At 60.6% G+C, this 55,879-nt stretch carries 56 protein-coding genes and 1 pseudogene (1 of these 57 cut by a window edge); 42 read left to right on the forward strand and 15 right to left on the reverse strand.

Annotation, left to right across the window (positions count from 1 at the left end):
• Positions 1 to 99: pseudogene (locus ACI2KA_RS14060) on the forward strand (electron transfer flavoprotein subunit alpha/FixB family protein); the annotation flags it as partial.
• 168 nt (positions 100 to 267) lie between these two features.
• Here ACI2KA_RS14060 and ACI2KA_RS14065 read toward each other — a convergent pair.
• Positions 268 to 708 (reverse strand): pseudoazurin, encoded by a 441-nt coding sequence (locus tag ACI2KA_RS14065; RefSeq protein WP_404503005.1) that lies wholly within the window; start codon positions 706 to 708, stop codon positions 268 to 270.
• 183 nt (positions 709 to 891) lie between these two features.
• On the opposite strand from ACI2KA_RS14065, the gene ACI2KA_RS14070 reads away from it, so the two are divergent.
• The 13 genes from ACI2KA_RS14070 (at position 892) to ACI2KA_RS14130 (ending at position 13,124) form a co-directional block, all read left to right on the forward strand.
• Complete coding sequence (locus ACI2KA_RS14070; RefSeq protein ID WP_404503007.1) at positions 892 to 2,622, forward strand: FAD-dependent oxidoreductase; 1,731 nt, start codon at positions 892 to 894, stop codon at positions 2,620 to 2,622.
• A 50-nt stretch (positions 2,623 to 2,672) separates the two neighbouring features.
• A complete protein-coding gene (locus ACI2KA_RS14075) occupies positions 2,673 to 3,227 on the forward strand; it encodes a hypothetical protein (protein WP_404503009.1) in 555 nt (184 codons plus the stop codon).
• Positions 3,228 to 3,289: 62 nt separating this feature from the next.
• Entirely contained in the window at positions 3,290 to 3,796 is a 507-nt protein-coding gene (locus ACI2KA_RS14080) for a MarR family winged helix-turn-helix transcriptional regulator (protein WP_404503011.1), read from the forward strand.
• A 155-nt stretch (positions 3,797 to 3,951) separates the two neighbouring features.
• Positions 3,952 to 4,698, forward strand: coding sequence for a cytochrome c oxidase subunit 3 (locus ACI2KA_RS14085; protein WP_404503013.1), 747 nt, complete (start codon positions 3,952 to 3,954; stop codon positions 4,696 to 4,698).
• 4 nt (positions 4,699 to 4,702) lie between these two features.
• Entirely contained in the window at positions 4,703 to 4,972 is a 270-nt protein-coding gene (locus tag ACI2KA_RS14090) for a cytochrome C oxidase subunit IV family protein (RefSeq protein WP_404503015.1), read from the forward strand.
• Positions 4,973 to 5,116: 144 nt separating this feature from the next.
• Positions 5,117 to 5,938, forward strand: a complete 822-nt coding sequence (locus tag ACI2KA_RS14095) for a 2-keto-4-pentenoate hydratase (RefSeq protein ID WP_404503017.1) — start codon at positions 5,117 to 5,119, stop codon at positions 5,936 to 5,938.
• Positions 5,935 to 6,873 (forward strand): acetaldehyde dehydrogenase (acetylating), encoded by a 939-nt coding sequence (locus ACI2KA_RS14100; protein ID WP_404503019.1) that lies wholly within the window; start codon positions 5,935 to 5,937, stop codon positions 6,871 to 6,873. The genes ACI2KA_RS14095 and ACI2KA_RS14100 overlap by 4 nt, the downstream gene beginning before the upstream one ends.
• Entirely contained in the window at positions 6,873 to 7,898 is a 1,026-nt protein-coding gene (gene dmpG, locus ACI2KA_RS14105; RefSeq protein ID WP_404503021.1) for a 4-hydroxy-2-oxovalerate aldolase, read from the forward strand. The genes ACI2KA_RS14100 and dmpG overlap by 1 nt, the downstream gene beginning before the upstream one ends.
• Before the next feature lie 27 nt (positions 7,899 to 7,925).
• A complete protein-coding gene (locus ACI2KA_RS14110; protein ID WP_404503023.1) occupies positions 7,926 to 8,945 on the forward strand; it encodes a VOC family protein in 1,020 nt (339 codons plus the stop codon).
• 74 nt (positions 8,946 to 9,019) lie between these two features.
• The gene (locus ACI2KA_RS14115; RefSeq protein WP_404503025.1) at positions 9,020 to 9,874 is read left to right on the forward strand and encodes an alpha/beta fold hydrolase; all 855 of its coding nucleotides are present in this window, start codon (positions 9,020 to 9,022) and stop codon (positions 9,872 to 9,874) included.
• 113 nt (positions 9,875 to 9,987) lie between these two features.
• Positions 9,988 to 10,974, forward strand: a complete 987-nt coding sequence (locus ACI2KA_RS14120) for a transporter (protein WP_404503027.1) — start codon at positions 9,988 to 9,990, stop codon at positions 10,972 to 10,974.
• A gap of 134 nt (positions 10,975 to 11,108) precedes the next feature.
• Positions 11,109 to 11,858 carry a hypothetical protein gene (locus tag ACI2KA_RS14125; protein ID WP_404503029.1) on the forward strand — a complete coding sequence of 250 codons (750 nt, stop codon included), beginning with the start codon at positions 11,109 to 11,111 and terminating at the stop codon, positions 11,856 to 11,858.
• 69 nt (positions 11,859 to 11,927) lie between these two features.
• Positions 11,928 to 13,124, forward strand: a complete 1,197-nt coding sequence (locus ACI2KA_RS14130) for a helix-turn-helix transcriptional regulator (protein WP_404503031.1) — start codon at positions 11,928 to 11,930, stop codon at positions 13,122 to 13,124.
• A gap of 46 nt (positions 13,125 to 13,170) precedes the next feature.
• On the opposite strand, the gene ACI2KA_RS14135 is transcribed toward ACI2KA_RS14130, so the two are convergent.
• Complete coding sequence (locus tag ACI2KA_RS14135) at positions 13,171 to 13,722, reverse strand: flavin reductase family protein (protein WP_404503033.1); 552 nt, start codon at positions 13,720 to 13,722, stop codon at positions 13,171 to 13,173.
• A gap of 3 nt (positions 13,723 to 13,725) precedes the next feature.
• The gene (locus ACI2KA_RS14140; protein WP_404503035.1) at positions 13,726 to 14,907 is read right to left on the reverse strand and encodes a hydroxylase; all 1,182 of its coding nucleotides are present in this window, start codon (positions 14,905 to 14,907) and stop codon (positions 13,726 to 13,728) included.
• A 362-nt stretch (positions 14,908 to 15,269) separates the two neighbouring features.
• Between ACI2KA_RS14140 and ACI2KA_RS14145 the strand changes: the two genes are divergently transcribed.
• Complete coding sequence (locus tag ACI2KA_RS14145) at positions 15,270 to 15,731, forward strand: VOC family protein (protein WP_404503037.1); 462 nt, start codon at positions 15,270 to 15,272, stop codon at positions 15,729 to 15,731.
• A 100-nt stretch (positions 15,732 to 15,831) separates the two neighbouring features.
• Here the strand turns inward: ACI2KA_RS14145 and ACI2KA_RS14150 are convergent, their stop codons facing one another.
• The 7 genes from ACI2KA_RS14150 to ACI2KA_RS14180 form a co-directional block, all read right to left on the reverse strand.
• Positions 15,832 to 16,761: a sugar phosphate isomerase/epimerase family protein gene (locus ACI2KA_RS14150; RefSeq protein WP_404503039.1), complete on the reverse strand. Its 930-nt coding sequence runs from the start codon at positions 16,759 to 16,761 to the stop codon at positions 15,832 to 15,834.
• A gap of 59 nt (positions 16,762 to 16,820) precedes the next feature.
• On the reverse strand, positions 16,821 to 17,762 hold the full coding sequence (locus ACI2KA_RS14155; RefSeq protein WP_404503041.1) for a sugar phosphate isomerase/epimerase family protein: 942 nt from the start codon (positions 17,760 to 17,762) through the stop codon (positions 16,821 to 16,823).
• Between the two features lie 84 nt (positions 17,763 to 17,846).
• Positions 17,847 to 19,019: a Gfo/Idh/MocA family protein gene (locus ACI2KA_RS14160; RefSeq protein ID WP_404503043.1), complete on the reverse strand. Its 1,173-nt coding sequence runs from the start codon at positions 19,017 to 19,019 to the stop codon at positions 17,847 to 17,849.
• An 82-nt stretch (positions 19,020 to 19,101) separates the two neighbouring features.
• Entirely contained in the window at positions 19,102 to 20,004 is a 903-nt protein-coding gene (locus ACI2KA_RS14165; RefSeq protein WP_404503045.1) for a sugar phosphate isomerase/epimerase family protein, read from the reverse strand.
• Between the two features lie 23 nt (positions 20,005 to 20,027).
• Positions 20,028 to 20,849 carry an ATP-binding cassette domain-containing protein gene (locus ACI2KA_RS14170; RefSeq protein WP_404503047.1) on the reverse strand — a complete coding sequence of 274 codons (822 nt, stop codon included), beginning with the start codon at positions 20,847 to 20,849 and terminating at the stop codon, positions 20,028 to 20,030.
• Between the two features lie 9 nt (positions 20,850 to 20,858).
• Positions 20,859 to 21,863, reverse strand: a complete 1,005-nt coding sequence (locus tag ACI2KA_RS14175; RefSeq protein WP_404503049.1) for an ABC transporter permease — start codon at positions 21,861 to 21,863, stop codon at positions 20,859 to 20,861.
• 97 nt (positions 21,864 to 21,960) lie between these two features.
• Entirely contained in the window at positions 21,961 to 22,926 is a 966-nt protein-coding gene (locus tag ACI2KA_RS14180; protein ID WP_404503051.1) for a sugar ABC transporter substrate-binding protein, read from the reverse strand.
• A gap of 148 nt (positions 22,927 to 23,074) precedes the next feature.
• Between ACI2KA_RS14180 and ACI2KA_RS14185 the strand changes: the two genes are divergently transcribed.
• On the forward strand, positions 23,075 to 24,115 hold the full coding sequence (locus ACI2KA_RS14185; protein ID WP_404503053.1) for a LacI family DNA-binding transcriptional regulator: 1,041 nt from the start codon (positions 23,075 to 23,077) through the stop codon (positions 24,113 to 24,115).
• Between the two features lie 30 nt (positions 24,116 to 24,145).
• Here the strand turns inward: ACI2KA_RS14185 and soxG are convergent, their stop codons facing one another.
• The 4 genes from soxG to ACI2KA_RS14205 all read right to left on the reverse strand — a co-directional run bounded on the left by soxG (position 24,146) and on the right by ACI2KA_RS14205 (position 29,251).
• Complete coding sequence (gene soxG, locus ACI2KA_RS14190; protein WP_404503055.1) at positions 24,146 to 24,694, reverse strand: sarcosine oxidase subunit gamma family protein; 549 nt, start codon at positions 24,692 to 24,694, stop codon at positions 24,146 to 24,148.
• Entirely contained in the window at positions 24,687 to 27,650 is a 2,964-nt protein-coding gene (locus tag ACI2KA_RS14195) for a sarcosine oxidase subunit alpha (RefSeq protein ID WP_404503057.1), read from the reverse strand. Before ACI2KA_RS14195 ends, soxG begins: the two co-directional genes overlap by 8 nt.
• A complete protein-coding gene (locus tag ACI2KA_RS14200) occupies positions 27,647 to 27,922 on the reverse strand; it encodes a sarcosine oxidase subunit delta (RefSeq protein WP_404503058.1) in 276 nt (91 codons plus the stop codon). The genes ACI2KA_RS14195 and ACI2KA_RS14200 overlap by 4 nt, the downstream gene beginning before the upstream one ends.
• Before the next feature lie 78 nt (positions 27,923 to 28,000).
• The gene (locus ACI2KA_RS14205) at positions 28,001 to 29,251 is read right to left on the reverse strand and encodes a sarcosine oxidase subunit beta family protein (RefSeq protein WP_404503060.1); all 1,251 of its coding nucleotides are present in this window, start codon (positions 29,249 to 29,251) and stop codon (positions 28,001 to 28,003) included.
• A 90-nt stretch (positions 29,252 to 29,341) separates the two neighbouring features.
• Here ACI2KA_RS14205 and ACI2KA_RS14210 point away from each other — a divergent pair, with 90 nt between their 5' ends.
• From ACI2KA_RS14210 to ACI2KA_RS14320, 23 genes are all read left to right on the forward strand, one after another.
• Complete coding sequence (locus tag ACI2KA_RS14210; protein WP_404503062.1) at positions 29,342 to 30,316, forward strand: GlxA family transcriptional regulator; 975 nt, start codon at positions 29,342 to 29,344, stop codon at positions 30,314 to 30,316.
• A gap of 34 nt (positions 30,317 to 30,350) precedes the next feature.
• A complete protein-coding gene (locus ACI2KA_RS14215) occupies positions 30,351 to 31,028 on the forward strand; it encodes a helix-turn-helix domain-containing protein (RefSeq protein WP_404503064.1) in 678 nt (225 codons plus the stop codon).
• Positions 31,029 to 31,124: 96 nt separating this feature from the next.
• Positions 31,125 to 32,030, forward strand: a complete 906-nt coding sequence (locus ACI2KA_RS14220) for a glutamine amidotransferase family protein (protein WP_404503066.1) — start codon at positions 31,125 to 31,127, stop codon at positions 32,028 to 32,030.
• Between the two features lie 37 nt (positions 32,031 to 32,067).
• Positions 32,068 to 32,754, forward strand: a complete 687-nt coding sequence (locus tag ACI2KA_RS14225) for a protein GlxC (protein WP_404503068.1) — start codon at positions 32,068 to 32,070, stop codon at positions 32,752 to 32,754.
• A gap of 16 nt (positions 32,755 to 32,770) precedes the next feature.
• On the forward strand, positions 32,771 to 34,099 hold the full coding sequence (locus ACI2KA_RS14230) for an FMN-binding glutamate synthase family protein (RefSeq protein WP_010973662.1): 1,329 nt from the start codon (positions 32,771 to 32,773) through the stop codon (positions 34,097 to 34,099).
• A gap of 84 nt (positions 34,100 to 34,183) precedes the next feature.
• The gene (glnT, locus tag ACI2KA_RS14235) at positions 34,184 to 35,491 is read left to right on the forward strand and encodes a type III glutamate--ammonia ligase (RefSeq protein WP_404503070.1); all 1,308 of its coding nucleotides are present in this window, start codon (positions 34,184 to 34,186) and stop codon (positions 35,489 to 35,491) included.
• Positions 35,492 to 35,580: 89 nt separating this feature from the next.
• Positions 35,581 to 36,465: a formyltetrahydrofolate deformylase gene (purU, locus tag ACI2KA_RS14240; protein ID WP_404503072.1), complete on the forward strand. Its 885-nt coding sequence runs from the start codon at positions 35,581 to 35,583 to the stop codon at positions 36,463 to 36,465.
• Between the two features lie 156 nt (positions 36,466 to 36,621).
• Complete coding sequence (locus ACI2KA_RS14245; protein ID WP_404503074.1) at positions 36,622 to 37,317, forward strand: GntR family transcriptional regulator; 696 nt, start codon at positions 36,622 to 36,624, stop codon at positions 37,315 to 37,317.
• A 185-nt stretch (positions 37,318 to 37,502) separates the two neighbouring features.
• On the forward strand, positions 37,503 to 38,363 hold the full coding sequence (locus ACI2KA_RS14250; RefSeq protein ID WP_404503076.1) for a transporter substrate-binding domain-containing protein: 861 nt from the start codon (positions 37,503 to 37,505) through the stop codon (positions 38,361 to 38,363).
• Between the two features lie 75 nt (positions 38,364 to 38,438).
• Positions 38,439 to 39,128: an amino acid ABC transporter permease gene (locus ACI2KA_RS14255; RefSeq protein WP_404503078.1), complete on the forward strand. Its 690-nt coding sequence runs from the start codon at positions 38,439 to 38,441 to the stop codon at positions 39,126 to 39,128.
• A gap of 29 nt (positions 39,129 to 39,157) precedes the next feature.
• The gene (locus ACI2KA_RS14260) at positions 39,158 to 39,889 is read left to right on the forward strand and encodes an amino acid ABC transporter ATP-binding protein (protein ID WP_400815684.1); all 732 of its coding nucleotides are present in this window, start codon (positions 39,158 to 39,160) and stop codon (positions 39,887 to 39,889) included.
• An 80-nt stretch (positions 39,890 to 39,969) separates the two neighbouring features.
• A complete protein-coding gene (locus ACI2KA_RS14265) occupies positions 39,970 to 41,148 on the forward strand; it encodes an iron-containing alcohol dehydrogenase (RefSeq protein WP_404503080.1) in 1,179 nt (392 codons plus the stop codon).
• A 117-nt stretch (positions 41,149 to 41,265) separates the two neighbouring features.
• Entirely contained in the window at positions 41,266 to 41,868 is a 603-nt protein-coding gene (locus tag ACI2KA_RS14270) for an amino acid synthesis family protein (protein WP_404503082.1), read from the forward strand.
• Between the two features lie 11 nt (positions 41,869 to 41,879).
• Entirely contained in the window at positions 41,880 to 42,725 is an 846-nt protein-coding gene (locus ACI2KA_RS14275; RefSeq protein WP_404503084.1) for an alpha/beta fold hydrolase, read from the forward strand.
• Complete coding sequence (locus ACI2KA_RS14280) at positions 42,722 to 43,660, forward strand: flavin reductase (RefSeq protein ID WP_404503086.1); 939 nt, start codon at positions 42,722 to 42,724, stop codon at positions 43,658 to 43,660. The genes ACI2KA_RS14275 and ACI2KA_RS14280 overlap by 4 nt, the downstream gene beginning before the upstream one ends.
• Positions 43,657 to 44,697 (forward strand): LLM class flavin-dependent oxidoreductase, encoded by a 1,041-nt coding sequence (locus ACI2KA_RS14285; protein WP_404503088.1) that lies wholly within the window; start codon positions 43,657 to 43,659, stop codon positions 44,695 to 44,697. The genes ACI2KA_RS14280 and ACI2KA_RS14285 overlap by 4 nt, the downstream gene beginning before the upstream one ends.
• Positions 44,698 to 44,701: 4 nt before the next feature.
• On the forward strand, positions 44,702 to 46,168 hold the full coding sequence (locus ACI2KA_RS14290) for an aldehyde dehydrogenase (RefSeq protein ID WP_404503090.1): 1,467 nt from the start codon (positions 44,702 to 44,704) through the stop codon (positions 46,166 to 46,168).
• Positions 46,169 to 46,172: 4 nt separating this feature from the next.
• On the forward strand, positions 46,173 to 46,487 hold the full coding sequence (locus tag ACI2KA_RS14295) for an NIPSNAP family protein (RefSeq protein ID WP_404503092.1): 315 nt from the start codon (positions 46,173 to 46,175) through the stop codon (positions 46,485 to 46,487).
• A gap of 57 nt (positions 46,488 to 46,544) precedes the next feature.
• A complete protein-coding gene (locus tag ACI2KA_RS14300; RefSeq protein WP_404503094.1) occupies positions 46,545 to 47,555 on the forward strand; it encodes an ABC transporter substrate-binding protein in 1,011 nt (336 codons plus the stop codon).
• Positions 47,556 to 47,616: 61 nt separating this feature from the next.
• A complete protein-coding gene (locus tag ACI2KA_RS14305; protein WP_404503096.1) occupies positions 47,617 to 48,492 on the forward strand; it encodes an ABC transporter permease in 876 nt (291 codons plus the stop codon).
• 1 nt (position 48,493) lies between these two features.
• A complete protein-coding gene (locus ACI2KA_RS14310) occupies positions 48,494 to 49,294 on the forward strand; it encodes an ABC transporter permease (protein ID WP_404503098.1) in 801 nt (266 codons plus the stop codon).
• Complete coding sequence (locus tag ACI2KA_RS14315) at positions 49,291 to 50,373, forward strand: ABC transporter ATP-binding protein (RefSeq protein ID WP_404503100.1); 1,083 nt, start codon at positions 49,291 to 49,293, stop codon at positions 50,371 to 50,373. Before ACI2KA_RS14310 ends, ACI2KA_RS14315 begins: the two co-directional genes overlap by 4 nt.
• 11 nt (positions 50,374 to 50,384) lie before the next feature.
• The gene (locus ACI2KA_RS14320; protein ID WP_404503102.1) at positions 50,385 to 51,839 is read left to right on the forward strand and encodes an NAD-dependent succinate-semialdehyde dehydrogenase; all 1,455 of its coding nucleotides are present in this window, start codon (positions 50,385 to 50,387) and stop codon (positions 51,837 to 51,839) included.
• A 23-nt stretch (positions 51,840 to 51,862) separates the two neighbouring features.
• On the opposite strand, the gene ACI2KA_RS14325 is transcribed toward ACI2KA_RS14320, so the two are convergent.
• On the reverse strand, positions 51,863 to 52,477 hold the full coding sequence (locus ACI2KA_RS14325) for a TetR/AcrR family transcriptional regulator (protein WP_404503104.1): 615 nt from the start codon (positions 52,475 to 52,477) through the stop codon (positions 51,863 to 51,865).
• Positions 52,478 to 52,778: 301 nt separating this feature from the next.
• Here ACI2KA_RS14325 and ACI2KA_RS14330 point away from each other — a divergent pair, with 301 nt between their 5' ends.
• The 3 genes in view from ACI2KA_RS14330 to ACI2KA_RS14340 are tightly spaced (each overlapping or abutting the next) and all read left to right on the forward strand, a layout consistent with a single transcriptional unit that may run on beyond the window.
• A complete protein-coding gene (locus ACI2KA_RS14330) occupies positions 52,779 to 53,855 on the forward strand; it encodes an efflux RND transporter periplasmic adaptor subunit (RefSeq protein ID WP_404503106.1) in 1,077 nt (358 codons plus the stop codon).
• Complete coding sequence (locus tag ACI2KA_RS14335; protein WP_404503108.1) at positions 53,855 to 54,940, forward strand: efflux RND transporter periplasmic adaptor subunit; 1,086 nt, start codon at positions 53,855 to 53,857, stop codon at positions 54,938 to 54,940. The genes ACI2KA_RS14330 and ACI2KA_RS14335 overlap by 1 nt, the downstream gene beginning before the upstream one ends.
• Positions 54,937 to 55,879, forward strand: partial view of an efflux RND transporter permease subunit gene (locus ACI2KA_RS14340; RefSeq protein WP_404503110.1) — the 5' end (the start) only. It continues 2,129 nt past the right edge of the window; only the first 943 of its 3,072 coding nucleotides appear in the window; it begins with the start codon at positions 54,937 to 54,939; its stop codon lies beyond the right edge, outside the window. The genes ACI2KA_RS14335 and ACI2KA_RS14340 overlap by 4 nt, the downstream gene beginning before the upstream one ends.

Raw genomic sequence — 55,879 nt, forward strand, 5'->3', positions numbered from 1 at the left:
ATCAACAAGGATGAAGAAGCGCCGATCTTCCAGGTCGCCGATTACGGTCTCGTCGCAGACCTGTTCGAGGCTTTGCCGGGCATCGAAAAAGCGCTTTGACACATGTTCGAACGAATGGCGGGCCGGAGAGGCGCAGCCGGCGACGTCTATTTCGCATTGCCGGAATAGCCTTTGTCCGGCAGCACATCAATCGGCTTGACCTTACTGCCGCACCCGCTGGCATGAAGAGGCTGCGGCAATGTTTCGTGATTACGAGTATGACCGGGCTCACTGGCTCAGCTGTTTGATCCATGTGCCAAAATGCTCTTTGGCCTTGGCGGGAATTCGCGCCGCGGTGATCGTTTCAAGGTTCTTCGGGTGATCGCCGACCACGATCAGCCCGACCATGCCCATTGCGTAATGCGGTGCGCATTTATAGGCATAGGCGCCCTCGACCTGGAAGGTGATTTCCATCTGTTCATTGATGCGCCCCTTGAAGGGTACGGCGCCTTCTGGGATCAGGTCCTTGATCGTTTCGGCATTATGGCCCGGGTCAACCGCAAGAAATCTAACGGTGTCGCCGGGTGCGATTTTGAGAAAGGCGGGCTCGAACACCATGGCGCCGGTCTCGCCGCGGTTAAGCATCCGGACTTCATGGGTCTCCGCATGCGCCGTCCCCAGTCCGGCCAACATCAGGGCCGCAAACGCGACCGTCGCTACTTTTTTCATGTGTCTCCTCCCTTGAACTGCAAACCCGTGCAGCTGGACAACGAGGTAACAGAATGTATCGCATGAAACAAGTATGTATCGTAGGATACATTATTGACAAATGCTGATCTTGTGCCTTACCGTCACGCCGCCAGCTGCGGATTGGCGAAAGGTCGCTCCGCAGCTGCGTTTGGGAGGATCACCATGAAATCAATGACTTCTGAGAAACAGGATGGCGTGAGCCGCGTTTCGCGGCGCGACTTTCTGAAAGCGGCGACAATGGGAACCGCCGGTGCTGCAATCGGCGTGACCGTGGTTACCGATGCCGCCGCGCAGAGCTGGAGCGAGGAATATGACGTCGTTGTTGTCGGTTCGGGCGGGGCCGGGCTGGCGGCGGCGGCAGGCGCCGTCCATCAGGGCGCCAGCGTCAGAGTGCTGGAGAAAGCCGAGCTGGCCGGCGGCACGACGCTGAAATCCGGCGGCGTGTACTGGATTCCGAACAATCCCTTCATGGTCGAGGATGGGATCGAGGATAAAAAGGAAGATGCGTTGCGTTATATGGCGCGCTGCGCATGGCCCCATCTTTACCGTGCCGCCAGCCCGACATTCGGCCTGACGGATCACAATTTCCGCCTTCTTGAGACCTTTTACGATCAGGCTGCCCGCGTGAACAAGCAGCTTTCGGACATAGGCGCCCTGAAGTCCGTGCGTTATCCGACCTATGGCTGGAAACCCATTCCGGATTATTATGCGGGACTGCCGGAAAACAAGGCGCCCCGGGGACGTTCGATCCATCCGGCCGACCCGGCCGGCCAGCCAGGTGCGGGCAATGATCTGATCGAGCAGCTTCAGGCCTTCCTGGAAAAACACGGCGGCGAAGTTGCCCTTGAAACGGGGGTCATCCGTGCGCTTGTCGATGCCGATCGGCGCGTTCTCGGTGTCGTTGCAAAGACAGGAGAAGGAAAGGAGGTCGCCATCCGTGCAAAAAAAGGGGTGATTTTTGCCTCCGGAGGCTTCACGCAGAACCCTGAAATGCGTGAAGCCTATCTGCGTGTGCCCGTATTGGGCGGTTGCGCGGTGCCGACCAACCAGGGCGATTTCGTCAAGATCGCCATCGAGCTTGGCGCGCAACTTGGAAACATGAATGAAGCCTGGTTGCAGCAGGAGGTACTGGACGAGGTTCTCGACTATAATAGCGTACCGTTCGGCGTGTTCTTTCTCGGCGGCGACAGCATGGTTCAGGTGAACCGGCTGGGCAGGCGCACATGCAACGAGAAGACGACTTATAATGAGCGCACGCGCTCGCATCTCGTCTGGGATCCGGCGCGCGGGGAATATTCCAATCGCTTCCAGTTTATGATCTTCGATGAGCATGCCCGCAGCTTTGGCGGCGTGATGGTGCCGCCGCCAGGCGAATTCGTGCCGCCCTATATCATCAAGGCCGACACGTTGGAGGAACTCGCGACAAAGATCGATGAAAAGCTCGCTTCCTTCGAGGATCGCATCGGTCACTTCCGGCTGGATGCGGATTTCCTGCCGAATTTGCACGAGACGATCGATCGTTTCAACGGTTTTGCCAAAACCGGAAAGGACCGGGATTTCCTGCGGGGCGAGGCGCCGATCGATCAATATTTCGCGCCGCCGCAGGGATTTGAAGTCACGACGCCCAATCCCTGGCTCCATCCGATTTCCGACAAGGGTCCCTATTACGCCATCGTCCTTGCGGCCGGAACGCTGGATACGAAAGGCGGCGCGGTTTTCGATGAACATGGGCGGGTGCTCGATACCGACGACAGGCCGATAGAGGGGCTTTATGTCGCGGGCAATGCCAGCGCGTCGCCTTCCGGCCAGTCCTACTGGGGCGCCGGCGGCACGCTCGGTCTCGGCATCACCTTCGGCTTCATCGCCGGGGAACATGCCGCGCGCCGCAGCTGAACCAGAGGCGGGGAGGGCGGAAATTCCGCGCCCCGCCAAGAGGCCGGACGATGACGACAAGACGCCGAAGCCTGCTGCACATTGCTTTCGACGGCCCCGAAACAGGTATTCCCTGGCTTGTGCTGCACGGACGTTATGGCAATCTCGATACCGCCCGTCGATTGGGTGCGGAGCAACTGCCTGCCGATACATTGCGTATCGCCGTACGCAGCGCGCGAACGCAGACCATGGGCAGTCTGCTGCCGCCCAAGGGAAATTTCTGGTTTATCGGGAAGCCGGACTGGCCGGAATTATCGACGTTCGGGGATGCGCTCCACCAACTCAGCCTGCTGCTGGACGATCTCCGCGATGTGGACGGAGTGTCGTCGTTGAACCTGCTCGGGGAGGGCGAAGGCGGAACCATGGCGCTGGTTCTGGCTCTCTCGCATCCGGACCGGATAAACCATGTCACCGCGATCGGCTCGGCCTTTCCGGGGAATTTCGATCGTATGCCGCTGCATATCGGTGATATCGGCCGGCTCAGCGTCTCGTTGCCGGACGGGGATGTCGCGGTTCAAGCGGCATTGCGGCGTGCCGTGCCGAACCTGTCGCTGCGCGGCGCGTGACGGGTGGTCAAGGTCGGGCATATATGCGATTCTTGACCGGAAAAGCCAACATGTGAGACGACATGCCCGCACCTATCACCAATCTTCTGAGCCGCGCCAATCCGGACGCCGACCAGCTTCGGCGTGGCGATCTTCTTTATACCATCCATGAGCTTTCGCGGTTGATCAGCACCTATTTCGACAAGGTCATGGAGCCCCATAACCTCACGCGTGCGCAATGGTGGGCAATCATGCATATCATGCTGAACGAGGGGCAGAGCCAGTCGGATCTTGCGCGTGTAATGCAGATGGGACGGTCCGCGGCAGGTAAGCTGTTTGATCGCCTGGAGTCAAAAGGCTGGATCGAGCGCAGGCCGGACGCGGACGACCAGCGCCTTTTGCGCATTTTCCTGGCAGAAGGGGTGGGGCCGGCCTTCGATGCGATCGTCTCCGGCGGACCGGCGTTGTTCGAGACCTTGCTCGATGGTTTCTCCGAGGATGAGGAGCGTGCTCTCCTGGGGGGATTGCGCCGGATCAAGGAAAATGCCGAGCGTGCCGTGGGCGAAAGCAGGCGTGCGAACCTGCTCTGACATCTGCTCCCGACCGGACAACGATTACGTCCTGACCGCCGTCACCGGGCTGGTTGGCGGGAAGGCCGTTTCTCGTTGTCGCCACGGGCGCTTCGCGTCGCTGTCTTCCGCTTGCCGAAAACGCGGCGCCTCGAGAATCTTAGAGGATTGACCAGGTGGGCAATGCGCTCTTTGGCGTGATGCTCCAGTTTTGCAAAACACCGGCTGATGATGCGGCGGACAGGGGGAAGGGAGTCCCTCAACGCCTCAAGCATTGGCCGCAAGCAAAGCTGGGAGGTCTTATGCTTGATACTGCGCCACCCCGCGCCATGTCGCGCACGCCGTTCGCACGGATGGAAGAACAGCACGGGCGGATTCCCGGTGAAGCCGGACTCTGGGTGTTTCTTTTCGGCGACATGGCGATATTCCTCGTTTTTTTCGTCTCCTATCTGTCCGAACGCGCGGCGGCTCCGGCATTGTTCGCGAGTTCGAGTGCCGAAATCGGTGTGACGACGGGCCTCGTGAACACGATCATTCTGCTGAGCAGCTCGCTGCTGGTTGTTGTCGGGGTGAACGCCATGCGCGGCAACGCAAACCGGCTGGCGGCGCTCGTTTTCAGCGCGGCGCTGGTCTGCGGCTTTGTCTTCATCACCCTCAAGACCGCGGAATATGTGCATCTGGTTCAGGCGGGCAACGGCCCGGGCTCGAACCTTTATTACACCTATTTCTTCATCCTCACCGGGACGCATCTGATGCATGTCCTGATCGGTCTCGTCACGCTGGGAATGATGATCGCGACAGTGCGCCGAAATACGGCGCCGTCAGGCAAGGACGTAAGACTGGTCGAATCCTGCGCCTGTTACTGGCATCTCGTTGACCTGCTGTGGATGGTCATCTTTCCGCTTCTTTATCTTCTGGGATGAGCCGATGACAGCCCAAAAACTTGTGCCCGCCCGTCTTCTGGCAATCTGGTTCGTCCTCGTGTCGCTATCGATCCTCGGACCTACCCTTGGAAGCGAAGGTGAGAACCGTACTTTTGTCGCAGCCGCCATACTGGCTTTCGCCGTCGTGAAAGTGCGCTTTGTCGGGCTGGATTTCATGGAGCTTCGCCATGCACCTGTCGCGATGCGCGTTGTCTTCGAAGTCTATTGCCTGATTTTGTGGGTCACGCTTGTCAGCCTCTATCTGCTGCTGTGACGCCCGTGTCGTTTCGCCGTCAATCTTGTCCATCTGGGTAATGCGGCAAACGTCCCGATCCACCAACATCGCCGTGAGGTGACGGACGAGCGACATCGCCGCCCATTCCGTCGCCTCGCGCAAAGAATATGAAGAGGAGGAAGCATGTCTCAACCGCAACCGGTGGCGGTTACCGTCAATCTGGCGGCTGCTGTCGAGCAACTGGAACAGGCCAGTGCCAACCGCGAACCCTGTCCACCTGTCGCCGATCTCGTCGGTGTCGGTGATATCGATGCCGCCTATGAGGTTCAGAAACGCATTACGGAACGCCGTGTCGCTGCGGGCGCGCGCATCGTCGGGCGCAAGATCGGGCTGACTTCAAAAGCCGTTCAGGCACAGATCGGAGTGGATCGACCGGATTTCGGCGTGCTTTTCGACGATATGCGTTTTGAGGGTGGGGATGAAATTCCCTTTACCCGGCTGCTGCAGCCCAAGGCCGAGGCCGAGGTTGCCTTCCTGCTCGGTCGCGACATCCTCGACGCGGATGATCCGGCGGCGATACGCGCGGCTGTATTGCTGGCATTTCCGGCTCTTGAAATCGTCGATAGCCGCATCGCCAACTGGCGCATCGGCATCACCGACACGGTTGCCGACAATGCTTCATCCGGGGTCTTCGTGATCGGCGGTGAAGGCGTGCCGCTCGACAGGGCCGAGCCGGCCGAGGTGCGGATGACGATGCGCCGCAATGGCGAAATCGTCTCGCAGGGCACGGGGCGCGATTGCCTGGATGACCCGCTGAACGCGCTGGCGTGGTTGGCGCACACCGCCATTGGCGTCGGCGCACCGCTGCGCGCCGGCGACATCGTCCTGTCCGGCGCCCTCGGGCCGATGGTGACGGTGATGCCAGGCGACATTTTTGAGGCGGAGATTGTTCCCCTTGGGACGATTTCCGCACGATTTTCAAAAAAGGATGGAGGAAATGCATGACTGATCGCATTGGTGTGGCGATCGTGGGTTCGGGAAATATAGGCACGGATCTGATGATCAAGATCCTTCGCCATTCCGAACATTTGCGGGTCGCGGCGATGGTGGGCATAGACCCGGCCTCTGACGGGTTGGCGCGTGCGTCGCGCCTTGGAGTGGCCACGACCGCGGGTGGGGTCGAGGGATTGATCGCCATGCCGCAATTCAAGGATGTGCGTATCGTGATGGATGCGACCAGCGCCTCGGCTCATATTGCCAACGCGAAACGGCTTGCGCCCTATGGCGTTCGGCTGATCGATCTGACGCCTGCGGCCATCGGCCCGTTCGTCATTCCGCCGGTGAATTTCGGCACCCATCTCGATGCACAGAACATCAACATGGTGACGTGCGGGGGACAGGCGACCATACCCATGGTCGCCGCCGTTTCGCGCGTGACCGAAGTGCCCTATGCGGAAATCGTTGCCTCGGTGTCGTCGAAATCCGCCGGCCCGGGTACCCGCGCGAATATCGACGAGTTCACCGAAACCACCGCCCATGCGATCGAGCAGGTCGGCGGGGCAAGGCGGGGCAAGGCGATCATCATTTTGAACCCGGCGGAACCGCCGCTGATCATGCGCGATACGGTCTATTGCCTCGTCGGCAACGCCGACCGGGAAGCGATCCGAGACTCCGTCGCCCGCATGGTCGCGGAGGTCGCCAAATATGTTCCCGGCTATCGTCTGGTGCAGGAGGTGCAGTTCACGCCGGTGGATGCCGCGGATGTGGCGACGCTGTTGCCGGAGGGGTCCGGTCCAGTCGATACGAAGGTGACGGTGTTCCTGGAGGTTGAGGGTGCCGCCCACTATCTTCCCGCCTATGCCGGTAATCTCGACATCATGACCTCGGCTGCCATGAGCGTGGCCGAACAGATCGCCGTGCGCGAAAAGGAGGCGGCGTGATGTCAAACAAGCTTTACGTCCAGGATGTGACCCTGCGGGACGGCATGCACGCCCTGCGCCACAGGCTCAGCCCCAAGAAGCTTGGTGAAATCGTCCGCGCGCTTGACAAGGCCGGCGTTTCGGCAATCGAGGTCAGCCATGGCGATGGTCTGGCGGGCAACAGCCTCAACTATGGCGCGGCGTCGAACACGGACTGGGAGTGGATCGAAGCGGCAGTGGAAGCGGCGGAGAATGCCGTCATCACGACCCTGCTGCTGCCAGGGGTCGGAACGATTGCCGAGTTGCGTCGCGCCTTCGATCTTGGCGTCCGGTCCGTCCGTGTTGCGACCCACTGCACGGAAGCCGATGTATCGGCACAGCATATAGCGGAAGCGCGCAGGCTGGGCATGGATGTCTCCGGCTTTTTGATGATGGCCCATATGAGTGAGCCGACGGAACTGGCGAGACAGGCGAAACTGATGGAATCCTATGGCGCCCATTGCGTCTATATCACGGATTCCGCCGGGCGACTGACCACCCAGGCGGTGCGCGATCGGGTCCGGGCCTACCGGGACGTATTGAAGCCCGAAACCCAGATCGGCATCCATTGCCACGAAAATCTCTCGCTCGCCGTCGCCAATTCCGTGGCGGCGATCCAGGAAGGCGCCTGGCGGATCGACGCTTCGCTGGCCGGGCATGGAGCGGCGGCCGGCAATACGCCGATAGAGCCCTTCGTCGCGGTTGCAAATCTCATCGGATGGGAAACCGGCTGTGATCTCTTCGCGCTCGAAGATGCGGCGGACGATCTGGTGCGGCCGCTGCAGGACCGCCCCGTGCGCGTCGACCGGCAGACGCTGACGATCGGTTATGCCGGCGTCTACGGCAGTTTCCTGCGTCACGCCGAAAACGCCGCAAATGCCTATGGAGTCGATGCGCGCGACATCCTGATCGAAGCCGGACAACGCAAACTGGTCGGCGGGCAGGAAGACATGCTGACCGATATCGCTCTCAATCTTCGTGCGCGTTCGGCCCAGCCGGCGCATTGAAACAACTGAAATATGGAGGAAGCATACATGACCAAAACCTACGATCCCGGTCCACGCATTGCCCATGCCGGCGGCATCAACATCGGTACGCCCAATCTTGAACGCTCGCTCTGGTTCTTCCGCGATCTGTTCGGCATGGAAGTGACGGCCGAAGACGATGGCGTCGCTTATTTGCGCGGTTATCAGGAGTTCGATCATCATTCGCTGGTTCTCACGCAGCAGGATGAAGCCCTCATCAACACCTACAGCTTCCGTGTCGCACGGCCGCAGGATGTGGAGCTTTTTCACGATCAGCTCAAGGCCGATGGCCTGGACGTGCGGGTTATTCCGGCTGGAACGGAAATTGGCCGCGGTGAAGCGATCCGTTTCCTGCTGCCCGGCGGCGGGCACCCGATCGAGCTTTATTACGATATCGACAAACCCCTGGCGGCGGAGGATCTGCGCTCTCACCTGCTCGGCAACAGTTCGCGTCGGCGCGGGCTCGGCGTTCGCCGTCTCGATCACCTCAACATCATGACGGGTCCGGCCAATATCGTTCGGGCCGAAGGCTGGCTGCGCGAGAAACTCGGTCTCAAGCGCCGCGAATTCCTGACCTTGCCGCAGAACCCCGATTTCATCGTGGCGTCGTGGTTGTCCGTGAATTCCAAGCTGCATGACATCGCCATCGGCGCGTCGCCCAACGGGCAGGACGCACAGTTCCACCATGTCGCCTTCTCGATCGAGAATTTCCACGACATTTTGACCGCAGTGGACCAGTTGCGCGACGTCGGCATCCAGATCGATGCCGGGCCGGGCAAGCACGGGATCGGTCAGGCGATGTATCTGTACATCCGTGATCCGGGTTCCAACCACCGTATCGAACTTTATTCCGGAGGACGCGAATTCCACGAGCCCGACTGGCAGGCGCTGGAATGGAAGATCGATAATCCACACGGCATGACCTGGTACGGCGATCTGCCGAACGTCGATCCCCAGACCAGCCAATATGTCACGACGACCCCGTCGGCCGGGCTCGATCTGCCGCAGCGCCGGGCAGCGGCCGCCTGATATCAGGCGGCGAGACAGCAGCATGCAGCCGGGCCGCGTCATGACGGCCCGGTCATTCGGGAGGTGGAGCAAGCATGACAACGGAATATACCTATGAGGGAACGCGCAAAACGGCCGAAATCGGCGGTGTTGTCGTTTCCTGGCACGAGGCGGGTGAAGGTGATCCGCTGGTTCTTCTACACGGTTCGGGGCCAGGGGTCAGCGCCTGGTCCAATTTCCGGCACAACCTGCCGGTCTTCGCCAAACGTTTCCGCACCATCATGCCGGATATGCCGGGGTTCGGGGCATCTGGCCTGCCGGAACTCGATGAGTTTTATGCGACGCTCGCGGCGAGACGCATCGCGTTGCTCCTCGATCATCTGCAGATAGAATCCGCGGCCTTCACCGGAAATTCCATGGGCGGCGCCGTCGTCGCGGAGCTGGCCGCCCTGCATCCCGAGAGGGTCAAGCAAATGGCGCTGATCGGCTCGGGCGGATTGTCTGTCGGGGTTTTCGGCACTGATCCGAGCGAAGGTTTCCTGCGGCTCTTCGAATTTCTCGACGATCCGACACGTGAACGCATGATCGGATGGATCAAGACGATGGTTTATGACCATCGCCTGATCACGGATGAACTCGTCGATGAGCGGATGCGCAACGCCTTGGCAGACGGGGTGATCGCCAGGATGAAAGCCATATTCGGAGCGATGTTCAATCCCACATTGCGCAAGGGCGTTCCACCTTTGTGGACCCGCGCCGGCACCATCAAGACACCGACGCTGCTTCTCTGGGGACGGGACGACCGGATGTTGCCCTATGACCACGCCCATCTGGCCAACCGGCTACTGCCGGAGGTGGAACTGCACAGTTTCTCGCGTTGCGGCCACTGGGTGCAGGTCGAACGCAAATCGGATTTCGAGCGCGTATCGACGGAGTTCCATACGCGTTGATGCCGTTTCTGCTCAGACAAGCGCGAGGAGACGCTTGGCCGAGCCGGTCGGAAAAACTGTTGAGGAGGGGGCTTCCAGAGGGAGGAAGCCCATCAAAAAGGGAGGGACAATGAATGTTCAACACGAAATTCTCGGTAGTCGCGCTTTGCGCGGTGACCATCATTCTGGCTGCATTGCAAGCCGGTGCGGTTCAGGCGGCGGAATCCATCGCTGCCACAGGCCCTATCGGCGGTTCTGACATCAATGCGGCGCTGCTGCCGCCGGAAGGGCTGTGGATATCCGGCATCGGGGCGGCGGTCGGTTTTTCCGACTATTATGACAATGATCGCAATGAGCTGAAGGCTAGAGGCAGCGATACGCTGGGCGGCGTCGGGATTCTCTATTCCTATCCCGGCCAATTCATGGGGGGCCAGCTCGCCTCGACCCTTTTTGCAGGGTATGAGCGTCTTTGTTTCGGTGTCGATCCCTATGAAAAAAGCTGTTCGAGCGGCATCAAGGACGTCTATTCCGATGTGCTGATGTGGAGCCGGTTTTTTCCGAGCGATGCGGCGCTTACCCAGTCCAAGGGCGATGTTCAGCGGCCATTCGGCACGGCGGTTCTTTTCGGTCTCGGCTTGACCATACCCACGGGGAACTACAGCAAGGAAAGCCCCATCAACAACAGCGCCAACTTCTGGGGTTTTTCACCCAATATTGCCGTCACCTATACGGCCCCGAGCCCGCTGCCGGATCTGTTCGGCGATGCAATACAGCTGAACGGCCGCATGTTCTATCACATGTATACCGAAAACAAGGACACCCAGTTCCAGACCGGTTCGGTGCTGAGCCTCGACTGGGCCGTGGTGATGATGAAAGGCCAATGGCAATACGGTCTTGCGGGCCTCGCCTATGCCCAGCTCGAGGATGACAAGATCGGCGGCATCGTTCATCCCAACGGCGGCAACCGTTCGGAGGTCATTGGTCTCGGACCGATCGTTTCACGGGATTTCATGCTCGGCGACCGTCCGGCCAACGTCACGGTCAAGGGTATTCACAGCGTTTATGGCCGCAATGTCGCGAAGTCCACAGGGGTGTTCGTTCGACTGAGTACAAAGTTCTGATTTGTACCGAGCGCCGTCACCAACCCGATTTTCATACAGGACAGAATTAGCAAAAGCCGCTGCCAGCCGCGTGCCGGATATTGGCTGATTTCCGGTACGGCACCGGTGGAGCGGTCATCGAGGAGGAGAAGAAAGTGGTAAAGGACAATAATGTCGGGCTGGATCCGGCGCTGAAATACAGATTGTATCGGTTCTCCGTCTGGTGCGGAGCAATCGTTCTGCTTGCGAATACGGTTGCCTTCTTTTTCCTGGGAAAGCTGTTTCCGCCGCCGGACCCTGCATGGGGAACAACGGAAACCGTCGCTTTCTTCACGGAGAACCGTGAGCGCATTCTCTGGAGCGTCATCACGATGGCGTTCTTCGCTCCCTTCTTTTATTTCTTCGCCGTGATTACCAGCCTTCAGATCAAGCGGGTCGAGGGCGAATTCGGACTTTTGTCCTTTATCCAGCTTACGACCGGCATTGTTGCGCCAACCGGCTGGGTCTATCCGATGTCGGTTCTGGCAACGGCGGCCTATAGGCCCGAACGCAGCCCCGAACTCGTCCTTGCGATGAGCGATCAGTTCTTTCTGACCTTCGTGGGCGTGGCCTTCATCTTTTCGATCAATATCTGGTCGATCGGCATGGCGGCGCTGGTCGACCGACGGGAAAAGCCGGTTTTCCCGCGCTGGTTCGGTTATGCGAATTTCTTTCTGGCGCTGGTCTTCGCACCGGGCATCTTTGTATACGCCTTTACCGACGGGCCGCTGGCCTGGAACGGCCTTTTCACCCTTTGGATTCCGTCTTCGGCCTTCCCCATCTGGAAGATAATGATGATTGTTTGCCTGCTGAAAGCGGTGCGCTCCGAGGAGGAGGAAGAACGCGCGGGTCTGCAGGCGGCCTGATGTTTCCAATACGTCTCCCAGGACGAGAGGCCGCTCCGGTACGGGGTGGCCTCGCTCGCATGTACCCCAATGAAAATTGATGACCGCTTGACGTACCCACACCTTCGGTCTTACCGTTCCGGCGTGGAGTTCATGTTCAGGAGGGAGGAACTGATGGGGCATCCAGAAGCCGCGCGGCGCTTGCATGATGTTGCACGCGAGCTCTATCGTGCCGCACTTCAACCCAATCCGCTTGATCTTTGGTCCCGCTCAATTGCGAAACTGCTCGGCACCCGCATTGCGGGTTTTACGGTATTTTCGCCGTCGGGCGTTGCGGTCATCAATGGCAGCGTCGGTTCGGATGGCAAGGCTGGCCAAGAATATATGGAACATTACCAATATATCAATCCGCTGCGGAAGTTCTGGCAAACGGCGGCCCCGGGACGCGTGGTGCGCATAGATAGCAGCCTCATCGATGAATCGTTCAGGCGCACGGAATTTTATTCACGCTATCACACGCATCTGGATGAAGGCGCCGGCATCGGCATGATGCTGCCCATCCGGACGGCGAAAGTCCTGCTTCACGCCAGCCAGCCGGAAGGTTCAGGTTACGAGCCGATCGCCCAGGACCTGCTGGCCAGCCTGTATGAAGATCTGCTCCTGTCCTTTGAAATTGCCGGCAGCTTGACGCTGGCGAGCAACATAACCGGAAATGTCATCCGCAGTCTCGATCATAAGGGGATCGGCGTCGCGCTGCTGTCCGAGGACGGACATATTGAACATGCGAACAACAGCATGAGCGAGATATTGCATGCGGGGAATGTCCTGAAGGTCGAGCAGGGCCGGCTTTCTCCCGGTTCTTCGGTTCGCTTGCCGGATTTGCCGGGCATTGTTCATCGCACCCGGCGAAGCGGTATTGGCGGGCGATTGCTTTATGGCGATGAAACGGACAGCTGCCGCGGCAGTATCCTGACCTATCCGGCGCCGGCCGCGTTCGACTGGGAGGGGCAGCATGAGAGCAAGGTCGTGCTGATCGTAACCGATAGTTCGCGACCGAAGGGTTTGCTGATTGAGGCGTTGCGCAAGACATATGGGCTGACCCAGGCCGAAGCGCGCGTCGCGGGGATGTTGCTTGACGGCAAGACCTCACGTCACATGGCGACCGAGCTTGGGGTACAGATCAATTCCGTGCGTGCGCATCTCAAGGCCATCTATGCCAAGACCGATACCCATTCGCAGGTGGAGCTGCTGAAGCGCCTTCAGACCGAAAAGGAAGAAATCCATTGATGCTCATCCCGCCGGCCGGTGGCCGGCGAGACTGTTGCCTGATGCTTCAGGGCCATTCCCGCAGCCGCTCCAGCAGCAGGGCCGAGTTCGAGAAATAGTCTCCGTAGCCCCCGCGCAGGAAAAGGAGCGGGGTTTTATCCGAAACGCTCGTCAATTCGCGGACCCGACCGACAATCAGATAGTGGTCGCCGATTTCAATCGTGTCTTCGATCGTGCAATCGATCCATGAAACGATACCCTCCAGAACCGGGTTTCCCAGCGGCGAGGCCTGCCATGCAACGCCGTCGAATTTTTGCGTGCCCCTGCCGGCAAGTTTCCGGCACAGGCGCTCCTGATCGGCGGCGAGTACATTGGCGCAAAACCGTCCCGTGGCTCTGATCCGCGCCTGGCTGGTCGAGGTGTGATCGGCCAGAAAAGACACCAGCGGCGGCTTCAATGAAACCGATGTGAAGGATCCAACGATCATTCCCACGGGCTGCTCGTCCGCCTCGGTCGAGGTAATGGCGACAACGCCGGTGGGAAAGCTGCCCAGCACCGTGCGAAAATGCCGGGGGTCGATGGTGTCGCCGGGAGCGACGCTCTTCTCTGCGGCTGCCATGGCTCAGATCCCCATACGCAGGCTTTCCGGAGGCTCCAGACCATATTGCGTCATCGCATTGGCATGGTAGGTCGGCCCCGGCACGTGGATGAAATGGTTGAGGCCCACATGCGCGTCGCGCCAGAAGCGCTGGATCGGGTTGGTGCGGCGGCTGGCATTGCCCCCCGAACGCGCATAGATGGCGTCGATTGCGGCCGTGGCTCGCCATGCGCATCGAATCTGGTTTCTCCGGATCTTCGAGCGATCCTCGAAAGAGATTTCGTTGCCCGCCAGCACCTGCTCGTAAGCCCAGTTGATCCCGGCCAGCAGCTGCACGCGGGAAGCGTGAATTTCCGCCGCCGCCTCACCGGTGAAATAGGCGGAGTAGGGGTCGTCACGCAATTTCGATCCCGCTGCTGAAACCCTGTCACGCTGGTAGGCGCCGTGGGCTTCCAGCGCCCCTTCGGCCATTCCGATGATGGCGCTGGTGATACCCACCGGGAAGATCGCAGAAAATGGCAGCTTGTAGATCGGGTTGTCGAGACCCTGTCTGACAGCGGCTGCGCCGGATGCCACATCCTCATGAAAAACCGAGCGATATTCGGGAATAAAAACATCCTTCACCACGACGTCCTTGCTGCCCGTGCCCAGAAGGCCGATGACATCCCAGCTGTCGTCGATGATCTCGTATTCGGCGCGCGGCAGGATAAGGTGCATCGCCCGGGGAGGCATTTCGGGCCTGCCGTTGCCGTCGCCCAGCAGGGCGCCGAGGAACACCCAGTCGGAATGGTCCGTTCCTGACGAGAATTGCCAGCGCCCGGTCAGCCTGTAGCCGCCTTCGACCGGTTCCGCGATGCCGGTGGGCGTATATGGTGAGGCAATCCAGGTATCCCGATTTTGTCCCCAGATGTCATCGCCGAGCTTGGGAGAGAACAGGGCCACTTCCCACGGATGCACGCCGACCACGCCACAGACCCAACCGGCCGAGCCATCGAAACGCGCCGTGGTCATGACCGCTTCGGCAAATTGGGCCGGGGTGCCGCCCAGGCCGCCATGGTCGATCGGCTGCAGGATTCGCATAACCCCGGCCGCGCGGATGATCTCCACGGTTCTGGCGCTCAGCTTGCCGAGACGTTCATTTTCCCAGGCCAATTCCGCAAGTTCGGGGCCAGCCTGTTCTATGCGGCTGGCAACATCCTGCGCCATTGGTTTTCCTCCCTCGTAATTCATCATGCTTCCTCCTTGAGCATTGTCGCTTATCCGCTTCGCGCTGGGGCTCCTGTGGTGGAAAGGACGGACCAGCGGCAGCGAACGCTTTGCTGACATTGGAGAAAAGAAAACCGGCGCACATTACCCACCTGGTTAAGATGGTCGCCGCCGTCTCGTGCTAGAGGAAAGCTGGATGATGCGGATATTGCAAAGCGGACGGCGCGACAGGGCATGAGGGGCGCTCCTGCCGCCAAGCGGGCCGCAATATTGTCGGAGATGGCGCCGCATCCGCCGGCAGACGCGAAGACTGTGCGGCGGTTCATTCGAATTTCGCATCGCTATATCGCAAAGGATCAAAAATGCTGGAAGGCCTGCATTTTCAGAATGCTTATGTCACACACAATGTCGAGCAAACGCTAGATACCTTCAGACAGCGCGCCGCGGTCCGAAAAATCATCCAGTTCGAAACCGAAACGGCAGTTTCAACCCCGCAGGGTGCGGGTTTCCAGCATACGAAACTGGCCTTCGTCTGGGTGGGCAATCTGCAATATGAACTGATCCAGCCGATCGGCGGCGCGGTCGATATCTACAGGCAGGGCTTGTCGCAGAACGACCGCCCCGCTTTTCATCACATCTGCATGCGGATCGGCGAGTGGAACGATTTCCGGCGGCGCGTGGACCGGCAGAGCTTGCCTGTCGTGCTGGAGGGAGGCGGAGATGCGTTGAAGTTTCTCTACCTCGATGCACGGGAACTGGTTGGTCACTATCTCGAATATGTCTGGATGAGCGAAGAGCGCTGGCGACAATTGGGCGGTGAATAGGCAAGAGGCGCGCCTGGAATATGCGATCACCCTGATGAGACCGGAGAAGTATCGGCCGCTGGCGTCTCGATAGGGCACGGTCGGTCACAAAGCCGTCGGCTCAGAAACCGCTTTGAGCGAGAAACGCCCTGCTGGCCGCGAGGTCGTCCAGAATGCTGCCGGTATTGCGTGGGTCGCGCTCCTGTTCGATGGTGATGTAACCGCCGTAGCCGCGTTCCGTCAGCAGGCTGCGGATGGCGGGATAATCGATCGAGCCTCGGCCGATCGGGCACATCACGCCCTTGGCGCAGGCATCGAAGAAGCGGATATGTTCTGTCATCACCTCTTCAAAGACCGCAGCGTCGATATCCTTGAAGTGAATATAGTCGACGCGGTCCCAATAGCGGCGAAGCGTGGCGACGGGATCCATGCCGGAATAGGCCATATGGCCGGTATCGAGGCAGAGGCCCGCAAGATCGGCAGGAATATCCTCGACGATTTGCTGCAGCTCGTCGGCAAATTCGATGTAGCCGCCGGCATGGGGATGGATGGCGGCGCGCACGCCATATGTGTCGCGGGCAAGCGTTGCGATGGCGCGGATGTTGTCGATCATCTCCCGCCATGCGTTTTTATCGAGGCGCGGAGCGCGGTCGGAATGTCCGGCGGCATAATCGCGCTCGTCATGGCCCCAGTCCATGACCGTCAGATACGGGGCGGGAAATCGCTGGCCGGCATGGGTTTCCGGTTTTGGCAGGCGGGTGATCAGCGCGCAGATCTCGCCGGTCTGGCGCAAAAGGTTGCCGCGGTTTTCCGGTGAGGCCAGGTCGTCGAAGATCGTGCCGGCGACGATCTTCAAGCCGCGCTCGTCCAGCGCCTGCGAAACGCGGCTGAGATCGAGCGGCAGATAGCCGTAGGGACCGAGTTCCAGACCACCGAAGCCGGCGGCGCTGGCCTCGTCCAGCACCTTTTCCCAATGGGGCAGATGCGGATTTTTGACGTCATCGACGCCCCAGCAGCAGGGAGCGGTGGTAATGGTGATCGGGTTGGTCATCATGGCATCCTCGTGGCGCAATCGATACCGGGCCGCGGCCTGCGGCCCGGCTCCGGGTCTCAGCGGCTGATGGTGGCTTGCAGGGCGTCGATGGAGGACTGGATGCCCGCCTCGGTGGACATGGTGAAATCCTCCATTTCCAGGCTGACCCAGCCATTGTAGCCGGCCATGCGCACCACGGAGAAGAATTCCTTCCACCATTGCAGGTCGCGGCCGGCGCCCACCGCCACGTAGTTCCAGCTGCGGTTGGCGACGTCAGTCACCTCTTTCAGCTCCAAGAGGCCGTTCACCTCCGCCAGCCCGCGTTCGATGCGGGTGTCCTTGCCATGGCAATGGTGGATAGCGCTGCCGAGTGCCCGGGCAGAGGCGATGGGATCTGCCCCCATCCACATCAGGTGCGAGGGATCGAGATTCATGCCCACCGTCGGGCCGACCTCGTTGCGCAGGCGAAACAGGGTTTCCGGGTTCCAGACGAGCATGGCCGAGAAATTCTCGAGCGCATATTTCTCGACGCCCGCTTCCTTTGCGAGCTTGACGAGCCTGTGCCAGAGCGGGAAGGCGCGGTCTTCCCACTGGTAACGGTCGCGTTCCGGCATCTCGTTTGGCCAGCTCTTGGTATAGACGAGCCAGTTCGGCACGGTATCGCCGGGTGCCGCCTCCGGCAGGCCGGACATGGTGACGATCTTCGTTACGCCGATTTCGCCCGCCAGCCGGACGGTATCCTCCATCTCCCTCAGGTGGCGTTTGCCCATGTCGCCCGGATCGAGCGGGTTGGCGGAGCAATTCAGCGCGGCGATTTCGAGGCCGCGGGTCTCGATTTCCTTGAGCCTGGATTTGAGCAGCCCCTTGTCCGCCAGAAGTTCGTCCGCCCGGAAATGCGGGCCGCTGGACCAGCCGCCGCCGGTCATCTCTATGCCCTCGACGCCGAGCGCGACACATTTGTCGAGCATATCGGTGAACGGCAGGTTTGCCATGACGTCAGTACAAATTGCGAGTTTCATCGTGTCATCTTTCTGAGGAGGCATGGGGACGCGCTTGAGGATGAGGAGGACGGGAGAGTGGTCCGGCGCGCGCCCCCAATCCGGTTATGCGAAGTCGACCCAAGCGGCGCCTGCATCGGCCGAGCGCACGCAGTTCTCCAGCCAGCGAACACCTTCGGTACCGGCCGTGATGCCGGGATAGTGGTGGGTCTTCAGAAAGACCCTGTCGCCACGATTTGCCGCGTCGATTGCCTGGGCGATCCACAGATAGATGTTCGACCAGCTGTCGCCGAGACCTTCGGTATGCAGTGCGCCCATGCGGTCGATGGCGAGGCTTTCCTGTTCCAGATAGGGCATGCCGTGGTGAAGGATGCGACCGGGTTCGCCCTGAACCTCGTATATCAGCTGATCGGGATGGGAATCGGACCATTCGAGCGAAGCCTTGGAGCCGACGAAGCGGTAACGCTGCGAGCCCATATTGCCGGCATTGACGGAGGAGACCCAGAGGCGGCCGCGCGCGCCGTTGTCGTAATGCATCAGAACCGTGGCGTGGTCTTCCAGCGGCGCGCGGGTGGGGATGAAGGCCTTGCGGTCGCAGAGCAGGCGTTCCACCTTCATATGCGGCAGCACGACTTCCGAAAGATAATAAAGATGCGTGCCGATATCGCCCAAAACGAAGGTAGGGCCGGCGGTGCGGGGATTGGTGCGCCATTTGACGGCCTCGCCCGCGCCCACATCGTCACCGGCGTTGAAGCCGTGGGTATATTGCAGGTCGACGATGCGGATGTCGCCCAGCATTCCCTTTTTCACCATGGCCGCCATCTGGTGGACGAGCGGGTGCCCGGTAAAGCCATAGGTGACGCCGACGATCAGCCCCTTCTGTTCGGCCAGCCGCGCCACCTCGTCGCATTCGGCCACGGTGAAGAACAGCGGCTTTTCGCAGATGACATGCAGCCCGGCCTCAAGGCAGGCCTTGGTGATCTCGTAATGGGTGAAATTGGGGGTGGCGATGGAGACGACGTCCACACCGTCTTCGCGCGCCGTTTCGCCGGCAATCAGCGCCTTGTAATCCTGATAGCAGCGTTCCGCCGCCACGCCGAGATTGACGCCGAAATCGCGGCCTCTTTCGGCGTCGAGGTCGAAGGCGCCGGCGACGAGTTGGTAATTGCCGTCGCGCAGGGCGCCGGTACGGTGTTTGTAGCCCACCTGTCCCGTGCGTCCGCCGCCCACCATGGCCCAGCGCAGCGGGCGTGAAATCAGTCTCTCTCCATTGATCATGTCGGTCGTCTTTCCATTTGATGTTGCCAATGGCCGTGGCCGGAGGCAGGGTCCGCCTCGGCCTCAGCGCCGGTTTGCCGCGTTATTTCTTGAAATAGAGGTCGATATAGTCCTGCATCTTGGCGCGCATGAACCGGCTCGATTCATCGGCCCTGTCCTCCCAGGCAAAAACGCAGGAGGTCATGATGCCGTCGAAACCGATTTCGGAAAGCGTGCCGAAGAAGTCGTCCCATGGAACTTCGCCCTGGCCGATATTCAGATGCTGGTGCACCCGCGCCTGCGTGCCCGGCGGGTTGAGGATATAACGAAGCCCTGAGCTGGCCTTGTGGTTGAAGGTGTCGCCGACATGCACATGGGCGAGCACATCCTTGGCTTCACGCAGCATCGCCTTGGTGTCGTCACCGAAATAGAAGGTGTGCGGCGCGCAATAGAGGAATTTGACGTTCTTGGAATTGACGGTGCGGATGATGTCGAGCGCCGGCTGCAGCGTCTCGCACCAGTCTTCCGGATGCGGCTCGACATGCAGGTTGATGTTTTCACGCTCGAAGATTGGCACCAGTTCTTCCATGGAGCGCCACCAGGCATCCTCGCAGGCCTCGATCATCGAGCCGGTATGGCAGCAATAACATGATCCCTTGTCGGGATGCGGGCCGCGGCCGAATTCGGAGTTCATCGTGTCGACCTCCAATTCGATGGCGATCTCGATGGCGCGCTTCCAGTGTTTTACCGCCGCCTGCCGCTCGGTCTCGTCATTGGAGGCCCAGCGATACATCGGCAGCAGCGCGGCGATGCCGACGTCCGCGTCTTTCAGCGCCTTCTTGAAGGACCGGATGCGCTCGGGAAAGACGCGCGGCGCCTTGAACCATTCGAGGAAATCGGCGCGCGGGCTGAGTTCGATCCAGTCGTAGCCGAGTTCCTTCACCTTGGCGGGCAGTTCATCGAGGCTGGTGAAACGATGCATGTGGGGGTCGATGGCGATTTTCATCGGTCTTGATCCTTGTCTCTGTCTTAATTCGATGGCGGCGGCGGCGGATGGCCGTCATGGCTGGCCATGTAATTTTCCACCTCGGCACCGAGATCGGCGAGCGCTTCGCCGCCGGCCATCAGGTCGGTAATCTCCTCGCGGGATTTTTCGCCCTTGCGGAAATTGGCGGCGACCGCGCCGCGGATGAGCACGGCAAAATGGTCGCCGACGGCGATGGCGTGTGTGACCTGATGGGTGATGAAGATCACCGCGATGCCCCGCTTGCGCGCCTCCAGCACGATGCGCAGGACGTGCGACGCCTGTTTCACGCCCAATGCGGCCGTCGGCTCGTCTAGGATGAGCACGCGTGCGCCGAAATGCACTGCGCGGGCGATGGCGAGCGATTGCCGCTCGCCGCCGGAGAGCCCGCCGATCAGCCGGTCGCCGTCATCGATACGGGTGATGCCGAATTCCTGCACCGCCTTGACGGCGATTTCATTGGCCGTCTTGCGGTCGTAGACCCGGAAGGGCCAGAAGCCTTTGGTGGGTTCAGCGCCGACGAAGAAGGAGCGGCCGATGCTCATCAACGGAAAGGTGCCGCCAAACTGGTGCACGGTGGAAATGCCCATGCGCTGCGCATCGCGCGGCCCGTCGAAATCGACCGGCTCGCCATCCATCAGCACTTGGCCAGAACTGGGCTGGTAGACGCCGGCCAGCGTCTTGATCAGCGTGGATTTTCCAGCGCCGTTGTCGCCCAGCAGGCAGAGCACTTCGCCGGCGCGTATCTTCAGCGAGATATCGTGCAGAACATCGATGGGGCCGAAGGATTTGTTGACGTTTCTAAGTTCGAGAATGGGTGTCGACATCGTCTTGCCTCACTTCTTCTTCGGCGAATAGGTGAGCGCCATGACGCGGAAGGTGTTGTTCATCAGCACCGCGAGCAGCAACATGACGCCGATGATGAGGCTCGACCAGTTGCGGTCAAACGCGGTGAAATAGATGCCCTGGTTGACGATGGCGAAGGTGATGGTGCCGAGAAAAATGCCGATCACCGAACCGAAACCGCCGGTCAGCAGCACCCCGCCGACGACGACGGCGATGATGGAGTTGAAGATGAAGGTCATGCCGGCCGAAACCTGGGCGACATTAAAGAGGATCGCCTGACAGGTGCCAACGAAGGAGGCGCTGACGGAGGACAGGACAAAAAGCGTGACCGTCAGCTTGTCGGTGGGAATGCCGGCATTGCGGGCGCTCACCCGGTCGCCGCCCATGGCGAAGATCCAGTTTCCGAAGGGCGAATAATGGACGTAGAAAATATAGATCGCCGTCAGCAGCAGCCACCAGACGATGCTGACCTGAAAACTGCCGCCGATGAACTGGCCGAACAGGAATTTGGCGATGGGGCCGGATTGCGCCGGGCTCAGCGCCACGCTGGTCGTGCCGGTCAGCAGCACGGAAAAGCCGAGGATCAGACCCTGCACCGCAAAGAGCGTGCCGAGCGTGACGATGAGGGATGGCACCACGGTTCTGATGACCAGAAAGCCGTTGATCAGCCCGACAAGCACGCCGAGGCCAAGCGCGCCGATGATGCCGAGCCAGATCGGCATGCCGTAATAACCGGAGATGATGGCGACCGTCAGCGCGCCGGCCGGGATCATCGCGCCGATGGAGATGTCCAGTTCCCCGGCAATCATCAACAGTCCGACAGGAATGGCGACGATGCCGAGATTGGCGGCGACATTCAGCCAGCTTGCGGCCCCCGCCGGTTTCAGGAACTCAATGCTGCCGAAGACGACAAAGAAGACAAGAACGAAAACAAGGCCAAGGAAGGCGCCTGATTCCGGGCGGCGCAAAAGGTCGCCCAAAGAGAGATTTTTCACGTCGTTTACTCCACTGCTGACCCTGGGTTTCGAGGCGATGTCTGCCCGATCCTGAACCACGGTCCTGCCGGGTGTCGGGATCGGGCGGGACAATTGCTCAGCGTGCACCCTTGGCGACGCCGGAAAGCGTGGCTTCAATGTTGGATTTGTCGACGATGTTGGGTCCGGTCAGGATGGGCGCGGTCGGCAGATCCGTTCCGAAATCGATGGCCGAGGCAAGCAATGTCACCGCCAGCAGCGATTGCAGATAGGGTTGCTGGTCGATTGCAAAACCCTGTGTCCCGTCCTTGATACGGTCGAGGCCGGATTGGTTGAGGTCGAACGTGCCGAGCAGAGCCGTTTCGGTTTTGCCGGCCTGCATGACGCCGATCGCGGCTGAATCCGCGTCGCCTGCAGAGATGGTGAGGACGCCGTCAATCTTGCTGTCCTGAAGCAGCGTGGCCTTGATCGCTTCGGCGACCGCGGTAGCGTCGCCGAAACTGGTGGCGGGAAGCGGCAATTGCTTGCCGACGCCACCGGCCTTGGTGATGCCGTCGATGACGCCCTTGCACCGCGCTTCGAGATTGGCGGCGCCCGGAACGGTGTTGACGCAGATGACGTTCTTCCTGCCCTGTTTGGCGAAATATTCGCCGCCGCCGACGCCGGCCAGATATTCGTCGGAGCCGACATAATTGATCGCACCGAGTTCCTTGGCCTTGTCATGGCCTCCGGCATTCATGAGAATGACCTTGATGCCAGCCTTGACGGCCTCCCGGATCGCCGGATCCTCACCTTCCGGCACCCAGTTCGGGATGACAAGACCGTCGACCTTCTGGCTAATGGCGGTCTGGATCAGCTGCACCACATCGGGCGCAAAATTGTCATAGGTTTGCAGGCGCAGATAATTGACCTTGCCGCCATTCGCCTCGACCACGAGGCGTGCGTCATCCAGACCCTTTTTGATGAGGTTCCAGAACGCATCGTCGTTCTTGCCGCCGACGACGGCAATATTGGCCGCAGATGCGCCGGACGCCATCACCAGCGATGCAACACCCGCGATGAGAAATTTCTTGAAATATGCCATCGTTTCCTCCCTGCCCATTCTCCCGATGGGCCAAAATGACAGGATGATTTATATCTTTCATTTTCGTGAGAATGGAATTTATATTTCATTTAATGTTGTATTTCGTATCATTCCATGTCATTCATGAATGATACGATTGTGAGGTGTCATGAACCGACCGACCATTACCGATCTCGCCAAGGCAGCCGGTGTCAGCATCTCCACGGTCAACCGGTTGCTGCACGGTTCGACCGCCGTGCGTCAGGATACGATCGACCAGATTCTCAAGGCTGCGGAAGAGATCGGTTTTTATGGTCTCGGCACCATCAAGGACCGCCGTCGTGAGGCCATGCCCCACTACAGGCTCGGTTTCCTGCTGCAGCAATCCCACCGGCCGCTTTACCGGTTATGGGCGGAGGGGATCGTTGCTGCCGCACGCCAGCGGCCGGACAGTGTCATCGATCCGGAGGTGGTGTTCGAGGACGATCTTTCACCGGAGGCCGTTTCCGCCAATCTCCTGAAGATGGGGCAATTCTGCAGCGCAATCGCGGTGGTGACGGCCGATCATCCGCTGGTCAGCCAGGCGATCGACGAATTGCGGGGGCAAGGGGTTCCCGTGGTCACTTACGTGTCCGATCTGTCGGCGGCAAGCCGCGCTGGCTTTGTCGGGACCGACAGCTGGAAACGTGGTCGGACAGCCGCTTGGTTCCTCAGCCAGACGGTGAAGGGCGAGGGGATGGTCGTGCCGCTGATCGGCAGCAACCGTTATCAGACACAGGACGTTTCCGAGGCGAGTTTCCGCTCGTATATCCGCGAAAACACCCCGGAACTTCAGGTTGGAGAAACGCTTCTGACGCTTGAAGAGCCGGAAAACGCCTATGTCATCGTTCGGGACATGGTTGCCGCCGAACCGTCGCTCAAGGGTTTCTACGTGAATGGCGGCGGTATTTCCGGGGTTTTGCGTGCCCTGCGCGAATTGCCTGCCGAACAGCAGCGCGGCATCAAGATCGTCTGTAACGATATCGGCCCGGAAACGCGCAAGGGCCTGAACGAGGGTCTGATCACCGCTGCGCTTCCGCTCCCGCTCGACAGGATGCCGCAGCAACTGATCGACGTGATGGTGCGGCGTATCGAAAACGGCGATTCCTCGTCTGTTGAGCAGCGGATCGTTCCGTTCGAGATATTGACGCCGGAAAGCATCTGGACCTAGGGCACATCCGCATTTGCAGAATTGACCGCGTCACTGGAATTCCAGGCCCATCCGGGCAAGATCGTCCCAAAGGCTCTCGGCGAAGCCGCGCAGCACGATGATCTCGAAGGCCTGCCCGTCGAGCCGGGTGATGTGGGCGGCGATGTGGCCGATAAGCGTGGTGGCCGAGTGTCCGACCGGAAAGGCTCTAGGCGAAAGATCGACCGCCGTTCCTTTTGCCAGCACCCGTTCGGCCATTCTGCCTTCGATGCGGATGCGCACACGCCCCTGACTCTGGTCCACACCCGTCGCCTGCGGCTCGAGTGCTGCAAGAAGCGCCTTCATATCCGGGGGAGACAGCGGTTGTTCGCCGACGATGAACCATTGGCCGGGAGAAACCACACGCACGTCGCCTTTTGCGAGGCTGCCGAGACGGGTCTCCATGTCCGATGTGTCGGGGGCGGCGAGCACATGAATGATCGTACCCTCCGGCAGGGGGGAGAGCTTGATGGCGGTGGAAGCAATCGCTCCCTTTTTGCCCAGAACCGGGCGGAGGGCCGGCCGGAAACCAGATTTGAAATCAGGCTTGAAATCAGACATGGAGCTTCTCGTTTTCAGGGTCGAAGAAAACCGGGTGGCACAGGCGGGCGGCGGTGAACTCATTGCGCAGACCGTTCCAGACCACGACTTCCTCGCCATGCCGTTCACGGCCGTTCTTGACGAGGGCGAGACCGATGGTGGAGCCGACATGCGGTGAAAACGCGCTTGAGGTCACATAACCCTGATCGTTCTCCAGCGTTGCCGCCGCATGCCTTTCGAGAATATGCGAACCGGTGCGGAAAGACTGGTTTGTATCAAGCGGTACGACGCCGACAAGGCTTGGACGATCGGCTGCGGAAAGTCCCTCTCGCTCCAGCATCCGCCGGCCGATGAAATCGGCCTTGGCGGTGGAGACCATTTTGCCGAAGCCAAGATCGGCTGGCACCACTGTGCCGTTGATTTCGTTGTGGGTGACATGGCCCTTTTCGATGCGCAGCACGCCCAGCGCCTCGACGCCATAGGGCATGATCCCGTCGGGCTTGCCGGCTTCCATCAGTGCATCGGCGACGCTTTCGCCGTAACCGGCCGGGACGGCGAGTTCGTAGGCCAGTTCGCCGGAGAAGGAAATCCGGAACAATCGTCCGTGCAATTGCCCGCCAAATAGCGAGACTTCCCTGGCGGCAAGGAAGGGGAAGGCTTCATTGGACATATCTTCATCGACGATCCTCTGGAGGATGGTGCGCGCCTTCGGTCCGGCAATCGCCATCTGCGCCCACTGGTCGGTGACGGAGGCGAGCCTTACGTCGAGGTCCGGCCAGAGCGCCTGGGCGCAGAATTCCAGATGGTTCATGACGCCCGCGGCATAGGCCGTGGTGGTGGTCATGAAAAAGCGGTCCTCCTCCAGCCGGCTGGTGGTGCCGTCATCATAGATCATGCCGTCTTCGCGCAGCATCAGGCCATAACGCGCCTTGCCGACCGGCAGTTTCAGGAAGGCGTTGCAATAGACCCGGTTGAGGAACTCGGCGGCGTCTTTGCCGCAAATTTCGATCTTGCCGAGCATCGAGACATCGCAGAGCCCGGCATTCTTGCGGACGTTCAGAACCTCGCGGTCGACACTTTCCCGCCAGCCGCTTTCACCTTTGCGGGGAAACCAGGAGGAACGGTACCAGAGACCGGTTTCAACGAAGACTGCGCCATTCTTCTCTGCCCAACCATGCAGCGGCGATTTGCGCACCGGCTGGAAATGATGGCCGTGATAGGCTCCCGTCAACGCGCCGAAGGAGACGGGCGTATAAAACGGGCGGAAGGTGGTGGTGCCGACCTGCGCCGGGGAAACGCCGCGCGCTTCCGCCAACAGGCCGATGGCATTGATATTGGAAAGTTTGCCCTGGTCGGTCGCCATACCGTTCGTCGTATAACGCTTGGCCAGTTCGACATGGCCGTAACCTTCGCTGACGGCGAGGCCGAGATCCTTGCGATGAACGTCGTTCTGGTAATCGACAAAGGCTTTTGCCTTGATGCCGGGGATGGACCAGAGCGCCTTTGCGGGCCGAGCCACGATATCGTTTTCCACGACGCCGAATGTCGGTGTGGTCGCTGCAAAACCGAGATCCTGCGCCAGCGCTGCACCCTTTCGTGCACCCTCTTCAAGGCAGGCGGCGATACCGTTTATCGCGGCGACCGCGCCGGCGAGCTCGAGCCCCTTGAGATTGGCAGGCGCTAGGAAGGCAGCATCGTCTTCCGACCAGGCCGGTTTGCCGCCGCGATGGCAGGCAAGATGGATGACGGGGCTGAAGCCGCCCGAGATGGCCAATGCATCGACATTGAGGTTCTGCGTGCGGCCATTGGCATAAATCTCGATGGCGGACAGCGCCTTGCCGCCCTTTGCATTCGAGACGACGCCCCCTTTGATAACGCGCGCCTTGCCTTCGTAGTCCGGGTTACCCTGCTCGCGGCTGTCGATGATGGCGGCAAGAGTGACACCCTGGGCCTCCAGATCGCGGGCCAGCGCATAACCACTGTCATTGGTGGTGAAGACCGCCGTCGCAGTGCCGGGGCTTACGGCATGACGGTTGAGATAGCTGCGCATGGCGCCCGCCATCATCACGCCGGGAATATCATTGCCGCCGAAGACCCGCGGCCGTTCTTCCGCGCCGCTGGCAAGCAGCGCCCGCTTGGCCACGATGCGCCAAAGGCGCTCCACGGGCACGTGGGCTTTGGGGTTAGCCAGGTGTTTCTGCACAAGCTCCAGCGCGCCGAAGACATTGCCGTCGTACCAGCCGAAGGCCGTGGTCCGCGTCAGCACCGTCACATTCGGCAGGGTTTCGAGTTCGGCGACGCATTGCGCCGCGAAATCCGGAGCGCTTTTGCCGCCGATGGCTGCGGTCTCGGAAAGAAGTCCGCCGCCTGCCAGGGAATGCTCATCGACAATGATGACGCGCGCGCCGGCACGGCCGGCGGCAAGGGCCGCGGAAAGGCCCGCCGCGCCGGCGCCGATCACCAGCAGGTCGCAATGCGCCCAGCATTTGTCATAGGCATCCGGGTCCGCCTCGTAGCTCGCCTTGCCGAGACCGGCGGCTTTGCGGATGAAGGGCTCGTAGATTTTTTCCCAGAAGGCGGCGGGCCACATGAAGGTCTTGTAGTAGAAACCTGCGCCGAGGAACGGCGAAAGAAGGCCGGTCAAGGCGCCGATATCGAAATCGAGCGAAGGCCAGCGGTTCTGGCTTCTCGCTTCCAGCCCGGCATAAAGCTCTTGCATTGTGGCGCGTGTATTCGGCTCCGTGCGGCCGCCACGGCCTATGGTCATCAGGGCATTCGGCTCGGCGGCGCCCGCCGTCAATATGCCGCGCGGGCGGTGATATTTGAAACTGCGGCCGACGAGTTGCTGGCCATTGGCGAGCAGTGCGGAGGCGAGGCTGTCACCCGCAAAGCCTGACATCGGTTTGCCGTCGAAGGTGAAGGAAAGCGGTTTGGAGCGGTCGATCAGACCGCCGGTCTTCAGGCGGTGGGAGCTCATGCGCTTGTCACTTTCGTTTTGTCGGCCGCATCGCGGCAGGCGGATATCTCGTGGGTGACGGTATCGCGCGTCACGACCAGCCAGCGGCGGCATCCGGAGGTATGGTGCCAATATTCCTCGTAAATGCCGCGCGGGTTGTTGCGCAGATAGACGTAATCGAACCATTCCTCCGTCCCGGCATCGGCAGCGGGCCTTTGAAGGGCTTCACCCTTGATGGTGAATTCTTCCTTGGGTCTTGGCCCGCAATGCGGGCAGGGCACGAGACTTGCCATTTCGAATGTCCTTGATCCGCCAGAGAGCGGGGATGGCGAAAACTAGGAACGGATTTCGCCTGAAATCCCGCTACAGATTTAGTGAAGGTTGGGCTGTGCGCCCTGGCCCTTTTCATCGATGAGATAACCGCGCCGGAAGCGGTCCAGCCGGAAGGCCGTTGCCGTTTCCTGCGGCGTGCCGCGCGCCAGAAGATGGGCGAAGCAGAAACCGGAGGCGGGCGTCGCCTTGAAGCCGCCGTAACACCAGCCGGCATTGAGATAGAGATTGTCGATCGGCGTTTGATCGATGATCGGCGAACCGTCCATCGACATATCCATGATGCCGCCCCAGGAGCGCAGGACCCGGACGCGGGAAAGCGCCGGTATCATCGCCTTGCCGGCTTCCGCCACATGCTCGACCGTCGCCAGATTGCCGCGTTGGGCATAGGAATTGTAGCCGTCCATATCGCCGCCGAAAACGAGGCCGCCCTTGTCCGATTGCGAGACGTAAAAATGGCCCGCCCCGAAGGTGACGACGCCATCGATAAAGGGTTTCAGACCCTCTGACACAAAAGCCTGCAGCACATGGCTTTCGATCGGCAGCTTCAGCCCGGCCATGGCCGCCACCTGCGAAGAATTGCCCGCCGCCGCCAAAGCCAGCTTGCCGCAACCGATGAAGCCGCGGCTCGTTTCGACGCCCACGACCGCGCCGTTTTCGCGGCGAATGCCCGTCACTTCACAGCCCTGGATGATGTCGACGCCCCGGCTATCTGCGCCGCGCGCATAACCCCAGGCTACGGCATCGTGACGGACGGTGCCGCCGCGCCTTTGCAGCAGGCCGCCCTGAATGGGAAAACGGGCATTGTCGAAATCGAGAAACGGCAACATCGCCTTTACCGAGGCGCGGTCCAGCAACTCGGCATCGACACCATGCAGCCGCATGGCGTTGCCACGCCTTGTATAGGCGTCGCGCTGTGCATCCGAATGATAGAGGTTCAGCACGCCGCGCTGGGAAACCATGGCGTTGAAGTTGAAATCCTGTTCCAGCCCCTCCCACAGCTTCATCGACAGTTCGTAGAAGGGATTGTTGCCCGGCAGCAGATAATTGGAGCGGATGATCGTGGTGTTGCGGCCGACATTACCGGAGCCGATATAGTTTTTCTCCAGCACCGCGACATTGGTGATGCCGAATTCCTTGGCGAGATAATAAGCGGTCGCCAGCCCGTGCCCGCCGCCGCCAACGATGATGACGTCGTAATGCGGTTTGGGTGACACGTCCCGCCATGCGGGTTTCCAACTCTTGTTGCCGAAAAGGCCGTTCTTTAAAATCGAAAAAGCAGAATAGCGCATCTGGCGTACCTCGAACGATATCAAGCAAGCTTAGCGATGCTGTTCAGAAGTATATTGCGGATAAGAGACATTATGATTTAAAAAAGAGACATGGCCGCCATCGAACAGAAAAATGTCCAGTGCATTGGTTTCGTCCTGGTTCCGAATTTTGCGCTGATGTCCTATGCCTCGGCGGCGGAGCCGTTGCGCGCCGCCAACCTCATCGCTGGAACCGATCTTTACGATGTAGTTCCCCTGTCTTTTGATGGCGAGGCCGTCAGAAGTTCTTCCGGCATCATTGTCGGCTGCGAGGCACTCGCCGGCGCAGGCGAGCGATGCCACACGATTTTCGTCTGTGCAGGCGGCGGGCCGCAGGACTGGGCCGTTGCGGAAAATTCTTACGGGACGTTGCGGCGGCTGGCGCGGCAGGGTGTCAGGATCGGGGGCATTTCCAGCGGCGCTTATGTGCTGGCAGCGGCGGGATTGCTGGATAACCGCGATTTCACCATTCATTGGGAACATGCGCCGGTGCTGAAAGAGACCTTCGGCCATCTCACACCCCGACAGGCGCGGTTTGTTTTCGATGGAGACCGCATCACCTGCGCTGGCGGCGTTGCGCCCCTCGACATGATGCATGCGATGATTTCGCAGAGAATGGGCGCGCATTTCGCAAGGCGTGTCAGCGACTGGTATCTGCACACGGCGGTCGCCGAACCCGGTGCGCCGCAGCGCGGCTCCTCGGCGGAGCGTCACGGCACCCACCATCCGGCCTTGCTGACCGTGCTGGAAAAGATGGAAACAACGATTGAAAGCCCGCTCGACCGGCAGACCATGGCGAGGCTGGCGGGCACAAGCGCGCGCCACCTCGACCGGCTTTTTGCCACCCATCTGAAGTCGAGTTTTCTGGAGACATACCGCGCGATCCGCCTCGACCACGCCCGGCGATTGCTGGAGCAAAGCCCGCTCTCCATTGCGGAAGTGGCCTTCGCCACCGGCTTTTCCAGTGCAGGCCATTTTTCGGGATGCTTCAAGGCCCGCTTCGGTCAAACACCAAATGCCCTGCGGCAAAGATTTCCTCCGAATTAAAATAGTTTTCCTGTAAGGAAGGGAAAATACGATAATGCCGGAGGACACCATGGCCAAGGAAACCACCAAGACCGAAGCTGCGTTTCCGTCGCAGGATCCGCATGCCGTTCGCGAGCCGAGGGTCAACAATCTGGAAATGGCGATCGGCCACGAGGTGCGCGCCTATCGCAAGAAGCTCGGCATCACCGTCACGGATCTTGCATCTGCCACCGGCGTTTCCGTGGGCATGCTGTCCAAGATCGAGAACGGCAACATCTCGCCGTCGCTTACCACGCTGCAGACGCTCTCCAAGGCGCTCGGCGTGCCGATTACGGCCTTCTTCCGCGGTTTCGAGGAGCCGCGCAGCGCCACCTTCGTCAAGGCGGGGCAGGGCGTGAATATTGAACGCCGAGGCACCCGCGCCGGCCATCAATACAGCCTGCTTGGCCACATCGACAACAATACCAGCGGCGTCACCGTCGAGCCCTATCTCATCACGCTCACCACGGATTCGGATGTGTTCCCGACCTTCCAGCATGAGGGCATGGAGTTTCTCTACATGCTGGAAGGCGAGGTGGTCTATCGCCATGGCGAGCAGCTTTTCACCATGCAGGCCGGCGACAGCCTGTTTTTCGACGCCGATGCGCCGCACGGGCCGGAAGAGCTGGTGAAGCTTCCGGCGCGGTATCTGTCGATCATCTCCTATCCGCAAAGGCGAATGACCAATGACTGAGAATTTGCCTTAGAAGAAAAAAATATTCCTGATAGTTGACGGAATGGAATTCCATATGTTAGCCCTTCATTCAGAAACGAATGGAGGTGCCTGTCGATGTGCGGCATTGTTGGACTATTCCTGAAAGACAAAAGCCTTGAACCGCAGCTGGGCCAGCTGCTTTCGGACATGCTGGTCACCATGACCGATCGCGGGCCGGATTCGGCCGGCATTGCGATCTATGGAAGCGCTGCCAATGGCCGTGCGAAAGTGACGATCCAGTCGGCCGATCCCGCCGCTGATTTTTCCGGTCTCGCCGAGGCGCTGAAGGAAAACGGCGTTGACGCCTCGGTCACGGTAAAAAGCACCCATGCGGTTCTCGATATTCCCGCCGGGAAGCTGGATGGTATCCGTCCGGTTCTTGCCGCAATCCGCCCGAATGTGCGGGTGATGGGTTCCGGCGACAGTGTGGAAATCTATAAGGAAACCGGCTTGCCAAAGGACGTGGTCACCCGTTTCGACGTGCGCTCCATGGCCGGCACCCATGGCATCGGCCACACCCGCATGGCGACGGAATCGGCAGTGACGACGCTTGGCGCGCATCCCTTCTCCACCGGCGCCGACCAATGCCTGGTGCATAACGGTTCGCTTTCCAACCACAATAATCTGCGCCGCGAACTGGTGCGCGAAGGCATGACGTTCGAGACCCAGAACGACTCGGAGGTCGCTGCCGCCTATCTCACGGCGGAAATGGCCAAGGGTAAGGATCTGGGCGAGGCGCTCACCGGCGCGCTCGACGATCTCGACGGTTTCTTCACCTTCGTCGTCGGCACCAAATCCGGTTTCGGCGTGGTGCGTGATCCCATCGCCTGCAAGCCGGCAGTGATGGCCGAGACCGACCAATATGTCGCTTTCGGCTCGGAATATCGCGCGCTCGTCAACCTGCCCGGCATTGAAAACGCCCGCGTCTGGGAGCCGGAACCGGCGACCGTCTATTTCTGGGACCATGAAAAGGCCGCCTGAGACCCGTCATCGGCGCCTGTTTTGAAAGTCATAATCCATGCCAGTTTTCGATCTCTCCCACACGCCCTTGCGTGAACTCAACAAGGCGCTTCACGGCCTTTCCTCGGGCACAAACGATACCGAATTCGAAGTCGTCAATCCGCGCGGTCACCATGCCGTCGCGGTCGGCATCGACAGCCCCGTCACCGTCGATGTGCACGGTTCGGTCGGTTATTATTGCGCCGGCATGAATGATGGCGGCACCGTTACCGTGCACGGTTCGGCCGGGCCGGGTGTCGCTGAAAACATGATGTCCGGCACCGTCGTCATCGAGGGTGACGCTTCCCAATATGCCGGGGCCACCGGTCGCGGCGGGCTTCTGGTCATCAAAGGTAATGCCGCTTCCCGCTGCGGCATTTCCATGAAGGGCATCGATATCGTCGTGAAGGGCAATATCGGCCATATGTCCGCCTTCATGGGCCAGTCCGGCCATCTCGTCGTCTGCGGCGATGCGGGCGATGCGCTGGGTGACAGCCTTTATGAGGCGAAGCTTTTCGTGCGCGGTTCGGTGAAGAGCCTGGGTGCCGATTGCATCGAGAAGGAAATGCGGCCCGAGCATCTCGAAAAGCTTGCAGAACTCCTCGAAAAGGCCGGCGTCACGAATGTCAGCCCCGGTGAGTTCAAGCGCTACGGCTCGGCCCGCACGCTCTACAATTTCAACATCGACAACGCCGACGCGTATTGAGGCGAGGGATATTCCGATGAGCTATCACAACCCCTTCACCCCGCCGCGCAAATCCGCAACCTTTGACGACCATACGCTGGCGGAAATCCGTCGTGCGGCGGCGACCGGTATTTATGACATTCGCGGTGCGGGCACCAAGCGCAAGGTGCCGCATTTCGACGACCTGCTATTTCTCGGCGCTTCCATCTCGCGTTATCCGCTCGAGGGTTATCGTGAGAAATGCGATACGACCGTGACGCTCGGCACCCGTTTCGCCAAGAAGCCGATCACGCTGAAAACGCCGATCACCATTGCCGGCATGAGCTTCGGCGCTCTCTCGGGCAATGCCAAGGAAGCGCTCGGCCGCGGTGCGACCATCGCCGGCACCTCCACCACGACGGGCGACGGCGGCATGACGGATGAGGAGCGCGGTCACAGCCAGACGCTGGTCTATCAATATCTGCCCTCGCGTTACGGCATGAACCCGAAGGACCTGCGCCGTGCGGACGCCATCGAGGTCGTCGTCGGCCAGGGCGCAAAACCGGGCGGCGGCGGCATGTTGCTCGGCCAGAAGATTTCCGATCGCGTCGCCAATATGCGCAACCTGCCGAAGGGCATCGACCAGCGCTCTGCCTGCCGCCATCCTGACTGGACCGGGCCGGACGATCTCGAAATCAAGATCCTCGAACTGCGCGAAATCACCGACTGGGAAAAGCCGATCTACATCAAGGTCGGCGGTGCGCGGCCCTATTACGACACGGCGCTCGCGGTAAAGGCCGGTGCCGATGTGGTGGTGCTGGACGGCATGCAGGGCGGAACGGCCGCCACGCAGGATGTCTTCATCGAAAATGTCGGCATGCCCACGCTCGCCTGCATTCGCCCCGCCGTTCAGGCGCTGCAGGACCTCGGCATGCACCGCAAGGTGCAGCTCATCGTCTCCGGTGGCATTCGGTCGGGTGCTGATGTCGCCAAGGCGCTGGCGCTCGGGGCCGATGCGGTCGCCATAGGCACGGCGGCGCTGGTGGCGCTGGGCGACAATGATCCGCATTGGGAAGAGGAATATCAGAAACTCGGCACCACGGCCGGCGCTTATGATGACTGGCACGAGGGCAAAGACCCCGCCGGCATCACCACGCAAGACCCGGAACTGGCGGCCCGTCTCGATCCCGTCGCTGCCGGTCGCCGCCTTGCCAATTACCTGAAGGTCATGACGCTCGAAGCGCAGACCATCGCGCGCGCCTGCGGCAAGAACCATCTCCACAATCTGGAGCCGGAAGATCTGGTGGCGCTGACCATGGAGGCGGCTGCCATGGCGCAGGTTCCGCTCGCGGGAACGAACTGGTTCCCGGGGAAAGGCAGCTTTTAAGCCATAAGAACGGACGGGCGCATTTGGGAGGATGTGCCCGTCTTTTTTCAATGAAGTGTCTGATACCAAAAAAAGGGGAATGACGTGACACTGGACCTCTCCAAATTTGCTGCCGAAAAGGGCATCAAATATTTCATGATCAGCTACACCGATCTCTTCGGCGGCCAGCGCGCCAAGCTGGTGCCGGCGGAAGCGATCGCGGATATGCAGAAGGATGGCGCGGGTTTTGCCGGTTTCGCCACCTGGTTCGATCTGACGCCGGCCCATCCCGATCTTTTCGCCGTGCCGGACCCATCCTCGGTCATCCAGCTTCCGTGGAAAAAGGATGTCGCCTGGGTTGCTGCCGATTGCGTGATGGAAGACCAGCCGGTGGAACAGGCGCCACGCGTGGTTCTGAAAAAACTCATCGCGGAAGCGGCAAGCGAGGGGCTCAGGGTCAAGACCGGCGTGGAGCCGGAATTTTTCCTGATTTCGCCGGATGGCGCGAAAATCTCCGACGAATACGACACGGCGGAAAAACCCTGCTACGACCAGCAGGCGGTGATGCGCCGTTACGATGTGATCGCCGAGATTTGCAATTACATGCTGGAACTGGGCTGGAAGCCCTACCAGAACGACCATGAGGACGCGAATGGCCAGTTCGAGATGAACTGGGAGTATGACGATGCGCTGCAGACCGCAGACAAACATTCCTTCTTCAAGTTCATGGTCAAGTCCGTTGCCGAAAAGCACGGGCTGCGCGCCACCTTCATGCCGAAGCCGTTCAAGGGGCTGACCGGCAATGGCTGCCATGCCCATATCTCGGTCTGGGACCTCGACGGCAAGGTCAATGCCTTCGCCGACAAGGCGATGCCGTTCGGTCTGTCGGCCAAGGGCAAGACCTTTCTCGGCGGCATCATGAAACATGCGTCCGCTCTTGCCGCGGTCACCAATCCCACGGTCAATTCCTACAAGCGCATCAACGCGCCGCGCACCATTTCAGGCGCGACCTGGGCGCCGAATACGGTGACCTGGACGGGTAATAACCGCACCCATATGGTGCGTGTGCCGGGGCCGGGGCGGTTTGAACTGCGCCTGCCGGATGGAGCCGTGAACCCCTATCTGCTGCAGGCCATCATCATCGCCGCCGGCCTCTCCGGCATCCGCTCCCAGGCCGATCCCGGCCCGCACCACGATATCGACATGTATCGCGAGGGTCACACGGTCACGGATGCGCCGAAGCTGCCGCTCAATCTTCTCGATGCGCTGCGCGAATATGAGAAGGATACGGAGTTGCAGCAGGCGCTCGGCGTGGAATTTTCGAAAGCCTATCTGAAGCTCAAGCAGGGCGAGTGGAACAGCTACTGCGCACAATTCACCGCTTGGGAGCACCAGACCACGCTCGACGTCTGAGCCCGGTTTTCCCCGCCGCCCTTGCGGCTTTTCCCGCGCGCGTCAAACCGCGCGGGTTTTTCCCATATTGATGACAGAGAGATCGCCAGATGACGAACTTCGTCCTGACCGTAACATGCAAGTCCACCCGTGGCATCGTCGCTGCTCTTTCAGGCTTTCTGGCCGAGAAGGGCTGCAATATTGTCGACAGTTCGCAGTTCGACGATCTCGGCACCGGTCGCTTTTTCATGCGCGTGGGTTTCATTTCCGAGGAGGGCGCGACACGTGATGTGCTGATGGCGGGGCTGACACCGATTTCGGAAAAATTCGGCATGGAAGTGGCGCTGCACGACCAGTCGGAGCGGATGAAGGTTCTGCTGATGGTCTCGCGTTTCGGCCATTGCCTCAATGACCTGCTTTACCGTTGGCGCATCGGTGCGCTGCCAATCGACATTGTCGGCGTGGTTTCCAACCATTTCGACTACCAGAAGGTCGTCGTCAATCATGATATTCCCTTCCACCACATTCCGGTGACGAAGGAGAACAAACCGCAGGCCGAAGCCCGGATCATGGAGATCGCTGAAAACACCGGCACGGAACTCGTCGTGCTGGCGCGCTACATGCAGGTGCTTTCCGACAGGATGTGCGAGGCGATGTCGGGAAAGATCATCAATATCCACCACTCCTTCCTGCCGAGCTTCAAGGGCGCCAACCCCTACAAGCAGGCCTATCAGCGCGGCGTGAAGCTGATCGGCGCGACAGCGCATTATGTGACGGCCGATCTCGACGAAGGCCCGATCATCGAACAGGATATTGTCCGCATCACCCATGCCCAGAGCGCGGAGGATTATGTCTCGCTCGGTCGTGACGTGGAGGCGCAGGTGCTGGCGCGTGCCATCCACGCCCATATCCACCGGCGCGTGTTTTTGAATGGCAGTCGTACCGTGGTGTTCCCGCCCAGTCCCGGTTCCTATGCGTCTGAAAGGATGGGATGACGCCTTTCGTGTTGCGGCAGGCTGTCCGTCCGCGCGGCGGCTGTTGCCAGAACCCTGATGCGCGGCTAAATAACTTGGTACGCCATAATATCAAGAGCCAGAACCTGCTTTGGCGTGCGGCGAGCGCCGGCGGGATGTGCCAGACGAGGTGATACCATGACCGGTGCTTTGCAGGGAACTGCCATTCGTGTTGAACGTCCGACGAAGACGCTGAGGGAGCTTGCACTCGACAAGGTGCGGGATGCCATCGTGAATGGTTATTTCCGTCCGGGAGACCGTCTGGTGGAGCGCGATCTTTGCGCCCAGCTCGGTGTTTCCCGCACCATCGTGCGTGAAGTCCTGCGGCATCTGGAATCCGAGGGACTGGTGGCGAACCTGCCCAATAAGGGACCGATGGTCGCGATGCTCGATCTCGACGAGGCCAAGCAGATCTATGAGATCCGCGGCGCGCTGGAGGGAATGGCGGCGCGGCTCTGCGCCGAGCGCCGCGATCCGGCCATCGTCGAGGCCCTTGAGGTTTCACTCCAGCATATCCGCGAAAGTTATGCCGCCAAGGACATGCCGGGCGTATTGGCGCATACCTCGTCCTTTTACCAGACATTGTTCAGCAAGATAGATCGCCATGTCGCCTGGGGTGTCGTCAATCTGCTGACGGTGCGCATCAATCATCTCCGCTCCATGACCATCAAGACGAAAAGCCGCGATACCGATGGTCCCGCACAGATGGAAAAGATCGTCGAGGCCATCCGAAAGGGTGACGGCGACGCCGCCTACAAAGCCGCGCTCGATCATGTGACGAGCGCCTGCGCCATTGCCGAAGCCGTCCTGACGGCGCAAAAAACCGCCGATTGACGGATTTTTCGGCTGAAATCTATCCATCCTTGTGGCTCCCCGCCGGGAGCCGCACGGATGCGATTTTCTTTATTTTATTGTTGTTTTACAATAATTTAGAAAATCAATTTACCGCTTCTTGACAGGGTAAACCATTTGATGTGATGGTATGCCATAATCAATAATATAAAAGAGCGGAGCTTAATATGAACTGGAATCCGATTTCCCGGAAATGCATAGCCGTGCGCGCCGGAACCCTTTTGGCGGGGGCCGCACTTACCCTTTTTGCCGGTGCCGCCGTGGCACAGGACTGCACGCCGAAAATAGCCGACGACCATCTCATCAAGCCCGGTCATCTCGTCATGGCCACCAGCCCGACCTTGCCGCCCATGGCTTATGCCGATCAGCAGGGTGTCCTTAAAGGGCTGCGCATCGAGCTCGGATATGAGATTGCCAAGCGGCTCTGCCTGAAGCCGGAATATATCAGCACCGAATATGCCACCATGGTGCCGGGTCTGCAGGGCGGGCGCTGGGACATGATCAATGCCGGTCTGTTCGTCACGGCGGAGCGGCGCAAGATCCTGTTCATGATCCCCTATGAAAACCTTGCCATCAGCATTTCCACGGCCGTCGGCGCGTCCGATCCCATCACCAAGGTCGATGATCTCGCCGGCAAGGCCGTCAGCACCGATATTGGCGGTTATGCCGAGCGCAAGATCAAGGAACTCAACGAAGACTTCAAGAAGCGCGGTCTTTCGCCGATGACGATCAACCTGTTCGACAATTATGCCACGGTTTATCAGGCGCTGCGCGCCGGTCAGGTGCAGGCGGCTGTCTCCATCGATCCCGTTGCCAAGCAATATCAGGATCGCGGCGAATTTACCCACGCGCTGTCCGGCATGTATCCCACCCCGGGTTCGCTTTCCTTCGGCAGCAAGGACGTGGCCGATGCCGTTTCCGTCGCCCTGAAGGCGATGAAGGCCGACGGTTCGCTTGAAAAGCTGATGGGCGGTTATGGTGTGAGCATAGCGCCGGGCGACCTCGCCGTTCTCGGTCCGGAAGGCTGAACTTCATCCATCTGAACTGTCATCGTGGCGGGAAGGCTCCCGCCGCGACCGTTCCCGCATGAATTGGAGAAAGACGTGAAGGGTTGGAACTGGGAAGGTTTCTTCGAATATCTGACGAATTATTATCTGTTCGAGGGCGCGCTGGTGACGCTCGGCCTCACGGTCTTCGCCATGACGGCGGGCCTTGCGCTGGGCTTCGTCATTGCGGTGATGCGCATGTCGAAATACCGCATCCTGTCCGGCCCCGCCTATTTCTACACCTGGATCTTTCGCGGCACGCCGCTTCTGGTCCAGCTCATCATCATCTATACCGGCCTGCCGCAGATCGGCATCAAGCTCACCGTCCTGCAATCCACCCTGATCGGCCTGTCGCTCTGCGAGGCCGCCTATCTCTCGGAGATCGTCCGCGCGGGTATCGCCGCCGTTCCGAAAGGCCAGATCAATGCCGCCCGCGCCATCGGTATGACCGAGGCGCAGGTGATGCGCTACATCGTTGCGCCGCAGGCCTTCCGCATCATCATTCCGCCGCTCGGCAATTCCGTCAACGGCGTGCTCAAGACGACGTCGATCGCCTCGATCATCTCCATGGAGGAGCTTCTGCGCCGCACGCAGGTGCTCATTCAGGAAAAGTTCCTGGTTCTGGAGCTCTTCATGGTCGCGGCCCTTTATTATCTCGCCATGACGACCGCCTGGGAACTGATCCAGCGCCGCATCGAGAAGCGGTTCGGCAAGGCCTATGGCCCCATGTCCGCTGACGCACATTAAGGAGTGGTCTGATGTCGCAAGCAATCAGCATGATCGAACTGCAATCCGTCAACAAATGGTACGGGCCGAATTTTCAGGTTTTGACCAATTGCAGCCTGAATGTCGCCAAGGGGGAAGTCGTCGTCATCTGCGGCCCTTCCGGCTCTGGAAAATCCACTCTCATCAAATGCGTCAATGCGCTGGAGACGATCGGCAACGGCGTTATCACCGTCAATGGGGTGGAGGTGACAAATCCGAAGACCGACATGCCGAAACTGCGCTCCAAGGTCGGCATGGTGTTCCAGCATTTCGAACTTTTCCCGCATATGACGATCCTTGAAAATCTCTGCATCGGGCAGGAAAAGGTTCTGGGTCGCTCACCGGCGGAAGCGCTTGCCAAGGCCAATGCCCTTCTCGAACGGGTGGGGTTGACGGCGCATGCCAGGAAATATCCCGGCCAATTGTCGGGCGGGCAACAGCAGCGCGTCGCCATTGCGCGCGCATTGGCGATGGACCCGGTCGCCATGTTGTTCGACGAGCCGACATCGGCGCTCGATCCGGAAATGATCAACGAGGTGCTCGACGTCATGGTCTCGCTCGCGCAGGAGGGCATGACGATGATGGTAGTGACCCATGAGATGGGTTTTGCCCGCAAGGTGGCGGATCGCATCGTCTTCATGGATGGCGGCGAGATCGTCGAGATCGGTGAGGGCGACAGTTTCTTCACCGATCCGAAGACGGATCGTGCGCGCTCCTTCCTGTCGAAAATCCTGGCGCACTAGGTTCATGCAGGCCGGAGCAGGTGCCTCAACCCGCTTCGGCCATTTCGAGCAACGCAGACTTATAGTGGCGGAGAACCGCAATGATAAACCGTGTCCTGATGCCCCGCGAAATGCTCATCGGCGGCGGCAGCCGTTTCCGATTGCCCGCCGTGGTGAAATCGCTGGGGGTCAATCGCCCGCTGCTGGTCTGCGATCCCGTGATGCAGAAGCTTGGTCATGCCGAGGCGCTTTTGCAGGCGCTTGCCGGGGAGGGCATCGAGGCTGCGGTCTTTTCCGATGTTGTCGAAGATCCGACGGACCTGTCCATCGCCGCTCTGGTGAAACGTGTGGCCGATGGCGATCATGATGGCCTGGTCGCGCTTGGCGGCGGCAGCGCGATGGATACGGCCAAGGCCGGCGCCATCGTCGCCACGAGCGGCGAGAAGTTGAGCGCCCTGAAAGTGCCGCGCATCGTGGATTTTTCCGTCATGCCGGTGATTGCCATTCCCACGACGGCCGGAACCGGATCGGAAGTGACCCGCGCCGCCGTCGTCACCGATACGGCTGCCAGCGAAAAAATGCTGATCCTCGGCACCGCCGCTTTGCCGGTCGCGGCCATCATCGATTACGAGCTGACATTGACCTGCCCTTACCGGGTCACGGTCGACACCGGCATCGATGCGCTGACCCATGCCCTGGAAGCGCTGGTCAACCGCAATGGCAACGCCCATTCCGAGGCGCTGGCGCTTTCCGCCCTGAAGCTCATCGGCGCCAATCTTGAAAGAGTGGCGAACAATCCGGACGATCGCGACGCACGGGAGGCGATGATGCTGGGCGCGACCCATGCCGGGCTTGCCGTCTCCAACACCTCCACCGCGCTGATCCATGGCCTCAGCCGGCCGGTCGGCGCCTTTTTCCACGTGCCGCACGGCATGTCGAATGCGATGGTGCTGCCGCTGGTCACGCAGTTCTCGCTGAATTCGGCTCTTTCCAAATATGCGGCAGCCGCGCGGGCGCTCGGCTGTGCAAGCGCGGCGGATAGCGACCGGATTGCCGGCACGAAGCTGGTGGAGGCTTTCATCGGCCTCAACAGGCGGCTGAAGGTGCCGACCCCCGAGGCATTCGGCATCGACAGGAGCCGTTATCTCGAACTCGTGCCGGAAATGGTTCGCCAGGGCCTCGCTTCCGGTACACCGGCGAATAACCCCCGCGTGCCGACAATCGCTGAGATGAAGCGTTTATACGAACTCGCCTATGACGGAAGCGTCGCGGAATTTTAAGTCATAACATGCTGTTAAAATTCACGATTTTCGATTCTTAGAATGAAGGTCGCCCGGCACTTGACAGTAATGTATTATGGCATACCATAAGATATCATATTTACGGAGAGAACGCCCATGTCCATCCAGATCCGCAAGACGCTTTTGCAGGTCGAAACGACGTTGATTGAGGGAGGCAAGGCTGCGGCGACGCCTTTAAAACTGTTCAGTGCGATCGCGGTCGTGAAAAACCCCTGGGCGGGGAAAGGCTTCGTCGATAACCTGAAACCGGAAATCCATGCCGGCGCGCCTGTCCTTGGTGAACTGCTGACGAAGATGATCCTCGATGCCGTCGGTTCGGGCGAGGCGGTGGAGGCCTATGGCAAGGCGGCGGTCGTTGGGCTGGATGGCGAGATCGAACATGCGTCCGCGCTCATCCATACGCTGCGCTTCGGCAATCATTATCGCCAGGCGGTTGGCGCCAAGTCCTATCTCGCCTTCTGCAACACCCGCGGTCCGGGCAATGCGCCGATCATGATCCCGCTGATGGACAAGAACGATGAGGGTCGCCGTTCGCATTATCTGACCATCCAGACCGCCATTCCCGATGCCCCGGCGGCCGATGAGATCGTGGTCGCGCTCGGCGCCTCCGTTGGCGGCCGGCCCCACCACCGCATTGGCGACCGTTACCAGGATCTGAAGGATCTCGGCCAGGATGTCGCAAACCCGGCCGGCGTTTGAGGGCGACGCCAATGCAGGAGGCCGCCACCACCGCACGGATCAATGTTGCAAAGGCAGGTGCCGCCGCGCTCCCTCGCAAGACGACAAAGGGCGGGGCGGCCTATTTCGAAGCGGGTGAGGGTGAAAATCTGGTCCTCATCCATGGCGTCGGCATGCGGCTTGAAGCATGGGAGCCGCAGATCGAGGTCTTTTCCAGAAGCCACCGCGTCATCGCTGTGGACATGCCGGGCCATGGCGGCAGCGCACGGTTGCCTGCGGGCAGCACGCTCACGGATTTTGTCAGCTGGTTTGGCCGTTTTCTGGATGACATGCGGATCACACGGGCCAATGTCGCCGGCCATTCCATGGGCGCGCTGATCTCCGGCGGGGCCGCCGCCAGCTTCGGCGATCGTATTGCGCGCGTCGGTTACCTGAACGGCGTCTATCGCCGTGATCCGGCGGCGAAGGCGGCGGTGCTTGCGCGGGCTGCGGCCATCCGCACCGAGGGCGTGGACAAGGAAGGCCCGCTGCTGCGCTGGTTCGGCGATGACGCCAAGAGCCAGCATGCGCGGGAGCTGACACGCGGCTGGCTGGAAATGGTCGATCCGGAAGGCTACGCAGTCGCCTACACGGCGTTTGCCGGTGGTGACGAGACCTATGCGGATCGCTGGCCGTCGGTCACCTGCCCAGCGCTTTTCCTGACCGGTTCTGACGATCCGAATTCGACGCCGCTGATGGCAGAGCAGATGGCGGCGATCACGCCGCGCGGTTACGCTCGCATCGTCGAGGCGCACCGGCATATGGTCAATCTGACCGCACCTGAAACTGTCAATGCATTGATGGCCGAATGGCTGGCTATTGAGGAGGAGCCGCAATGACTGTTGCAACGCTTGACCCGCGCGCCTTGCGCGATGCCTTCGGCGCTTTCGTCACCGGCGTCACGATCGTGACCACGCGGGATGATGCGGGAAAACCCGTCGGCTTTACCGCAAATTCCTTTACCTCGGTATCGCTCGATCCGCCGCTGCTTCTGATCTGCCTCGCACGCACCTCGCGCAATTTCGCGACCATGGCCGGCGCGAAAAACTTCGCCGTCAACATTCTGTCGGAAAGCCAGAAGGACCTGTCCAATACCTTCGCGCGTCCGGTGGAGGACCGTTTTGCCGCCGCCGCCTGGTCGGATGCGCCGCAGGGGTCCCCCGTCTTTGAAGATGTCGCGGCCTGGTTCGAGTGCACGATGCAGGAGGTTATCGAAGCGGGCGATCATGTCATCCTGCTCGGTCGTATCGGCGCTTTCGACAATAGCGGCCTGAACGGCCTCGGTTATGCGCGCGGCGGTTATTTCACGCCGATGCTGGCTGCCAAGGCGGTGTCAGCGGCGGCGGAGGGTGAAATCGCCGTCGGCGCGGTGCTGGAACGGCGTGGCGAGATCTATCTTGTCGGCGAGGACATGCTGTCTCTCCCCGGCTGCGTCGTGGCGGGTGGTGACCCGGTGGCGGCGCTGACGTCACGGCTTGAGGAGCTTACCGGATTGTCGATCCGGACAGGCTTTCTCTATTCGGTTTATGAAAACAAGGCGGATGGGCGCCAGCATATTGTCTATCACGCGGTTGCCGAGGGTGACGATGCGCCGCGTCAGGGGCACTTCCTGGCGCCCGGTGCGTTAGGGGCGGCAAAATTCGACTCCAGCGCAACGGCGGATATCGTCAATCGTTTCGCGCTGGAAAGCTCCATCGGCAATTTCGGCGTCTATGTCGGCAACGAGACCGCCGGCAAGGTCCATCCCATTTCCATGAAGGGAGCAAACCCATGAAATTTTCGCTCTTCGTCCACATGGAACGGCTGGACGCCTCGCAGGATCACAAGACCCTCTATGAGGAATTCGTCACCCTTTGCGAAATCGCCGATCGCGGCGGCATGCATGCCATCTGGACCGGCGAACATCACGGCATGGATTTCACCATCGCCCCGAACCCCTTCGTGACGATTGCCGATCTGGCGCGCCGCACGAAGACGGCGCGTCTTGGCACCGGCACGGTGATCGCCCCTTTCTGGCACCCGATCAAACTTGCCGGCGAAGCGGCGATGACGGACCTCATCTGTGATGGCCGGCTCGATATCGGCATTGCCCGCGGCGCCTATTCCTTCGAATATGAACGGCTGCTTCCGGGCCTCGATGCCTGGGGCGCCGGCCAGCGCATGCGCGAGCTGATACCGGCCGTCAAAGGTGTATGGGCAGGCGACTATGCCCATGACGGTGAATTCTACAAGTTCCCCGCCACCACCTCGGCTCCCAAACCGCTGCAGCAGCCTTTCCCGCCCATCTGGGTGGCGGCGCGCGATCCGAATTCCCATGAATTCGCAGTCGCCAATGATTGCAATGTGCAGGTGACGCCGCTCTGGCAGGGCGATGACGAGGTGGAGACCCTGATGGGCCGCTTCAACGATGCCTGCTCCAAAAATCCGGAAAAACAGCGGCCGAAAATCATGCTGCTGCGCCATACCTATGTCGGTTCCGATGAAGCCGATATAGCCCAGGCCGCCCATGAGATGAGCGTCTATTACAATTATTTCTTCGCCTGGTTCAAAAACGAGAAGCCGGTTCATCAGGGCCTCATCGAGCGCATTGCACCGGAGGATATTGCCGGAAACGCCATGCTTTCCGGCGATGTCATGCGTAAGAACAACGTCGTCGGCGATGCCGATGAGGTCATTGCTCGCCTCAAAGCCTACGAGGCCATGGGGTATGACGAATATTCCTTCTGGATCGATACGGGCATGAGCTTCGAGCGGAAGAAGGCTTCTCTGGAGCGTTTCCTTTCCGATGTCATGCCGGCTTTTGCGGAGTAAGATGATGCGCCGTTTTCAGTGCTATATCGACGGACGTTTCGAGGATGGCGAGGCAAGCTTTTCAAGCCTCGATCCCGCAAGCGGTGCACCATGGGCCGAAATGCCGGAAAGCCGCGAGACGGATATCGGCCGCGCGGTCGAGGCCGCGCACCGGGCGCTTTACGAGGATGTGGCCTGGTCGAAACTGACAGCGACGCAGCGGGGCAAGCTGCTTTACCGGCTGGCCGATCTGGTGGCGGAAAATGCCGGGACGCTGGCCGAACTCGAAACCCGCGATACCGGCAAGATCATTCGCGAGACCTCCGCACAGATAGCCTATGTCGCGGACTATTATCGTTATTATGCCGGGCTGGCCGACAAGATCGAAGGCGCCTACCTGCCGATCGACAAGCCGGACATGGATGTCTGGCTGCGGCGCGAGCCCGTTGGCGTGGTGGCGGCGATCGTGCCGTGGAACAGCCAGCTGTTTCTCGCCGCCGTCAAGATCGGTCCGGCGCTTGCCGCCGGATGCACCATCGTCGTCAAGGCGTCGGAAGATGGGCCGGCGCCGCTTCTGGAATTTGCCCGGCTGGTGCATGAGGCCGGTTTTCCCGCCGGCGTCGTCAATATCATCACCGGTTTCGGCGCGTCCTGCGGCACTGCGCTGACCACCCATCCGAAGGTCGCCCATATCGCCTTTACCGGCGGGCCGGAAACGGCGCGTCATATCGTGCGCAATTCGGCTGAAAACCTTGCCTCGACATCGCTGGAACTCGGCGGCAAATCGCCGATCCTCGTTTTTGCCGATGCCGATCTTGAGAGCGCCGCCAATGCGCAGGTGGCGGGCATTTTTGCCGCAACCGGCCAGAGCTGCGTAGCAGGATCACGCCTGATTATCGAAAGAAGTGTCAAGGACCGTTTCCTCCAGATTCTGGCGGCGAAGGCTGAGGTGATCCGCATCGGCTCGCCGCTGGACATGACGACGGAAGTGGGACCATTGGCGACGGAGCGACAGAGGAAGCACATCGTCTCACTGGTTTCTGCCTCCGTGGACGCGGGTGCGAAAGTGGTGACGGGCGGCACGTCTGTAGATGGTGACGGTTATTTCTATCGGCCGACCATTCTTGATTGCGATGGCATCCGTTCGCCCTCCATGGAAAAGGAATTTTTCGGCCCCGTTCTTTCGGTCGTTTCCTTCGAGACCGAGGCGGAAGCCATCGCGCTGGCCAATGACACGGTCTATGGTCTTGCCTCCGGCGTCTTCACGCAGAACCTGACGCGCGCCCACCGGCTGATGAAGGCGATCCGCGCCGGCATCGTCTGGGTTAACACCTATCGCGCCGTCTCGCCGATCGCGCCGTTCGGCGGCTTTGGCCTGTCGGGGGACGGGCGTGAAGGCGGGCTTGCGGCGGCGCTCGACTATACGCGCACTAAGACCATATGGCTGCGCACCTCCGACGACCCGATCCCCGATCCCTTCGTGATGCGGTGAGCCGATGTTTTACGAAATCCGCACCTATCGGCTGAAGAACGGCGCCATTCCCGCCTATCTCAAGGTCGTGGAGGAAGAGGGCATCGAAATCCAGAAAAGCCATCTCGGCGAACTGGTCGGCTACTTTTTCTCTGAGATCGGCCCGATCAATGAGATCGTCCACATCTGGGCTTTTACCAGCCTCGATGATCGTGAGGAACGGCGCGCACGGCTGATGGCCGATCCGCGCTGGTTGTCCTTCCTGCCGAAAATCCGCGACCTCATCGAAGTCGCCGAAAACAAGATCATGAAACCGGCGCGGTTTTCACCGCTGACGTGAAGGGCGCCGGCCGCGACGTGCATGCCAACGACAAGCTCTAAAACGGAGTAAGGGAACATGAGATCGAAACTGGTATTGACGACATTTGCAGCACTTTTCGCCCTTGGCGCATCCGCGCAGGCGAATGACCTGGTCTTTTCCAGCTGGGGAGGAACCACACAGGATGCCCAGAAGGCGGCCTGGGCCGATAAATTCATGGTGTCGACCGGCATCAACGTGGTGCAGGATGGGCCGACCGATTATGGCAAGCTGAAAGCCATGGTCGAGGCAAACGGGGTAACCTGGGATGTGGTCGACGTCGAGGGTGACTATGCCGCGCAGGCCGGTCCGAAAGGACTGCTGGAGAAGCTCGATTTTTCCGTCATCGACAAGGCGAAGCTCGATCCGCGTTTCGTGACGGATTACTCCGTCGGCAGCTTTTATTATTCCTTCGTCATCGGCTGCAATGTCGATGCCGTGGCGGCCTGCCCCAAGAGCTGGGCGGATTTGTTCGATACGGCGAAATTCCCCGGCAAGCGTACCTTCTATAAATGGTCTGCCCCGGGCGTGATCGAGGCAGCCCTCCTTGCCGACGGTGTGACCGCCGACAAACTTTATCCGCTGGATCTCGACCGTGCTTTCAAGAAGCTGGACACCATCAAATCCGACATCATCTGGTGGTCGGGCGGCGCGCAGTCGCAGCAATTGATCGCATCCGCCGAAGCGCCTTTCGGCAGCGTCTGGAACGGCCGCATGACGGCGCTTGAGAAAAGCGGCGTGAAGGTGGAGACTTCCTGGGAGCAGAACATCACCGCAGCAGACTCCCTCGTTGTGCCCAAGGGAACGAAGAACAGGGACGCGGCGATGAAATTCATCGCGCTTGCAACATCGGCGCAGGCACAGGCGGATATGGCGACGGCGACGGGTTACGCCCCGGTCAACATCGAATCCGCCAAGCTGATGGATCCGGAAACGGCGAAAACCCTGCCGGACCAGCAGACGGCAAGCCAGGTCAATGCCGATATGGGCTATTGGGCGGAGCATCGCGACGAGATCGGTGAACGCTGGTACGCTTGGCAGGCGAAATAACTGAACGGCGCGGGCGGCTACAGGCGCCCGCGCGATTTTCCACGTCCGGGGAGGTTTGGGTATGGTCTCGCTTACCGATGAAACAGTCAGCCCGAAGGCGAGGATGCGGATCTCCTTCCGGCCCGGCAATTTTGCCGCCACACTGCCGGCGCTTGTGCTGCTTGTCCTGTTCTTCGTTGTTCCGGTTCTCATCCTGCTGTCGCGCAGCGTGACCGAACCGGTCTTCGGCCTTGGCAACTATGCGGCACTGCTGGGCAGCTCCACCTATCTGAAGATTTTCTTCAATACCTTCGCAGTATCGGCGCTCGTCACGGTCGTCTCGCTGGCCATCGGCTTTCCCGTCGCCTGGGCGCTCGCCATCATGCCGGCGCGGCTTGCCTCCATCGTTTTTGCCATATTGCTCCTCTCGATGTGGACCAATCTTCTGGCGCGCACCTATGCCTGGATGGTGCTGCTGCAGCGCACGGGGGTGGTGAACAAGACGCTGATGGGGCTTGGCATCATCGACAAGCCCTTGCCGCTGGTCAACAATCTCACCGGCGTGACGATCGGCATGACCTATATCATGCTGCCCTTCATCATCATTCCGCTTTACGGCGTCATCCGCAAGATCGACCCCGCCATTCTGCAGGCGGCGGCGCTGTGCGGCGCAACGCGCCTGCAGGCGCTTGTCCGCATTCTCATTCCGCTCGCGGCGCCCGGCATGATTTCCGGCGCGCTGATGGTCTTCGTCATGTCGCTCGGTTATTTCGTGACCCCGGCGCTGCTCGGCGGCACGGCCAACATGATGCTGGCCGAACTCATCGCCCAGTTCGTGCAGTCGCTCGTCAACTGGGGCATGGGCGGGGCGGCGGCGCTGGTGCTGCTGGTGGTGACGCTGACGCTTTATGCCGTGCAGCTCAAATTCTTCGGCGCGGCCGGGGCAGGGGGGCGCTGACATGCTCTTGAACTATAACAGCCTCGGCCTGTGGAAATGGCTGCTCCTTCTTATCACCGCGCTGACGGCGGCATTCCTTATCCTGCCGATCATCTTCATCGCCGCGCTGTCCTTCGGCTCGTCGCAATGGCTGATCTTTCCGCCGCCGGGCTGGACCCTGAAATGGTACGCGGATTTCTTCGCCGATCCGCGATGGCTGGACGCCGCCTGGACAAGCCTGCGCATCGCTCTCATGGTGACGGTGCTGTCCGTGCTGATCGGTCTTGTCGCCTCCTTCGGGCTGGTGCGCGGCCGTTTCATCGGTCGTAACACGCTGCGTGCGCTGTTCATGACGCCGATGATCCTGCCCGTCGTGGTGCTTGCGGTGGCGCTTTACGCCTTTTTCCTGAAACTTGGCCTTGCCGGCACCACGGTCGGTTTCGTCATCGCCCATCTCGTCGTGGCGCTGCCCTTTTCCATCCTGGCGCTGACCGGCGCGTTGGAAGGTTTCGACAAGTCGATCGAGGACGCGGCGGTGCTGTGCGGCGCGAGCCCGCTGCAGGCGAAAATCCGCATCACGCTTCCCGCCATCAGCCATGGCCTGTTTTCGGCGGCGATCTTTTCCTTCCTCACCTCCTGGGACGAGGTGGTGCTGGCGATCTTCATGGCAAGCCCGACCTTGCAGACGCTGCCGGTGAAAATCTGGGCGACGCTGCGTCAGGATCTGACGCCCGTCATCGCCGCCGCCTCCACGCTTCTCATCGCGGTGACCATCATTCTCATGCTGCTTGTCGCGGCTGTGCGAAAAGGACTGAAAACATGACCAAACCGCTCCTGCAAATTCGCGGCATCCGCAAGCAATATGGGCCGGTCGTCGCCGTTCAGGACGTCAATCTCGACGTGCAGCCGGGCGAGTTCATGACGTTTCTCGGGCCGTCCGGCTCGGGCAAGAGCACGACGCTTTATATTCTCGCCGGCTTCGAGCAGCCGACCTCGGGCGACATCCTGCTGAACGGCGAGAGCCTGCTGTCGACGCCGTCGCACAAGCGCAATATCGGCATGGTCTTCCAGCGCTACACCCTGTTTCCGCATCTGTCGGTGGGCGAGAACATCGCCTTTCCGCTGAAGGTCCGCCGCAAGAGCAAGGCGGAGATCGATGCCAGGGTGAAGGAGATGCTGCGGCTTGTCCGCCTCGAAGGTTTCGAGGACAGGAAGCCGGCGCAGATGTCGGGCGGGCAGCAGCAGCGCGTGGCGCTTGCCCGCGCCCTTGCCTACGACCCGCCGGTGCTTCTGATGGATGAGCCGCTGTCTGCGCTCGACAAGAAGCTCAGGGAAGAAATCCAGTTCGAAATCCGCCGCATCCACCAGCAGACGGAAGTGACGATCCTTTATGTCACCCACGATCAGGAGGAGGCCTTGCGTCTTTCCGACCGGATCGCGGTGTTTTCGAAGGGCGTGATCGACCAGATCGGCACGGGGCCGGAACTTTACGCCCATCCCGCCACCCGTTTCGTGGCGGAATTCATCGGCGACAGCGATTTTATCGCCTGTGATCTCCTCGCCGCATCCGGCGGCAAGGCGACGGTTTCACTGGGGCAGGATATCGTCTTCGATCAGGTCCCGATGCATGGTGAGGCCGCTCCGGGCAAAAAGGCGGCACTGATGCTGCGTCCGGAACGCCTGCAACTCAGCCGCAACCGGCCGGTCGCTTCCGCCGGTTTTCAGGCCACGGTCAGCGACATCACCTTCCTCGGCAATAATGTGCATGTGGTTGCCCATACCGCTTCGGGCGAGCCGCTTGCGGTGCGGCTGCCTTTCGGCCATGAGGCGATTTCCGGCCTCGGCCGCGGCGATCTCGTGCACCTCGCCTTCGATCCGGCGGCAGCCCAGGTTTTCTGTTGAAGGATTGGTCCATGAACCTCAATGATCCCACGCTTTTCGGCGAGAAGGTGCCGGTCGCCGGTCGCTGGATCGGTTGCGATGGCCGCGAAACGCAGACGATCCGCAACCCTGCCACGGGAGAGATTGTCGGGCGGGTTCCCGAACTGGGTGCAACGCAAACGCAGGAGGCTATCGCCGCAGCCGTGCCCGCCCAGAAAGCCTGGGCGCGCCGCACGGCCGGCGAGCGTGCGGCTATCCTGAAGGCGTGGCATCGGCTCGTCCTGGAAAACCGCGACGATCTGGGCATGATCCTGACGCTGGAACAGGGTAAGCCGCTCGCCGAAGCCAAAGGTGAGATCGCCTACGGCGCGAGCTTCATCGAATGGTTCGCCGAAGAAGCGCGCCGCATCAATGGCGAGACGGTGCCCGGCCATCAACCGGACAAGCGCATTCTGGTGCTTCGCCAGCCGGTCGGCGTGGTCGCGGCCATCACGCCGTGGAATTTTCCCAATGCCATGATCACCCGCAAGGTCGGTCCGGCGCTGGCCGCCGGCTGCGCGGTGGTGCTGAAACCGGCGCCGCAGACGCCGTTTTCGGCCATCGCTCTTGCCATCCTCGCCGAGCGCGCTGGCCTGCCGCTCGAACTTTTCAGCATATTGACGGGACCTGCCGGTGAAATCGGCGGCGTCATGACGGCAAGCCCGGATATCCGTCTCCTGACCTTCACCGGCTCGACGCGCACGGGAGAGCATCTTTATCGGCAATGCGCGCCGACGATCAAGAAACTGGGTCTGGAACTCGGCGGCAATGCGCCCTTCATCGTCTTTGATGACGCCGATCTGGATGCCGCGGTGGAAGGGGCGCTGATCGCCAAGTTCCGCAACAATGGCCAGACCTGTGTCTGCGCCAACCGTCTTTATGTGCAAAGCGGTGTCTACGACGCCTTCTCGGAAAAATTCGCGCGGGCCGTCTCGGGGCTTCAGGTCGGCAACGGGCTGGAGGAGGCGAGCATCCTCGGCCCGCTCATCGACGGCAACGCCGTCGCCAAGGTGGAAGCGCATATTGCCGATGCGCTCGCGAAAGGCGCCAATATCGCCACGGGCGGCAGGAGACATGCGCTCGGCGGGAATTTTTTCGAGCCGACGATCCTGCGCAATGTCGATACCCGCATGCAGGTGGCGCGTGAGGAAACCTTCGGGCCGCTCGCCCCGCTTTTCCGCTTCGAGGATGAAGCGGATGTGATCGCGCAGGCCAATAATACCGATTTCGGTCTTGCTTCCTATTTTTATGCGCGTGATCTCTCACGGGTCTTCCGGGTTGCGGAAGCGCTGGAATACGGCATGGTCGGCGTCAATACGGGTGCGATTTCCACTGCCGAGGCGCCTTTTGGCGGCGTGAAGATGTCGGGTCTCGGGCGCGAGGGTTCGCGCCACGGCATCGAGGAATATACTGAACTCAAATATGTCTGCATCGGCGGCGTCGGCTGAGACAGCGCCTTGGGGATTGACGGTTACGCCAGCAGCCCGCGCATGATCAGTTCGAGATGAATTGTCAGGACGGCGTGCTTGTCCAGACTGCGACGGTCGTCGAAAATCAGCCGGAACACCAATGTTCCCACCATCGGCGACATCACCACCTTGGCAAGTTCGGGCGGATTGGCCCTGAATCTTTTTTTCGCCACGCCTTCCTCGAGGATCATATGGATGCGGGCGAAGACCGGGGCAATTAACGTGTCATGGTGCTGGTCGATGAGGTCCGGGAACTTGGCGCCCTCCGCAACGATCAGGCGGAACAATTCTCGCATTCTTCTGTTGTCGACGAGTGTGTCGAACAGGAATTCCAGCAACAGGCGAAGCTCCTCGACGGGATCGTCCGATTTACGTCCATAGGCGCTCAACGCCTCCTGGAAGGGCACGGAGGCGTGCTTGACCATAGCTTCGAAGAGCGCCTCCTTGGTTTCGAAATAGACGTAGACCGTCCCTTTCGTCACCCCCACCCGTTCCGCAATGTCCTCCACCCGGGTTGCCGCAAATCCCCTTTGGGTGAATTCCTCGAATGCGGCATCGAGAATTTGCAGCGGACGTTGTATCTTCTGTTCGGCACGTGTCAGTTTTGTTTTCGCCATGACCCCGGATCCTTCTGTGTTTTTCGGCGCGTGCCCTACCGTCCGTCGCAATTGGCGGAAACGAGAGATGGTTTGCCTATAGCACCGGCGCAAAAACCGGAATCGATTTTTGCAGGGCGCGCGTGGTTCAATATGCCGGAACATTCCCGACGCCCGCTGGGATGTGCCGGACGAAAGAGGAATGATCATCGGGGGGGTCTCGGCCGATAGCCCGCTCAGCCCCCGATCAGCGGCATAAAAATTTCATTGACTATTCGGTTAGTCAAATATTATAGGATGAGGCGAAGATCAAGAGGTCACCATGAGAACCATCCTTATCGCGGCGGCGTTTGGCGGTATTTTTGCCCTGTCGTCCTGCAGCAATGAAGAACCGCCCCCCGAAAAGCCGCTGCGCACCGTCGACGTGGTCGCGGCTGAAAAAAAGCCCGTCGATCGCGGCAGCGTCATAACGGGTGAAGTCAGGGCAAGGGTCCAGACGGATCTGTCTTTCCGGGTCAGCGGCAAGATCACCGAGCGGCTGGTGGATGTGGGCGCGCGGGTCAAGACCGGGCAGCTGCTCGCCCGCATCGATCCGGAAGAGCAGAAAGCCGATCTCGATGTCGCGCTCGCGAACCTGCAATCCGCCGAGGCGCAGATGACACAGGCGCAGCTGGCGTTCGACCGTCAGCAAAGCCTCTTCAAGACGCAGGTCACCTCGCGCTCGGCGGTCGACAAGGCCCAGGAAACCCTGCTTACCACCCAGGGCGCGGTCAGATCGGCGCAGGCGCAGCTGGACACGGCGCGCGATGCGCTGTCCTATACCGAACTCAGGGCGGACGCGGACGGCGTAATCACCGCGCGCAATGTCGAGGTCGGCCAGGTGGCGCAGGCCGCCCAGCTCGTCTTCACGCTGGCGCATGACGGGCCGCGCGACGCCGTTTTCGATGTCTACGAATCCCTGTTCCTCGAGCGCGACATCGACAATCTCGTCAATGTCAGCCTCCTGTCGGATCCTGCCCGCAGCGTCGCGGCGCCGGTCAGGGAGATTTCGCCGACGATCGATCCGGACAATGGAACCATCAGGGTCAAGGTCGGCCTGAACGGCGACATGACCATGCCGCTCGGTGCGCCCGTATCCGGTCATTTCCGCTTCAGGCAGGTCGATGCGATCGAGCTTCCGTGGTCGGCGATGGCATCGCAGAACGGGCATCCGGCCGTATGGGTGGTCGATCCGCAGTCCGCGGAAATCGCCATGCGCCGGATCGAGGTCGCCGATTACGAGACGGGCCGATTTGTCGTTACGCAAGGGCTTCTTCCCGGCGATCTCGTCGTTACCGCCGGCACCAAATTTCTCCGGACCGGTGAAAAGGTCGCCTATGAAAAGGGGCAGGCACGATAATGTCCAGAATATACAGAAGCTTGTTTTTGCTGCTCGTGGCGATTGCGGTATCCTCCTGCCAGGAAAAGCAGGAAGCGGCCGCCGAGGCGCCGCGTCCGGTTCTGTCCGTCGTCGTGGAGGAGAAGCCGGCGGATGCGCTGCGGCTCACCGGCACGGTGGAATCGCGTATTCAGACCGATTTGGGTTTTCGCGTTCTGGGCCGGATCATCGCCCGCAATGTCGATGTGGCCGATCTTGTGAAGAAGGGCGACGTCGTGGCATCGATTGATCCGCTGGCGCTCGAGCTTGCGGTAAAGAGCGCGCAATCCGATCTGTCCAATGCCGAAGCGCAGCTTGCCAATGCGGTGACGACCGAACAGCGCCAGCGCGTGCTGGCGGAAGCCCGCAGCGGCACGGAAGCCGCGCTGGAAGAGGCCGAACAATCCACCCGCACCGCCAATGCCTCCGTCGCCAAGGCCCGCGCCAATCTCGACAAGGCCGAGGAGCAGCTGGGTTATGCACAGTTGCATGCGGAATTTGACGGCGTGGTGACCGCCACCGCCGGCGAAATCGGCCAGGTCGTTTCCGCCGGTCAGACGGTGGTGACCATTGCCCGCCCCGAAGTGCGCGACGTGGTGGTCGACGTCCCGCAATTTGCGGCGCAGCGGCTGGAAATCGGCTCGGCCTTCGAGATCGCGCTGCAGCTCGACCCGAAGATCCGCACCACCGGCGTGGTGCGCGAAATCGCCCCGGAGGCAGAAACGGCGACGCGCACGCGCCGCACGAAAATCAGCCTGCAGGATGCGCCGCCGGCATTCCGTCTCGGCTCCGTCGTCAAGGCCTCGGCGCTTGCCACCTCCGAGCCGCAGATCGTGCTTCCGTCATCCGCCCTCTTGAAAACCGATAGTGGATGGGGCGTCTGGATCGTCAATGCCGATACGGCAACGGTGACCTACCGCCCGGTCACGATTGAGGGCGAGCCGGCCGAAGGCGACAGCGTGCGCGTCACCGGCGGCGTCAAGCCAGGCGAACGCGTCGCCAGCGCCGGCGTTCACAAGCTCAAGGATGGACAAGCCATCAGGATCGATCAGGAGGTCCGTCAGTGAAGAAATTCAACCTTTCCGACTGGGCGCTCGAACACCGTTCGCTCGTCTGGTACTTCATGCTGGTCTTCGTTCTCGCCGGCGTTTTCTCCTATCTCAACCTTGGCCGCGAGGAAGATCCGAATTTCACCATCAAGACCATGGTGATCAGCGCGCAGTGGCCCGGCGCTTCGGCGGAAGAAGTGGCCCGCCAGGTGACCGACAGGATCGAGAAGAAGCTCGAGGAGCTCGACAATCTCGACCATCTGCGCAGCCAGACGGTGGCCGGCCGCACGACGATCTTCGTCGAACTGGTGCCGGAGACCAAGGCGCGCGACGTCGAACCCACCTGGGTGCGGGTGCGCAACATGATCGGCGACATCAAGGGCGATTTCCCCTCCGGCGTCGTCGGCCCCTCCTTCAACGACCGCTTCGGCGATGTCTATGGCAATATCTACGCCTTCACCAGCGACGGTCTCAGCCAGCGGCAATTGCGCGATCTGGTGGAGGATGCGCGCGCGAAGGTTCTGACCGTCGACAATATCGGCAAGGTCGATGTCATCGGCGCACAGGACGAGACGATCTATCTCGAGTTTTCCACGCGGCAGATCGCGGCACTCGGCATCGACCAGCAATCGATCATCAAGACGCTGCAATCCCAGAACGCCGTCACCCAGTCCGGTTTCGTCAATGCCGGGCCTGAGCGCGTGGCGCTGCGCGTCAGCGGCCAGTTCACCTCGGAAGACAGCCTGAGGGCCATTAATCTGCGCGTCAACAACCGGTTCTTCCCGCTGACGGAAGTGGCGACGATCCGGCGCGGTTATGTCGATCCGCCGTCATCGCTGTTCCGTTTCAACGGCCAGCCGGCCATCGGTCTGGCGATCGGAATGAAAACCGGCGCGAACCTGCTGCATTTCGGCGAGGCGCTGGATGCACAGATGAAACGCGTCGAGGCGGATCTGC

The organism is Agrobacterium sp. NPDC089420, from assembly GCF_044900305.1.
In the GTDB taxonomy this organism is placed as follows: Bacteria; Pseudomonadota; Alphaproteobacteria; order Rhizobiales; family Rhizobiaceae; genus Agrobacterium.

What these genes read in the sequence shown, in the direction of transcription:
- ACI2KA_RS14280 (WP_404503086.1), top strand. Translation starts at nt 42,722, where the DNA reads ATGACTGTTGCAACGCTTGACCCGCGCGCCTTGCGCGATGCCTTCGGC.
- ACI2KA_RS14095 (WP_404503017.1), top strand. Translation starts at nt 5,117, where the DNA reads ATGTCTCAACCGCAACCGGTGGCGGTTACCGTCAATCTGGCGGCTGCT.
- ACI2KA_RS14330 (WP_404503106.1), top strand. Translation starts at nt 52,779, where the DNA reads ATGAGAACCATCCTTATCGCGGCGGCGTTTGGCGGTATTTTTGCCCTG.
- ACI2KA_RS14245 (WP_404503074.1), top strand. Translation starts at nt 36,622, where the DNA reads ATGACCGGTGCTTTGCAGGGAACTGCCATTCGTGTTGAACGTCCGACG.
- ACI2KA_RS14195 (WP_404503057.1), bottom strand. Translation starts at nt 27,650, where the DNA reads ATGAGCTCCCACCGCCTGAAGACCGGCGGTCTGATCGACCGCTCCAAA.
- ACI2KA_RS14090 (WP_404503015.1), top strand. Translation starts at nt 4,703, where the DNA reads ATGACAGCCCAAAAACTTGTGCCCGCCCGTCTTCTGGCAATCTGGTTC.
- ACI2KA_RS14220 (WP_404503066.1), top strand. Translation starts at nt 31,125, where the DNA reads ATGTGCGGCATTGTTGGACTATTCCTGAAAGACAAAAGCCTTGAACCG.
- ACI2KA_RS14295 (WP_404503092.1), top strand. Translation starts at nt 46,173, where the DNA reads ATGTTTTACGAAATCCGCACCTATCGGCTGAAGAACGGCGCCATTCCC.
- ACI2KA_RS14145 (WP_404503037.1), top strand. Translation starts at nt 15,270, where the DNA reads ATGCTGGAAGGCCTGCATTTTCAGAATGCTTATGTCACACACAATGTC.
- ACI2KA_RS14250 (WP_404503076.1), top strand. Translation starts at nt 37,503, where the DNA reads ATGAACTGGAATCCGATTTCCCGGAAATGCATAGCCGTGCGCGCCGGA.
- ACI2KA_RS14070 (WP_404503007.1), top strand. Translation starts at nt 892, where the DNA reads ATGAAATCAATGACTTCTGAGAAACAGGATGGCGTGAGCCGCGTTTCG.
- ACI2KA_RS14320 (WP_404503102.1), top strand. Translation starts at nt 50,385, where the DNA reads ATGAACCTCAATGATCCCACGCTTTTCGGCGAGAAGGTGCCGGTCGCC.
- ACI2KA_RS14180 (WP_404503051.1), bottom strand. Translation starts at nt 22,926, where the DNA reads ATGGCATATTTCAAGAAATTTCTCATCGCGGGTGTTGCATCGCTGGTG.
- ACI2KA_RS14160 (WP_404503043.1), bottom strand. Translation starts at nt 19,019, where the DNA reads ATGATCAATGGAGAGAGACTGATTTCACGCCCGCTGCGCTGGGCCATG.
- ACI2KA_RS14265 (WP_404503080.1), top strand. Translation starts at nt 39,970, where the DNA reads ATGATAAACCGTGTCCTGATGCCCCGCGAAATGCTCATCGGCGGCGGC.
- ACI2KA_RS14080 (WP_404503011.1), top strand. Translation starts at nt 3,290, where the DNA reads ATGCCCGCACCTATCACCAATCTTCTGAGCCGCGCCAATCCGGACGCC.
- ACI2KA_RS14315 (WP_404503100.1), top strand. Translation starts at nt 49,291, where the DNA reads ATGACCAAACCGCTCCTGCAAATTCGCGGCATCCGCAAGCAATATGGG.
- ACI2KA_RS14185 (WP_404503053.1), top strand. Translation starts at nt 23,075, where the DNA reads ATGAACCGACCGACCATTACCGATCTCGCCAAGGCAGCCGGTGTCAGC.
- ACI2KA_RS14270 (WP_404503082.1), top strand. Translation starts at nt 41,266, where the DNA reads ATGTCCATCCAGATCCGCAAGACGCTTTTGCAGGTCGAAACGACGTTG.
- ACI2KA_RS14205 (WP_404503060.1), bottom strand. Translation starts at nt 29,251, where the DNA reads ATGCGCTATTCTGCTTTTTCGATTTTAAAGAACGGCCTTTTCGGCAAC.
- ACI2KA_RS14150 (WP_404503039.1), bottom strand. Translation starts at nt 16,761, where the DNA reads ATGACCAACCCGATCACCATTACCACCGCTCCCTGCTGCTGGGGCGTC.
- ACI2KA_RS14155 (WP_404503041.1), bottom strand. Translation starts at nt 17,762, where the DNA reads ATGAAACTCGCAATTTGTACTGACGTCATGGCAAACCTGCCGTTCACC.
- purU (WP_404503072.1), top strand. Translation starts at nt 35,581, where the DNA reads ATGACGAACTTCGTCCTGACCGTAACATGCAAGTCCACCCGTGGCATC.
- ACI2KA_RS14075 (WP_404503009.1), top strand. Translation starts at nt 2,673, where the DNA reads ATGACGACAAGACGCCGAAGCCTGCTGCACATTGCTTTCGACGGCCCC.
- ACI2KA_RS14325 (WP_404503104.1), bottom strand. Translation starts at nt 52,477, where the DNA reads ATGGCGAAAACAAAACTGACACGTGCCGAACAGAAGATACAACGTCCG.
- ACI2KA_RS14310 (WP_404503098.1), top strand. Translation starts at nt 48,494, where the DNA reads ATGCTCTTGAACTATAACAGCCTCGGCCTGTGGAAATGGCTGCTCCTT.
- ACI2KA_RS14115 (WP_404503025.1), top strand. Translation starts at nt 9,020, where the DNA reads ATGACAACGGAATATACCTATGAGGGAACGCGCAAAACGGCCGAAATC.
- ACI2KA_RS14260 (WP_400815684.1), top strand. Translation starts at nt 39,158, where the DNA reads ATGATCGAACTGCAATCCGTCAACAAATGGTACGGGCCGAATTTTCAG.
- ACI2KA_RS14170 (WP_404503047.1), bottom strand. Translation starts at nt 20,849, where the DNA reads ATGTCGACACCCATTCTCGAACTTAGAAACGTCAACAAATCCTTCGGC.
- ACI2KA_RS14305 (WP_404503096.1), top strand. Translation starts at nt 47,617, where the DNA reads ATGGTCTCGCTTACCGATGAAACAGTCAGCCCGAAGGCGAGGATGCGG.
- ACI2KA_RS14165 (WP_404503045.1), bottom strand. Translation starts at nt 20,004, where the DNA reads ATGAAAATCGCCATCGACCCCCACATGCATCGTTTCACCAGCCTCGAT.
- ACI2KA_RS14225 (WP_404503068.1), top strand. Translation starts at nt 32,068, where the DNA reads ATGCCAGTTTTCGATCTCTCCCACACGCCCTTGCGTGAACTCAACAAG.
- ACI2KA_RS14215 (WP_404503064.1), top strand. Translation starts at nt 30,351, where the DNA reads ATGCCGGAGGACACCATGGCCAAGGAAACCACCAAGACCGAAGCTGCG.
- ACI2KA_RS14290 (WP_404503090.1), top strand. Translation starts at nt 44,702, where the DNA reads ATGCGCCGTTTTCAGTGCTATATCGACGGACGTTTCGAGGATGGCGAG.
- ACI2KA_RS14065 (WP_404503005.1), bottom strand. Translation starts at nt 708, where the DNA reads ATGAAAAAAGTAGCGACGGTCGCGTTTGCGGCCCTGATGTTGGCCGGA.
- ACI2KA_RS14120 (WP_404503027.1), top strand. Translation starts at nt 9,988, where the DNA reads ATGTTCAACACGAAATTCTCGGTAGTCGCGCTTTGCGCGGTGACCATC.
- soxG (WP_404503055.1), bottom strand. Translation starts at nt 24,694, where the DNA reads ATGTCTGATTTCAAGCCTGATTTCAAATCTGGTTTCCGGCCGGCCCTC.
- ACI2KA_RS14275 (WP_404503084.1), top strand. Translation starts at nt 41,880, where the DNA reads ATGCAGGAGGCCGCCACCACCGCACGGATCAATGTTGCAAAGGCAGGT.
- ACI2KA_RS14135 (WP_404503033.1), bottom strand. Translation starts at nt 13,722, where the DNA reads ATGGCAGCCGCAGAGAAGAGCGTCGCTCCCGGCGACACCATCGACCCC.
- ACI2KA_RS14140 (WP_404503035.1), bottom strand. Translation starts at nt 14,907, where the DNA reads ATGGCGCAGGATGTTGCCAGCCGCATAGAACAGGCTGGCCCCGAACTT.
- dmpG (WP_404503021.1), top strand. Translation starts at nt 6,873, where the DNA reads ATGTCAAACAAGCTTTACGTCCAGGATGTGACCCTGCGGGACGGCATG.
- ACI2KA_RS14230 (WP_010973662.1), top strand. Translation starts at nt 32,771, where the DNA reads ATGAGCTATCACAACCCCTTCACCCCGCCGCGCAAATCCGCAACCTTT.
- ACI2KA_RS14130 (WP_404503031.1), top strand. Translation starts at nt 11,928, where the DNA reads ATGAAAATTGATGACCGCTTGACGTACCCACACCTTCGGTCTTACCGT.
- ACI2KA_RS14285 (WP_404503088.1), top strand. Translation starts at nt 43,657, where the DNA reads ATGAAATTTTCGCTCTTCGTCCACATGGAACGGCTGGACGCCTCGCAG.
- ACI2KA_RS14335 (WP_404503108.1), top strand. Translation starts at nt 53,855, where the DNA reads ATGTCCAGAATATACAGAAGCTTGTTTTTGCTGCTCGTGGCGATTGCG.
- ACI2KA_RS14300 (WP_404503094.1), top strand. Translation starts at nt 46,545, where the DNA reads ATGAGATCGAAACTGGTATTGACGACATTTGCAGCACTTTTCGCCCTT.
- ACI2KA_RS14100 (WP_404503019.1), top strand. Translation starts at nt 5,935, where the DNA reads ATGACTGATCGCATTGGTGTGGCGATCGTGGGTTCGGGAAATATAGGC.
- ACI2KA_RS14110 (WP_404503023.1), top strand. Translation starts at nt 7,926, where the DNA reads ATGACCAAAACCTACGATCCCGGTCCACGCATTGCCCATGCCGGCGGC.
- ACI2KA_RS14210 (WP_404503062.1), top strand. Translation starts at nt 29,342, where the DNA reads ATGGCCGCCATCGAACAGAAAAATGTCCAGTGCATTGGTTTCGTCCTG.
- ACI2KA_RS14200 (WP_404503058.1), bottom strand. Translation starts at nt 27,922, where the DNA reads ATGGCAAGTCTCGTGCCCTGCCCGCATTGCGGGCCAAGACCCAAGGAA.